The organism is Bacillus sp. JJ1127 (genome assembly GCF_036965845.1).
Classification (GTDB): Bacteria; Bacillota; Bacilli; order Bacillales; family Bacillaceae_G; genus Bacillus_A.
This window is the reverse complement of the sequence record NZ_JBALQK010000048.1, coordinates 65,632-123,302: the sequence shown is the minus strand read 5'-3', so window position 1 is coordinate 123,302 and position 57,671 is coordinate 65,632. Positions and strand designations below refer to the sequence as shown.

Here is a 57,671-nt window from a genome sequence, read left to right as displayed (position 1 = left end):
AGAAGTTAGCTGGGTCACCATGGTAATGTTTAATGATATCCATTGTAGCCATTGCTAAACCTGCACCATTAACCATACAACCGATATTTCCATCTAAAGGAATGTAGTTTAAGTCATATTTAGAAGCTTCAATTTCTTTTGAATCTTCTTCATCAAGATCACGAAGTTCTAAAATGTCTTTATGACGATATAACGCATTAGAATCAAAGTTTAATTTTGCATCTAACGCCATAACTTTCCCATCACCTGTTGTAACAAGTGGATTAATCTCCGCGATAGAGCAATCTTTTTCGATAAACGCACGATATAAGCCCATCATAAACTTCACAGCTTGTCCCACAAGCTCTTTTGGAATATTGATGTTAAACGCGATTCGACGCGCTTGGAAGCCTTGTAATCCTACTGCTGGATCAATATATTCTTTAAAGATTTTTTCAGGTGTTTTTTCAGCTACTTCTTCAATTTCTGTTCCACCTTCTTCAGATGCCATTAAAACAACTTGAGAAGTTGCACGATCTAATACAAGACCTACATAATATTCTTTTTTAATATCGCAACCTTCTTCGATAAGTAAGCGTTTTACTTCCTTACCTTCAGGACCTGTTTGATGCGTCACAAGTGTAGTTCCTAAAATGCTTTCCGCATATGTACGAACTTCATCTAAATTTTTCGCAACTTTTACTCCGCCAGCTTTGCCGCGTCCACCAGCGTGAATTTGTGCTTTAACTACACATACATCCGTTCCTAATTCTTTCGCTGCTTCTACAGCTTCTTCTACTGTAAAGGCAACCTTCCCGTTTGGAACACTAACCCCATAGCTTCTAAGGACTGCCTTACCTTGATACTCATGGATATTCATAGTCCCATCCTCCCCCGTTTTCCTGTTTTACTCAAAAAGTTTTTTAATGTTTAAAAACACTACATTGCCATTGTATAAAATGATTGCCATGCTGTCTACAATAAAGTGTCAGAAAACTGAAATCGCTTTATTCTTTTTTGAAAATAGTAATATTTGTATGCCAAAATAAAAAAATAAGCTGTAGGTTACAGCTTATTTTTGGATCATATCTTTAATTGGCGCAAATGTTTTCCGGTGTTCTTCTAGTACACCATATGTTTCGATTGCTTGCAAATGTTGTTTTGTTCCATAGCCCATATGCTGTTCAAAACCATATTCAGGGTGTTCCTTCCCTAGTTCCTTCATCATGCGATCACGCGTGACTTTCGCGATAATGGAGGCAGCTGAGATAGAAATACTTTTTGCATCTCCTTTGATAATGGATGTTTGTGGAATGGAAGTAGGAAGTTTCATCGCATCAATTAATAGATGCTCTGGTGTACACGATAAATTTGCAATTGCATCCAACATCGCTCGCTTGGTTGCTTGATAAATATTTATCTCATCAATAACCTGCGGTGATACAATTCCAACTCCAATTGCTACTGCCCTTTCTTTAATTTCATCATAGAAACGCTCCCGCTTCGCTTCACTTAGCTTTTTAGAGTCATTTAACCCTGGTATATAAAAATCTTCTGGAAGGACAACAGCGGCCGTAACAACAGGTCCAGCTAACGGCCCTCTTCCTACTTCATCAATCCCAGCAATATATAAGAGCCCCTGTTCACGTAATGCCTGTTCATATTGAGACATCTCTAAAAATTGTTCTCTTTCTTTTTGCACCTGTTCTTTTTGTTTGTGCCATTTCGTAATTAAGTTTTGAACGCCTTTCCGCTCATCTTTTATTAACATTTGAAATCGTTCATCTTCTTCTGCCGTAATTTCTTGTAATAAACATCCCACTTCTTTAATTGTTAATTTTTGCATTTTATGTACACTCCTTTTTAAAAACACCCAAAAAGAAAAGACGTACAAACGCACGTCTTCTTATACCTCTTCTACAAATTCATCTGGTGTTTCAAATGTCATTCTTCCCAGTTTACCACCGCGAAGTTCACGAAGAACAAGTTCTGATGTTTTATCATAATCAACAAGTCCGCCGCCCATTAGACAACCTCTGTTCTTTCCAATCGCATCAAATAATTCCACAATATCTTCTGGAATGTCATTTATTTTATAACGCTCTTGCAAACGCTCCGGATAATGTTTTTCCATAAAGCGAAGTGCATAAACAGCTACATCTTGTAAGTTTAAAATAGCGTCTTTAATTGCGCCAGTAGTCGCAAGACGAAGTCCAACTAATTCATCTTCGAATTTCGGCCATAAAATACCTGGCGTATCTAATAACTCCATTTCCTTTCCTACTTTAATCCATTGCTGTGCTGTTGTAACACCAGGGCGATCGCCTGTTTTCGCAATGTTTTTCTTCGCTAATTTATTAATCAAAGTAGATTTACCGACATTTGGAATACCGACGATTAATGCACGAATCGCTCTTGGTTTAATCCCTTTTGCAATCATTTTATCAAACTTTTCTTTTACAAGTACTTTACAAGCAGCTGTAATTTCTTTCATACCTTGTCCGGCCTGTGCATTAATTGAAATTGCTTTATGACCCTGCTCTTCAAAATAAGCGATCCATTGTTTCGTCAAACGATCATCTGCCATATCCGCTTTATTTAAAACAACTAGTCTCGGCTTATGTGTAATAATTTCATCGATCATTGGATTTCGAGAAGATAAAGGTAAACGTGCATCTACAAGTTCAATTACAACATCAATTAACTTTAACTTTTCTGTTACTTGGCGCCTAGCTTTTGCCATATGCCCTGGAAACCACTGAATTGCCATGTTGCCACCTTCTTTTTTTGTTTATTTCACAATACGTGCATCCTTTAATGGCCAATATAACATATTTGCTTTTCCTATTACTTGGTCCATCTTAACCGTGCCAATCGTACGACTATCTTTACTAAAACGACGATTATCACCTAATACAAATAATTGACCTTCTGGAACGGTTTTTTTACCTGTAATTTCTTCAAGTTTGAAATCATATGTAAGCGGTCCGTCAGAAAGTTGTTTTTTCTGCTTGTCTAAATACGGTTCCTCATAGGGTTTTCCGTTAATATAGAGTGTATCGTTACGATATTCAACCTCATCGCCTGGTAAGCCAATAACACGTTTAATATAATCTTTCTCTTCCGTTGCTCGAAATACAATTATATCAAAACGTTTCGGTTCACCAATGTGATAACCGATTTTATTAACAATCATCCGATCACGGTCATGAAGCGTCGGTGACATCGAGACACCATCTACAAGAATGGGCGCAAAGAAAAACTGTCTAATCACAGCTGCTAACACAACAGCAATCAAAATTGCTTTTATCCATTCCCAAAGCGAACTCTTTTCTTTTTTCATGCTTTACCCCTCCACAGTTATGTACGCTGCTCGTATTATATCAAAATTTCATATAGATTGGAAAAAGGGAGCTTGTGCATTTACAAGCTCCCATACATGTCTTATCGAATTTCTTTAATACGTGCTTTTTTACCGCGAAGGTTACGTAAGTAGTATAACTTAGCACGACGTACTTTACCACGGCGAAGTACTTCGATTTTCGCGATTCTTGGTGTGTGAACTGGGAATGTACGCTCTACACCTACGCCGTAAGAAATCTTACGAACTGTGAACGTTTCGCTAATTCCGCCACCACGACGTTTAATTACAACACCTTCAAAAAGCTGAATTCTCTCACGAGTACCCTCAACTACTTTTACGTGTACACGTAAAGTGTCACCAGGACGGAATGAAGGTAGGTCAGTTTTTAATTGGCCTTTTGTAATATCTGCGATTAATTGTTGCATATTCAATTCTCTCCTTTAAACAGATGCTCTTATAAAGTCATTCATAAATTACAGCGGAACATCGTTAATACGGCTACTGCTTTCAGTAGCACAAATGTTATAATAGCATATTGCTAGGCCTGTTGCAATAGAAAATATATGAAGTTCTTACTGCTCTTCTTTAATTTGCTTAAGCCAAGTTGCTTCTTGCTTTGATAGCCTGCGTTCTTCAAGTAAATCTGGTCTACGCGTATAGGTACGTCGCAACGATTCCTTATGACGCCATTCTTCAATATTCTTATGGTTCCCTGACATAAGCACATCCGGTACCTTCATGCCACGAAAATCGGCTGGACGTGTATAATGCGGATGTTCTAATAAGCCTGTACTAAAAGAATCTTCCACCTGTGAGTTTTGATTTCCAAGTACCCCTGGCAAAAGACGTACAACACTATCTGTAACAACCATAGATGCTAATTCCCCACCTGTTAATACATAATCACCAATAGAAATCTCATCTGTTACAAGATGTTCACGAATTCGTTCATCATAACCTTCATAATGACCACACACAAAAATAACATGCTCTTCCCCTGCAAGTTCTTCTGCCTTTTTCTGCGTTAATCGTTCTCCTTGTGGACACATTAATACAACTCTTGGTTTACATTCTGTATCTTTCGTTAATTCTTCTACAGCATCAAAGATAGGCTGTGGAGTTAACACCATACCAGCGCCCCCGCCGTACGGATAATCATCTACACTGTTATGCTTACTTGTCGTATAATCACGAAAATTTACAACTCTAAGCGATACAGCTTCTTTTTCTTGCGCTTTTTTTAAAATCGAAGATCCAAACACACCAGTAAACATCTCTGGAAATAATGTTAAAATGTCAATTTTCATTATAGCAATCCTTCCATTACATGAATGGTTACCAATTTATTTTCAACGTTAACTTGCAGCACAACATCATCAATGTACGGAATTAAAAGTTCTTGTCCTTTTGGACGTTTAATTACCCATACATCATTTGCACCAGGAGATAGAATTTCTTTTATTGTTCCCAGCTCTTCACCATCTTCTGTTACTACTTTACACCCAATAATTTCATGGTAATAGTACTCACCTTCAGCAAGTTCACCAAGTTGCTCTTCTGGAACCTTTAGTAAAGAACCTTTAAACTTTTCTACTTCATCTACATTGTTAAACCCTTCAAATGTCAATAAATCAAATGTCTTATGCTGACGATGAGTAGTTACTTTTACAGGAAGCGGAGTTTTCTCCTTATCATTCCATATGTATAATGTATTTCCTACTTTATATCGTTCTTCCGGAAAGTCAGTACGAGAAATGACACGGATTTCTCCCTTAACACCATGAGTATTTACAATTTTTCCTACGTTAAACCATTTTGTCATAAACAGCACGTCACCCCTGTTTTCTATATAAGTTAAGCATCTCCATTCTATATATGGACAATGCAATTTCTCTTAAAATGTTAAAAAAGGGAGAGGAATAAATCCTCGCCCTTTTCACACCTATTGAATTTCCAGTGTAACTTTTTCATGATTATGATGTCCCACTGAATACAAGAGCATTCGAATTGCTTTTGCAACACGCCCTTGCTTCCCAATGACTTTTCCAACATCCTCAGGATGTACGGTTAATCGATACTTTATCTCTCCGTTGCAAAGTTCCTGTGTAACCTTTACATCTTCAGGATAATCTACAAGAGGCTTGACGATCGTTTCGATTAACTCTTTCATAGCCATTGCCTCAATTACTTACCTTGTTTAGATAAGTGGAATTTCTCCATGATACCTTGAGTAGAGAAAAGATTGCGAACTGTATCAGATGGTTTCGCACCATTTCCTAACCATTTTAATGCTGCTTCTTCATTGATTTTCACTTCAGCTGGTTGAGCAACTGGATTGTAAGTACCAATTTCCTCGATGAAACGTCCGTCACGAGGAGAACGAGAATCTGCAACAACTACACGATAGAAAGGAGTTTTTTTAGCTCCCATACGTTTTAAACGAATTTTAACTGCCATTTATAAAGCACCTCCGAATTTATTTCACACAGATAATTATATTAGCAAAAAGACTATTGCTTTGTAAAGTATTTTTTCTTAACAGAGCCATCTTTTTTTCCTTACATAAATGGAAACTTCAATCCACCTAGTCCCTTTTTCTTACCTTTTTGCATGCCAGTCATCGTCTTCATCATTTTTTTCATATCTTCAAACTGTTTGAGTAGACGATTAATTTCTTGTACGGTTGTACCGCTACCTTTGGCAATACGCTTTTTACGACTAGCATTGATTATTTCCGGTTGTTCTCGCTCTACTATTGTCATAGAACGAATAATTGCCTCAATATGCCCAATTTGTTTTTCATCAACTTGTGCATTTTTCAGCCCTTTAATTTTATTTGCACCAGGAAGCATTCCTAGCAATTCATCAAGTGGCCCAAGTTGACGCACTTGTCCAAGTTGCTCAAGGAAATCGTCAAGCGTAAACGAAAGCGTACGCATTTTCTGCTCAAGTTCTTTTGCTTTTTCTTCATCAACTGTAGCTTGCGCCTTTTCAATTAATGTTAGAACGTCACCCATCCCTAAAATACGAGATGCCATGCGTTCAGGATGGAATGCTTCAATTGCATCTAATTTCTCACCCATACCAGCAAATTTAATCGGTGTATTTGTTACTGCTTTAATAGATAATGCTGCACCACCGCGCGTATCACCATCTAATTTCGTTAAAACAACACCTGTTAAACCTAGCTGATCATGGAAGCTTTGTGCAACATTGACCGCATCTTGTCCTGTCATCGCATCGACAACTAGGAAGATTTCATCCGGGTTCGCAACTTCTTTCACTTTCGCTAGTTCATCCATTAGTTCTTCATCAATATGCAGACGACCTGCAGTATCAATTAAAACATAATCATGATGATCTTCTTTCGCTTTTGCAATCGCTTGTTTTGCAATTTCAACAGGACTTACTTGATCTCCTAATGAGAAAACAGGCATATCCAATTGCTTCCCTAATGTTTCAAGCTGTTTAATTGCTGCAGGACGATAAATATCAGCTGCAACAAGCAACGGTTTACGATTGTGCTTTTTACGAAGCAAATTCGCAAGTTTACCTGTTGTCGTTGTTTTACCTGCACCTTGCAGTCCAACCATCATAATGACAGTTGGTGGCTTATTAGCGACAGCAATTTTACTTTGCTCTCCGCCCATAAGTTCTGTAAGTTCTTCCTGTACAACTTTAATTACTTGTTGTCCAGGTGTCAAACTCTTCATTACATCTTGTCCGACAGCACGCTCAGACACACGCTTTACAAAATCTTTTACTACTTTAAAGTTAACATCCGCTTCTAAAAGAGCTAGACGAACTTCTCTCATCATTTCTTTTACATCGGCTTCGGAAACTTTTCCTTTGCCGCGGATTTTTTGCATCGTCTGTTGAAGTCGGTCGGCTAATCCTTCAAATGCCATATTGCCGCCCTCCTAATCTAATTTTTCGATAGCTTCAACAACTTGTTTCATTTCTTCATTCACATGCTCTTCTTCGCTGATTAGCTGTTTTAGCCTTGCAACAAGTCGCTGTCGCTCTTGAAACTTTTGAAGTAATACTAATTTCTCTTCATATTCTTCAAGCATCGCTTCAGTCCGTTTAATGTTATCATACACGGCTTGGCGACTTACATCAAATTCTTCCGCAATTTCACCAAGAGATAAATCATCTAAATAATAAAGCGACATATAACTTCTTTGTTTTTGCGTTAACAACGATTGATAAAAATCAAATAAATAATTCATTCTCGTTGTTTTTTCGAGCATGTTGGATCATCCTTTGTTAAGTGATTTCCCTTTACATGAATTAGTTTACATGGAGTATAAAAGAGTGTCAAGTTTTTTTCTTAACATCCTATATTTTTCATAAAAAAGAAGCGGAAGCCCCGCTTCTTTCACTTTATGCTTCTTCTTTTTCCACTAAGTTTGCAAACAAACCGTAAACATATTGTTCTGGATCAAATTGCTGTAAGTCGTCCATTTGCTCTCCAAGACCAACAAATTTTACTGGTACATCCATCTCATTACGGATTGCTAATACAATACCACCTTTAGCAGTTCCGTCTAATTTTGTTAAAACAATACCAGTAACGTTCGTTGCTTCGCGGAATGTTTTCGCTTGACTTAAACCATTTTGCCCTGTTGTTGCATCAATAACAAGTAATACTTCATGAGGAGCACCTGGAATTTCACGTTCAATAACACGTTTCACCTTTTCCAACTCTTTCATTAAGTTTACTTTATTTTGCAAACGTCCTGCTGTATCACATAGCAAAACATCTACTTTACGCGCTTTTGCTGCTTGAACAGCATCGTACATAACCGCTGCTGGATCAGAGCCAGACCCTTGTTTAATTACCTCTACACCAACGCGGTCGCCCCATACTTCTAGCTGTTCAATTGCTCCCGCACGGAACGTATCCCCAGCTGCTAATAAGACGGATTTCCCCTCTGTTTTAAACTTATGAGCCATTTTGCCAATTGTTGTTGTTTTTCCAACACCGTTAACACCAACGAATAAAATAACCGTTAATTGATCTTGTTGCATATTCATTTCATTACTAAACTCTTCGTCACCTTTGTAAATCCCTACTAATTTCTCTGAGATAACAGCTTGTACTTCTTTTGGATCTTGAATGTTACGACGCTGCACTTCTTCCTTCAGCTGATCAATAAGTTCCATCACTGTCGCAACCCCAACATCTGCACCAATTAAAATCTCTTCTAATTCTTCAAAGAAATCCTCATCGATTTTACGATAGCGATACACTAAATCATTTACTTTATCCGCAAATGAATTTCTCGTTTTTTCTAACCCTTGCTTAAATTTCTCTGTTACAGTATCAGTTTGTTTTGAAATCTTTTCTTTTAACTTTTTAAAGAAGCTCATTCTTCCCATCCTTCCTATTTGCTTGTAACCAGCTCTTCTCCATCATCCAGACGAACGGAAACAAGTTTAGATACACCTGATTCTTGCATCGTTACCCCATATAGTACATCCGATTCTTCCATTGTACCTTTTCGGTGTGTAATAACAATAAACTGCGTTTCATCACTAAACTTCTTCAAATACTGCGCGAAACGGACTACATTCGCCTCATCAAGAGCAGCTTCCACCTCATCTAGTACGCAGAACGGAACAGGGCGTACTTTTAAAATACCAAACAGCAATGCAATTGCAGTTAAAGCACGCTCACCACCTGACAGTAAACCTAAATTTTGCAATTTCTTACCTGGCGGCTGCGCTACAATATCAATACCCGTATTTAATAAATCTTGCGGATTTGTCATTACTAAATCGGCTCTTCCGCCTCCAAATAATTCACAGAATACTGATTGGAACTCTGTTCGGATTGCTTGGAATGTAGTGGAAAAACGTTTTTTCATTTCTTCATCCATTTCCGTAATAACTTGGTGCAGTGTTGCCTTCGCTTCTTCCAAGTCGTCTCGCTGCTCTAATAGGAATGTATGACGTTCTGCTACACGCTCATATTCATCAATCGCACCTAAATTTACTGTTCCAAGCTCTTCAATGGATAATTTAATTAGTTTCACCTTTTTACGTGCATCTTCTGCAGACATCGTCATTGTATATTTTAGTTTTGCTGCTTCAAATGAAATGGTATACGTTTCACGTAAATGTTGCAATCTATTCTCTAATTCCACATCGAGACGATTGATTTTTACTTCTTGATTTTTTAACATTTCTAAAATGTATTTATGCTTACCCTTCGTCTCTTTCACTTCACGTTCTAAATGGTCTATCCGCTCTTGCAAAGCTAAACGTTGTTCACGACGAGAACGAATTAATTCCGATGTCTGATTTCGATCATGTGCTTTCTTCTCAATCATATTCGTAATTTGCTCTTCGCCACTTGAATTCGATGTCATCTCTTGTTTTAAGAACGATAAATCTTCTTTTGTTTTTACAAGCATTCGCTGCGCTTCCTCTTTTTCTTTCGTTAAGCGCTCTACTTTTTCTTTCTGATTAGATAAACGTTGCTGCTTTTCTGCTGCTTGTACTTTCAGCTCTGTCATCTCTGTTTGAACTTTTTCTTTCGAAGAATGTTGCTCGCTTTTCTGCTTTGTTAAAGCAGAAATCTTTCCATCTAACTCTGCAATTTCTTTTTGAAGATTTGCTAAAATCTCTTCTAACTCTTCTTTACGTCCTTGCATTTTTACTTGCTCTTGTAAAAAGCCTTCTATTTCTAAGTCATAGATAGATAAGCGATCATTAATACGATGTTCTTCTAACTCTAACTGATTAATTTCTTCTTTTAACTTCTGTTCATCCACACGCTCTTCTTCCGCGCTGTGACGCAATTCGTTTACTTTCACTTCTTTTTCTTGAATTTCTTGCTTCAATACTTTCACAAAATTTTCTAATTTAGATGTTTTTCCTTCCATTTCAGCAAGCTTCTTATTCCACTCTTCAAGTTCGCGCTGACGCCCTAATAAAGAAGATTTCGCTTGTTTTACAGCGCCACCAGTCATAGAACCACCAGGATTCACAACATCCCCTTCAACTGTCACAATGCGGTAGCGATATTGCAATTGCTTCGCTAACTCATTCGCCCCTCTTAAATCTTTTGCAACAACAACTGTACCTAATAAATTCGAAACAATGTTTTCATATTTATTATTGTATTGTACGAGTTCTGCTGCTACACCAATAAATGATGGATGTTGATTTACAATACGTAATTGATCGAATGATAACGATCTCCCTTTCATAACTGCCTGAGGTAAAAACGTTGCACGTCCATGCCTATTTTGTTTTAAAAAAGCAATTGCCTTGCGCGCGTGCTCTTCTGTTTGTACAACAACATGTTGCATCGCTGCCCCAAGGGCTATCTCCATTGCTACTTCATATTCTTTCGGTACGGTAAGAAGTTCCGCCACAGCTCCTTCAATCCCCTGAAGCTTGCCTTCACGGGCTTTTAATACTTCACGTACTCCTTGATAAAAACCAGAATAATCTTCTTGCATTTCTTCTAGCATTTCTTTTCGAGAACGAGCTTGCTGAACAAATTGATACGCTTGATATAGCTTTGTTTCATTTTCACTATATTGCTTCTTGCATTTCTCAAGCTCTACTTCTGTCTTTTGTATATTCGTAATAATGCTTGTGACTTTCTCTTTTGCTTGCTCGTAGCTCTCCGCAAATTTCGCCTTTTTAGCTGTAATTTGCATACGCTTTTGAACATACTTTTCATTTTCCTCATCAAGGCGCTGGTTTTTAGAATTTTGTTGTTTGAACTGTTCTTCTAGCATAGATAGTTCATTACGATTACTTGCTTGTTGATTTAAAAGTTCAATATAATCACCTTTTAAATGTTCAATTTGCTCTTCTAGATTTTCTGCATATGTTGAAAGAAGTTTCTCATTTTCATGTAACTTCTGTTCTAATTTTTTTACCTGATTTGCAAATTTCATTAATTCTTCTGTACTCGTTTCAATTTCACCATCATAATCATTAGCTTTCTCTGTTAATTCAATAATTAACTGTTCAAGCTGTGCGCAATGCGTTGTTGCATTTTGTTTTCTTTCCTTCAGCAATTCACGCTGTCCTTCTAATTTTTCTAACTCTTTACTAGAAAGAAGAAGGACTTCTTGTAAGGAATCCACAGATTCATCAATTGCTTGCAATTGTCCACGCAACTCTTCAAGCTCTGCTTCACTTTTTTGTAAGTAGGTTGACATTTTTGCTTCTTCATCTTTATTGTGTCCAAATTGACTACGAAGCGTTTCCCATTTTTCATGTAATTCTTCAATTTCATATACAATGAGAGCTGCCTCTACCTTCTCTAGTTCTTCTTTTTTCTCCAAATAATCTTTCGCAATAGAAGCTTGTCTCTCGAGAGGCTCTACTTGACTACTTAATTCATGAATGATATCTTGTACACGATTTAAATTTTCTTGTGTTTCTGCTAATTTTCCTTCAGCTTTCTTTTTGCGGAGTTTATATTTTAATACACCCGCAGCTTCTTCGAATACACCGCGGCGTTCTTCCGACTTACTACTCAAAATTTCTTCTACTTTCCCTTGGCTAATGATTGAGAAAGCTTCTCGACCCATGCCAGAGTCCATAAACAAATCAATAATATCTTTTAATCTACAAGATTGTTTGTTAATAAAAAAGTCACTATCTCCCGAACGGGAAACACGGCGCGTTACACACACTTCATTATATTCAATCGGTAAACGCTGATCTTCATTATTTAAAGTTAACGTCACCTCTGCAACATTAACCGCTTTTCGCGTATCACTTCCTGCAAAAATAATATCCTCCATCTTTGCACCACGTAATGATTTTGCAGATTGTTCACCAAGTACCCAGCGGATCGCATCAGTAATATTACTCTTTCCGCTTCCGTTAGGACCAACGACAGATGTTACACCTGGAACAAAATCAACAGATACACGCTCTGCGAAGGATTTAAATCCCGCTATTTCTAATCTCTTTAAAAACACGAAAGGCTTTCCCCCTATTCTCCGTTGTTATAGGCGCTGTCTATAACAAACAAGCTATTGTACGGATTCATATTTAACTTTGTATTTCCAAATAAAAATAAAGCTTCATTCTATGCATAAGGAATCCCCCTCATTTAAAGGGGGATTCCTTATGATTGTTCTTTTAATTTTTTCAACGCTTCTGCAGCAGCTTGCTGTTCAGCTTCTTTTTTCGACTTCCCACTTCCGACCCCTAAAGCCACACTATTTAATGTAACGCGTGACACAAACTCTCGATTATGAGCAGGTCCTTTTTCTTGCAAAATTTGATATTCAATATTACCGCTACCATCACGCTGAATCAATTCTTGTAGTTGACTCTTATAATCCATCACATGAGAAAAAGCACCTTCATTAATTTTTGGGTATACAATTTCTTTTAAAAATCCCCAAACTGTATCTAATCCTTGATCAAGATAAAGGGCTCCAATAAACGCTTCAAAGACATCCGCTAATAAAGCTGGTCGTTCACGCCCACCTGTCATTTCTTCACCTTTCCCGAGTAAAACAAGGTTACCAAATGACAATTCATTAGCAAAACGAACAAGAGATGGCTCACACACAATAGCTGCGCGTAACTTTGTTAATTCTCCTTCGCTCATTGTCGGATATTTTTGAAACAGATACTGTGATACAGTTAGTTCTAATACAGCGTCTCCAAGAAATTCAAGACGTTCATTATCTTCATGTGGTTTTTTTCGATGCTCATTCACATACGATGAATGCGTAAATGCTTGAATCAATAATTTTTCATCTATAAACGTAATACCTATTTTTTGTTGAAACGTTTTAAAAGCTTCACGATATTTTGTTTCGTATTTTTTTTCTCTATATTTTCGGTACGGCATAGGTCCCTCCAGATATAAGCCGAGAAAGCCCCGCTAAAAAACGGGACTTCACTCAAACATTATAGATGACTCTCTATGTAAGTCACAGCATCGCCAACAGTAGCAATCTTTTCAGCATCTTCATCAGAAATTTCCATTTCAAATTCATCTTCTAATTGCATTACAAGTTCTACTACATCTAGGGAGTCTGCGCCTAAATCTTCTTTAAAGCTTGCAGCTGATACTACCTCAGTTTCTTCTACTCCTAAACGATCAACGATGATTTTTGTTACGCGCTCTAAAACATCTGCCATTGCATTCACCTCCCCTCAATTATTATATTAAATATTGTCCAAAAAAACTAGAAGAAATCGATTCTTTTATTACATTACCATACCGCCGTCAACATTTAACGTTTGACCTGTAATATATTTGCTTTGATCAGAAGCAAAAAATGTTACTGCATTTGCAATATCTTGCGCTTCTCCAAATTTAGCGGCAGGGATTACTTTTAACATTTCTTCTTTTATATTTTCGTCTAATACATCCGTCATATCAGTAGCAATGAATCCTGGAGCAATTGCATTTACTGTAATATTTCGGCTAGCTAATTCTTTAGCTGATGTTTTCGTTAATCCAATTACCCCCGCTTTAGCCGCCACGTAATTCGCTTGACCTGGATTTCCTATCACACCAACGACAGAAGCGATGTTTATAATGCGACCATGACGTTGACGCATCATATAACGAGATACTGCCTTCGTACATAAGAAAACACCTTTTAAGTTTGTATTAATAACTGTATCCCATTCTTCTTCTTTCATACGCATTAATAAATTATCTTTTGTTACACCTGCGTTATTTACAAGAATATCAACTTGTCCAAATGTATCTGCAGTTTGTTTCACCATATTTGCAACATCATCAGCATTTGCAACATCTGCTCTTACTGCAATTGCATCTGAACCAAGTTTTTTAATTTCATCAACTACTTCATTTGCCTTTTGCTCATTACCAGCATAATTCACTACAACATTTGCACCTTGTTTAGCTAATTCAATCGCAACTGCACGACCAATTCCACGTGACGCACCTGTTACTAGCGCTACTTTCCCTTTTAACATCCGCTTTCTCCTCTCAAACTTAAAATGGTATCATTCAATGTCTCTTCATCATAGATTGCATATACCTTTACAGATGGAGCAATTGATTTCATAAGACCAGCAAGTACTTTTCCAGGTCCAATTTCAATAAACGTATCTACCCCTTGTTGTACCATACGTTCAATAGATGGGTACCATAAAACAGGAGAATAGAGCTGTTCAATTAGCTTTTCTTGAATGTCTTCACCGCGCGTAATAACGTCTGCCGTAACGTTTGCAATAACAGGAATATTTGCATTTTGAATTGTAATTTCATTTAAAACACTTTGGAATTTTTCAGCAGCCGGTTTCATAAGTGATGAATGAAACGGCCCACTTACTCGAAGCGGAATTGCTCTCTTAGCGCCATTTTCTTTTGCTCTTTGAGAAGCAATTTCTACTCCTTGTTTCGTTCCAGAAATAACAATTTGCTTCGTACTATTCATATTAGCAATTTGGACAGCGTAGCCTTCACTCGTTACTTCTTCTGTAACTTGTTTCAGCACATCTGGGTCTGCTCCTAAAATAGCTGCCATCGCACCTTCTCCGTTTGGAACAGCCTCTTCCATATATTCGCCGCGTTTTCTTACAGCATACACAGCATCTTCAAATGTTAACGCTTCAGCTGCAACAAGTGCACTATATTCACCCAAACTATGTCCCGCTACATAATCAGGTTTAATATCGTATTCTTTCAAAGCTGTTAAAATCGCAAAACTTGTTGCCAATAATGCAGGTTGCGCATTTGTCGTTAATGTTAGTGTTTCCTGCGGCCCTTCAAAAATTAATTTTGAAAGGGATTCTTTTAAAACTTCATCCGCTTTTTGAAATACTTTCGCAACCTCTTTATTATTCCCTGCTAATTGTTTACCCATTCCAACCGCCTGTGAACCTTGGCCTGGAAAAAGAAATGCTAGTTTTCCCATTTCAAATCCTCCTTTTATTGAAGCGGCTCTTTCTCTATTACACTCGAAATTGTAGGAATTACTTCTTTCGCTACCATCTCTCTTGTTTGACGAATCGCACTGAAGATCGATTGATCATTAGAAGAACCATGAGCCTTAATGACAGGAGCTTGTAATCCAAATAATGCCGCCCCGCCATACTCTGAATAATCCATTTTATCTTTTAATACCATAAGTTTCGGTTTTAATACCGCTGCTGCTAATTTACTTGTAAACGAACTCATCAATTGTTCTTTCAGCATAGAGAATAACGCAAGTGCTGTTCCTTCTAATGATTTTAACGCCACATTCCCCGTAAAACCATCACATACAACAACATCCGCTACACCTTGCAATAAGTCTCTTGATTCAACGTTTCCAACAAAATGAATCGGCGCATCCTTTAACATGGCAAATACTTGTTTTGAAAGTTCATTCCCTTTGCCATCTTCTGTCCCAACATTTAAAAGTCCAACACGCGGATTTTTAATTCCTCTTACTTTTTCAGCATAAACAGAACCCATAACTGCGTATTGATATAAATGAATCGGTTTTGCATCGACATTCGCTCCAACATCTAGCATAACGAAACCTTCTCCATCGACCGTTGGCATTGTAGGGGATAAAGCTGGTCTTTCAATCCCTTCCATTCGACCTACAACAAACAATCCAGCGGCCATTAAAGCTCCTGTACTGCCTGCTGATATACACGCATCTGCTACACCATCTTTTACTTGCTGTGCTGCAAGTACCATTGAAGCTTGCTTTTTCCGACGAACAGCTCTTACTGGCTCATCCGTCGCTTCAATCATTTCGTCTGTATGAAGTATAGTAATACGCTCTTCATTCGTTAAATACTGACGAATGTCCTCTTCTTTTCCTACTAATGTAATATGTAAATCTGAATATTCCTTAATAGCTTTCATTGCCCCTAATACAACTGCTTTTGGAGCATGATCGCCGCCCATTGCATCTATTGCGATTTTCATAAGTTGTTACCTTCCTCACTATAATTACTAGATCGATACATTTCAAAAGTGCCTGTAAAAACGAGTTCTTCTCCAACAAAGCTACGCACTTTGACAACCGTCCGTCCTTTATCATTCTCTACATCTTCAACGCGCGCCTTTGCAACAACACGTTCTCCTAATTTTACAGGACGAATGTATCGAATGGTAGACTTTGCAGTTAAAGCGAGTTCTTCATCAATAACCGCAACAGCTAGTGAGTTTGCTTGAGCAAACAAATGATGCCCACGAGCAATTTGATTTCTTTTAAAAACATGTTCTATCTTTACTTCAAAGATAGAAATTGCATGTCTATCTAATTCTATGTCAATAATTTCCCCAACGACTTCTTCTAGCGGCAAAGATTTCACATCTTCTTCATGTTGTTTCGTCGCTACATGTTTAATTCGCTCTCTTAACTCTGGAATTGATAGTTCCATACGATCAAGACGAACCGTTTGTATGCTAACTTGAAACTGCTCCGCTAACTCTTCATCTGTTATGAACGGGTTCGTTTCTATTGTTTGTTGTAATAATACTTGTCTTTCTTTTTTACTTCTTCTTTTTTTCATACCGCACCATCCATTTTTTATGACTAGGTACTAACAGTAGTATATAATCATTAAAAGTAGAATGCAACAAAAATTTTTACATTCCATTTTTAATCGAGCTTTTCTCCTTGGAATACACCTGTTCCCTCAAGATACACACGAAGCGGCGCATACTGATCATTACGCCAAAATGCTTTTGAATCAACCAATATCGCTGCGTCTTGTCTAGCTGTTTCTAACGCTCTATAATCATGTACCATATCAGCAACCTTAAACTCTGGCAGACCACTTTGCTTACTTCCAAAGAAGTCTCCAGGTCCTCGTAACTCCAAATCTTTTTCTGACAATACAAACCCATCATTTGTTTCAGTCATAATGCGCATGCGCTCTTTTCCTGTTTCCGATTTTGGATCTGCAATTAATAAGCAATAAGATTGCTCACTACCACGTCCAACACGACCTCTCAACTGATGAAGCTGAGATAAACCGAAGCGCTCCGCATCATAAATAACCATAACAGTTGCGTTCGGCACATTCACACCTACTTCAACTACAGTTGTTGAAACAAGAATTTGCACTACATTCTCACTAAACTGTTCCATTACCTCTTCTTTTTCCTGAGATGATAACCTTCCATGCATTAATCCAACTTGGAACTTTCCTTTATAATGATGCATCAGCATACTATGTAAATCGATAGCATTTTGCACATCCAGTTTCTCAGATTCTTCAATAAGAGGGCAAATAACGTAAGCTTGTCGCCCTTTTTTCACTTCTTTCTCAACAAAACCGAGAACGCGATCTAACATATCATGTTTTGCCCAATATGTTTCAATCACCTTTCGGCCCGCTGGCATCTCATCAATAATTGAAACATCCATTTCACCGAATGCAGTAATTGCCAATGTACGCGGAATTGGTGTTGCTGTCATAAATAACACATCTGGACTTTCACCTTTTTCTCGTAAAACACGACGCTGCGCTACGCCGAATCGATGCTGCTCATCAGTAATAACGAGACCTAATCTATGGAAAATAACTTCATCTTGAATTAAAGCATGTGTTCCAACAAGAATATCTACTTCCCCTTGTTCTAATCTCGCTAAAATTTCACGGCGTCTAGCTCCTTTAACTGAACTCGTTAACAACTCGACATTCATATTAAAATGCGAGAATATTTCAGCGAGCGATTGATAATGTTGTTCAGCTAAAATTTCAGTAGGAACCATTAAAGCTCCTTGATAATGCGCTAATTTCGCTGCATAAAGAGCAATTGCCGCCACAACTGTCTTTCCGGACCCTACATCCCCTTGTAATAATCGGTTCATCCGATAAGGAGATTTCATATCTTTCATAATTTCATCAACAACTCGGCGCTGTGCACCAGTTAACGGAAACGGAAGTGCATCAGTAAACTCTTGTAATGCTTCCATCGAAATTTCTTTTTTCGTCCCTTTAGAATTTTCCCTTTCTATTTTCCGAAGCGTTTGCATCTTCAGTTGAAATAAGAAAAACTCCTCGTAAACAAACCTACGACGCGCTTGTTTTAAATCTTCTTGCCCAACCGGAAAATGCAGTGCCCGAAGAGCTTCATAACGAGGTAACAACTTATAACGACTAAGTAATCCATCTGGCAATACTTCCGTTATCAAATTGCCGTATTCTTTTAAAGCTTGCGCAATAAAGCGACGCATTTGCTTTACTGTCATTTTCCCTTTTACCGAATACACAGGCTCTACTTCTTGTTGACGTACAACTGGCCCAAAGTAGAGCTCAGATACAGAAATTGTTTGACGATGTTGATCCCACTTACCAGTAATCGTTACCGTCTCATCTAACTTTAACTTTTGCTTATAATATGGTCTATTAAAACATACAGCTGTAATTAAATAACGGCCAACAAGTACACGGACAGTCAGACGTGATTTTTTCTTCCCATAATATTGTAATAAAGGAGCACTATGCACTTTCCCTTCAACCGTCACACGTTCTTCGTGCTTCACTTCAGCCAAATCTTTCATTGCGTAATCTTCATAACGGTACGGAAAATGTTCTAGCAGATGAGAAACTGTATAAATCCCCATCTCGTGTAATAACTCAGATGTTTCTTCTCCAATTCCCTTTACATCCGTAACAGGAACTTGTACAACTTCATTCAAGGTTTTCACGCTCCGTCACATCATTTTATTCTATAGATTACAGTTAACGTATACCTGTAATCGCTCTCTTCTACCTTATATATTCTATCATAGGCATTCTAAGAGAAACTACTCTAATCCCTGCATATACAAAGCAGGCGAATGAACTACGTAAGAAAAGAGCCTCACTATAACAGCAAGGCTCTTTTCCATCATCAATATGCTAGCCTTTTGAGCAAGAGCTAGGGACACATTTTATGTTACTAGCTCTTGCTCATTAGCAAGTAAATAATCAATTCCTTATAATAAAGAATTTTTATTATTCTACAGAAAAAATGAAAGAATACACAGGTTGGTTACCTTGGTGTACCTCTACTTCAGCATCTTCAAATTGCTCTTCTACAAACGCAACTAATTCAGCAACTTCTTCATCCGTTGCATCTTCACCTTGTAAAATTGTTACAATTTCAGATTCTTCATCGATCATAGCTTCAAGTAATTGCTTCGCCGCACCTACTTTTTCAGCGTTTGTAGATACAATTTTCCCATCTGCAATACACATGAAGTCATCTTTTTGAATTGCTACACCGTCAATTTCTGTATCACGAACTGCATACGTAATTTGACCTGTTTTCACATGAGATAAAGCTTCTTTCATGTTTTCTTCATTCTCTTCTAACGTTCCAGCTGGATTAAATGCTAACATTGCAGCCATACCTTGAGGAACAGTTTTTGAACGAACGACAATAACATCTTGATCTACAACTGATGCCGCTTGCTCTGCTGCCATTACGATATTTCCGTTATTCGGTAAAATGATAATTTTCTCAGCATTCGCTTCTTCAATCGCCTTCACGATATCCTCCGTACTTGGATTCATCGTTTGACCGCCCTCGATAACTTGCGTTGCACCAATGCTCTCGAATAAGTTTTTAATACCCGATCCCATCGCTACAGTTACAATACCATATGGCTGTTTTTCTTTTGCCGGACTTACTTTTTCCGTCATCGGTGCTGGCTCATCTAATAAAGCAGTATGCTGTTCACGCATATTTTCTACTTTAATTTTAATTAAGCTACCGTAACGTTGTCCATAGTTCATCGCATCACCAGGATGTTCTGCATGAATATGAACCTTTACAATTTCATCATCCGACACAACTAATAATGAATCTCCGTATACACTAATGTCTTCACGGAATTTTTGTTCAGAGAAATTATGTTCCTTTACTTTCTCAGGCTCTAATTTCACCATGAACTCCGTACAATATCCATATTTAATGTCTTCTGTACTCAATTGGCTTTGTACACTACGGTGATGTTCTGCACGCACCATTTCATTCATAGATGGCTGTGCTGGTGCATCAGAAGAAATTGTTTCTCCCTTTAAATCAGCTAAAAAGCCTTCGTATACAACAACAAGACCTTTACCACCGCTATCTACAACGCCAACTTGTTTTAATACAGGTAATAAATCTGGCGTACGATTTAACGATGCATTTGCCTCTTTAACAACGTCTTCCATAAACAAAACAAAGTCGCGCTGTTTTTTCGCAACCGTGACTGCATATTTACCCGTTTCTCTTGCAACTGTTAAAATCGTTCCTTCAATCGGTTTCATAACTGCTTTATATGCCGTTTCGACACCAGCTTCTAAAGCTGCCGCAAAATCAACTGTTGTTAACTCTTCTTTTTGCTCAATAGACTTAGAGAAACCTCGGAATAACTGTGATAAAATAACACCTGAGTTACCACGAGCTCCCATTAATAATCCTTTTGCTAAACTTACACCGACTTTACCAGCATGCTGTGAAGGATTTGCTTTTACTTCACGTGCGCCTGAAGTCATTGATAAATTCATATTTGTACCGGTATCGCCATCTGGAACTGGAAAAACGTTTAATGCGTCAACAAGCTGAACATTATTTGTTAAATTATTCGCTCCTTGAATGATCATTTGTGATAAACGTTTTCCATCAATTTTTTGAATTGACACAGATTTTCCTCCTTAATGCACATTACAAGTTTATTACTTTAACTCCTTGTACGTAGATGTTTACAGAATCTACTGCTAGTCCTACCGTTTGATCTAATGTATATTTCACTTTTGTTTGGACGTTGTGTGCTACCTCTGAAATTTTCGTACCATAGCTCACAATAATATACATATCAATATGTACTTCATCTTCGTCTTTACGAACAATAACGCCCCTAGTGAAGTTTTCTTTTCGTAAAATTTCTGTTAATCCATCTTTCAACTGATTTTTTGAAGCCATACCAACGATACCATAACAATCTACCGCGGCCCCTCCAGCAATCGTTGCAATTACATCTGTACTAATATCAATTTGACCGTACTTCGTTTTAATTTCAATTGACATCTCGTTTCCCCCTTCATAAATGGTGAAAGTGAGCTAGACTACTTTAGTTACTATCATATAATCTTTTTAAAGAAAATTCCATCGTTCTTTCTTTTCGCTCTCATATTTTTCACTTATCATTACACTTTTTTTATGACGAGCAAAATAGTCCATTGTTATTATACAACATGTACTACTATAATATGTCAAGTGATTTTTCTTGATTTCTACTTTTCTTTACTAACATTTAGTGTCAAGTAATTTTTCTTGATTTCTTTTCTATACACTGTTGCATTCTCTTTTTAGTTGTGTTAAATTATAGTAGTGTTTTTAGCATCGCATAAAAGACTAACATTGAAAAATTACGTATGGTAAGGTAGTTAAGGGAGGGAAATATAGATGGCTCGTGTTTGTGCTATTACTGGAAGAAAAGCTCGTTCTGGTAACTCTCGTTCTCACGCAATGAACGCTACAAAACGTAAATGGGGCGCTAACCTTCAAAAAGTTCGCGTACGCATCGACGGTAAAGTTCAACGTGTTTACGTTTCTGCTAGAGCATTAAAATCTGGCAAAATCGAACGTGTTTAATAAAAAAAAAGAGCCACTAGGCTCTTTTTTTATTATCCCCATGGAAAAAGCACCGGTAACAGGTGCTTTTTAGTCCTTTTTAAAGGTATTTAACACCGCGCGAACAATTCCACCAAGAAATTTAGGTAACTTAATTGTATAAAATCTCATGGTTTCCCTCCTAATCCCCATTACTCCACTTGTTTACTATATGACGCAAGGAGCAAAATTGTTTCTTCAATCAGTGCTTCTTATCACCATTAATATGCCAGAAGTAAATGAAAAAGTACCTTTTTCCGCAAGGAGTTCATTACTAATACAAAGTGTCGATCCCCATTTAATTGTTTTATCTATAAGAGGATATTTAAAACCACGAAGTGTAATACCATTTACACATTCAGTAACAGGTACAAAGGATACGTATGGAAATTGTTTATTTTCTTCAATTATATATGTACCCACGTCTCTCACAAATATTTCGTTTTTATTATCAACAATACACATTTCCGTACTTTCTTCCAAACCTTTCAAAAGCATTTGTATATTCGCTAGACCATGATCAAGTCTTCCACCTGTAGCACCAAAAATACGAATCAATTTCGGCTTTTGCTCCAGCGCCCAGCTAATCGCAATTTCTAAGTCGGTTTGATCTTTTTCACGCGGAACAATATGTAGCTCATCTGTCTGTTTTTGCATCCACGCTAATTCTTCCTCTGTAACTGAGTCATAGTCACCAAATGCAACAGCTGGTACGATTCCTCTTTGCAACAAACGATATACACCACGATCAACCGCAGCCCATACTACTTCCTCATTTTCATATCGAGAGAAATCAGCACAGTACTCCGCAGGTCCTCCAGCTAAAATATGAATAATCATCTTTTCTTTCCCTTCTATAGAAAAAAGCAATCTGCCAGTCGGTAGATTGCTTTTTTTCACATTATCCCGTTCTAACAGGTTCGAAAACTCCCCTATTGATTTTTAGTCCTCATCAATCGGGAGAAAAGTTTCCTTACATCTATTCGTTATCCACGAATTACTCGAATTGCTTCACCGCGGTCCTTTTGATTGTATACTGCCGATCCTGCTACAAGAACATTCGCTCCAGCTTCTACACAAAGTCTCGCAGTCTCAGCGTTTACACCACCATCAACTTCAATTTCAATTTCTAAATTACGTGCCTTGGCCATTTCTGCAACTTGTTTAATTTTCGGTAATACAGAATGAATAAACTTCTGTCCACCGAATCCTGGATTTACCGTCATAAGTAATACCATATCAACATCTTCCAATACATGTTCAATCATAGAAACTGGTGTATGTGGGTTTAATACAACCCCAGCTTTGATGCCATGCGATTTAATTAATTGAATCGTACGATGTAAATGTGGACATGCCTCTACATGAACAGTAATAATATCTGCTCCAGCTTTTGCAAAAGTAGGGATATAGTTATCAGGGTTTTCAATCATTAAATGTACATCCAATGGTAAAGATGTAATTGGGCGAATTGCTTCTACAATTAAAGAACCAATTGTAATGTTTGGAACAAAATGTCCATCCATGACATCAACATGGATATAATCCGCTCCACCTTTTTCTACATCTTTAATTTCTTCCCCTAATTTTGAAAAATCTGCTGATAAAATCGATGGTGCAATTTTAATCATGACTAATACCTCGGCTTTCTCTCTCTAATTTCTTCTACGAATTGTTTATAATGTTCGTAACGATAATGAGTAATCTTTCCTTCCTCAACTGCAGCTTTCACTGCGCACTTCGGTTCAGAAAGATGTGTGCACCCTCTAAATTTACAGTATTGACTCTCTTCTTTCAACTCTGGAAAACAATGTGTAAGATCTTCTACTTCTATATCAATAAAATCAAGTGAGCTAAAACCAGGTGTATCTGCAACAAGACCACTTCCAACTTCAATTAATTCCACATGTCTTGTCGTATGCTTACCGCGGCCTAAATGCGAAGAAATATCGTTTGTTTTCAGTGCTAAATCTGGTCGTAATACATTCAACATAGAAGATTTCCCTACACCAGATTGTCCTGCAACCACTGAAACATAGCCTTCTAAAAACGGTTTTAAAATATCAATACTTTCCGATGTATTAATAGAAGTAAACAATACATCATATCCCATTTCACGATAATCATTTGCATAAGACTCAACAGTTTCTCGCATTTTTTCATCTACTAAATCCATTTTACTAATACAAATAATTGGTTTAATGTTATGATATTCAATTAATACGAGAAATCGATCTAGTAATCCTGGGTTAAAATCTGGTTCAACTGCTGAGAAAACAAGGATTGCTTGATCGACATTGGCAATCGGCGGCCTAACAAGTTCATTTTTTCGCTCAAAAACTTCTAGAACATATCCCTCGTTCGGATTCTCCGCTTGAAAAACGACTTGATCTCCTACAAGCGGCGTAACTTTATTCTTTCTGAATACACCACGACCACGGCATTGTGTAATACCATCTTCATGCTGCACATAATAAAAACCACTCAAAGCTTTTACAATTTTTCCTTCTGCCATATAATTCTCCTTTATTCTATATAAAACTTTAATCAATGGTTGTTTCTTTACCTCATTGATTACAATTTAAACGAATCAAGCTTTTGTAAACAACTATTTCCAAAAATCATCACATGAATACTCCGCATCTATAAAGTAAAACTTTAATCAGTGAGTTTTTTCTTCTTCCCTCACTGATTATTAACCCCCACCTAACTTCTCTTTAGAAAAGCGGAAGCGGCTTGCTCAGAATCGCAGGACGCCCGCGTCCCTGACAGAGAGGCGCTTTTCGCCTCGTCCGAGGGGGCGAAACGACCGGAGATTCTAGCCGCTAGAGCTGGCCAATGCTTTCACTGAATTTTGAGGTGGGGGTCTTATTGTCCGCAAATAGCAGGATACATAACTGACTCATTCTGTTTACACTTTGCTTAATCTTCGTTCAAAACCTTATTTATATTCACGTCACTTTTATGGCTATTTTCTATTTTGAAACGTAAATTCTTGCCTGTTATACCGTCCACCATGTAAACATGCATAACAGGCAAGAGTAACGAATCCCATCCCCTATATAAAGAAGATGGAATCCACCAAATAGAGACTCATCTTTACCCGACTGGATATGGTACTTCTTTATCAATGATTGTCGTTCCATCTCGAACAATCTTATAATGTCCTTTTGTTCCTTCTTGAATCACAAATTCCAAAGAAATAGTAGCAGTTTCTGTTATTGTTCGGGTTTCAATTGGTCTATCCATTTTTTGCTGCATATCTTCTTTATAAATTTCAATTGTTTGTGGCTTTTTCTCACCTGTTGCAGGAGCTTCATATGGAAGTGGAATATTATCAACTTTTACAGTCTTCGTTACTTTCGGCTTTGGTCCATCCGAAATAGTAACCGTTACTTTATCCCCTTCTTTTAACGGCACCCCTGGTTTTGGTGATTGTGAGATTACCAGCCCTTTATCAATCGTATCCGAATATTCTCTTTTTATATCCGGTATCAGCTTCTTCTCATTTAAATAGCTGTTCACACTATTCTCAGTCCATCCTGAAAAGTCAACAGGGCGAATTTGATAAGGACCTTTACTTACCCAAACTTTCACATCTTGCTCCGCTTCCACAACCATTTGGTCTGCTGCTGGACTTTGTTCTACGATTTCACCTTTTGGTTTTTCGTCGTCAACATCGTATCGAACAACAATTTTATATTTCCCTTCTAATTCTTTCTTCAAACTATCAAAATCTTTTCCGATTAAATTACTCATTTTACTCTTTTTTTTCCCGCCGGATTGATAGATTGTAATTTTAGAATTTTCCTTTACAATCCTTCCTGTTGCCGGACTTGTTTTAATTACTTTTCCAGCTTCAACATCATCTGTATAGACAATGTTTGGCTCAGCAACTTCAAATCCTTTCTCGACAAGAGCATTAACAGCAGTCTCATACTTCATACCAGACACATCTGGAATTTTCACATCTTTTGGGATAAAAAATCTTGGAATTACAGTAAGTGCTAACGTTGTACCGATTGCTAAAAGTAAAAATGTTGCAATTAACACTTTCAACCATTTGTTACTTCGCTTTTTTTTCACATTTGGTTTGACTTCTTCATTTTTTATCTGTTCATCCGCTTTGCTTCCATTCAATACGATTGTTTCATCACTTATATTTCCTAATAATTGTTCTTGTTGAATAATTGGAATCGCCTTCGTCGCTTCCATATCTTCAGGTATATAAAATGGTTGTTCGTTAATACGCTCTGGATATAGAGCTGTTTCAATATCCCTCTTCATCGCATTAGCAGACTGATATCGATGGAACGGATCTTTTGCAGTTGCTTTTAAAATTATATTTTCTACACTTTGCGGAATATCTGGATTCCAACGTTTTGGAGATGGCGTTTCATTTTGTAAATGTTTTAAAGCTATCGCAATAGCCGACTCCCCTGAAAACGGCTGCCTTCCTGTTAATAATTCAAACATAACAATACCGAGTGAATAAATATCCGATTGTTTATTCGCTATCCCTCCGCGTGCTTGCTCTGGTGACAAATAATGAACCGAACCAAGCACTGAGTTCGTATGCGTTATCGTTGTCGCACTTGTAGCTGTCGCAATTCCAAAGTCTGTCACTTTCACAACTCCATCACTTCGAATCAGGATGTTATGTGGTTTTATATCACGGTGGACAATTTCAAAATGATGGGCATGCGCCATTGCAGCTGTTAACTGCTCCATAATATCAAGAGCTTCTCCTATAGGTAACATTCCACGCTGATTTATGTATTGCTTTAATGTTTGTCCAGGTACGTATTCCATAACAAGATAATAAATTCCATCTTCTTCCCCAACATCATACATATTCACAATATTTGGATGCGACAACGTTGTAACAGATTGCGCTTCTCGATGGAAACGTTTAATAAACTCTTCATTATTTGCATAATCGAGTCGTAGTATTTTTACCGCTACATCTCGGCCTAGTATATCATCATGAGCCAAATATACATTGGCCATTCCTCCGCCACCAATCATTTTCAGCAGCTTATAACGGTCGTTTAGGCGTTTTCCAATCAGCACGTTGTAATTCACCTACTTTCGTTTGCCGAATCCACATAATCAACAATGACAAGGGTAATGTTATCTTCTCCACCACGATCATTCGCCAATTGAATAAGATGTTCTCCCTTTGTCTCAAGTTGTTCGTTTAATTGCAAAATCCTTTGCATATCATCTATGGCAACTTTATTTGATAATCCATCAGAGCAAAGAAGCAATTGATCATTCTCTTCAAGCACTAATGTTTTAACGTCTAATCCGACTGTTTCTTCTGTTCCAAGCGCACGCAAAAGTACATTCTTTTTAGGATGATACTCTGCATCCTCTTTTGAGATTTCACCATGCCTAACAAGTTCATTTACAAGCGAATGATCTTCTGTAATAAGTGATATCTCTCCATCTGACACTATATAACAACGACTATCTCCTATATGTCCAATTGTTACAAAATCTGCCTTACAAATCGCCACAATAACTGTTGTTCCCATACCACTACACTCTACATGTTGCTTAGCGTATTCATATATGCGTTCGTTAATCATCTCAACTTTTGTATGTAACCATTCTTCTGCTTTTCTAGGTTCATTCATGTTATACGTTTGTTTCCAATAATCATGGAATAGTTGAATGGCCATCGAGCTAGCAACATCACCCGCTCGATGACCTCCCATTCCATCAGCTACTACAGCTAATATATCTCCATCCAAATTATGAAAAACTCCTGCACTATCTTCATTATGTTGACGAACTTTTCCTTTATCCGATAGAAACACGGCTTTCATCTTGTCACCTCGTCTCTTCTTTGCGCTCCTTTGCACGCAACTGACCGCAGGCAGCATCAATATCATGACCTTGTTCACGACGAATCGTTACATTCACTCCACGGTCTTTTAGCGTTTTTTCAAATAAGAAAATTTGCTCACGTGGCGTTCTTACATAATCGCGTTCTGGTACGTAGTTTACCGGAATTAAGTTTACATGACATTTTACACCTTTTAAGAGTTGAGCCAGTTCTTCAGCGTGCTCAACTTGGTCGTTTTCTCCTCCAAATAAACCATATTCAAACGTAATACGACGTCCAGTTCTATTTACATAGTATTTAATAGCTTCCATTAAATCCGGCAATTTATAAGCACGGTTAATCGGCATTAATTTTGAACGTAATTCTGTATTTGGAGCGTGCAGTGAAATCGCAAAGTTAATTTGCATATCTTCTTCGGCAAACTTATAAATTTTCGGGATAATTCCACTTGTGGAAACTGTCATATGACGTGCCCCAATATTGATTCCCTTCTCATCGTTAATAATGCGTAAGAATGCCATTAAATTATCATAGTTATCAAACGGCTCCCCAATTCCCATTACTACAAGAGAACTTACACGTTCTTCTGTTTCATCAAGCGCACGTTGCACTTCTACTACTTGTGCTACAATTTCTCCTGCTTCTAGGTTTCGCTTTAAACCACCTAGTGTCGATGCACAAAACGTACAGCCAATACGGCAACCAACCTGTGTTGTTACACAAATGGAATTTCCATATTCATGTCGCATTAATACTGTTTCAATGGAATATCCATCATATAATTGGAATAAAAATTTAATTGTTCCATCAGAAGATGTTTGTTTTACTAATGTATTTAAAGTAGTAATATCAAAGGAATTCGACAATTTATCACGCAATCCTTTAGATAGGTTTGTCATATCCTCATAATTTTTCACACGTTTTTTATAAAGCCAATCAAAAATTTGTCCTGCACGGAATTTTGGTTCCCCTTGTTCCTTTAACCAATCTTGCATTTCATGAAGTTGTAAAGAATAAATAGATGGTTTTTTCATTTCTAAATTTTTCTTTTGTTTTCTTACAGTCGTTTCCATGATGCTACACCTTCCTTCTTAAACAAGCAATATAAAATCCATCTGTTGCAAAATAATGCGGTAAAATTTGTACTTGCCCCTCATTTATATAAGGACGTAGTTTTTCCGGCATACGCTCTTTTATCGTCGTATCCCATTCAAATTCAGGATGCTCTTGTAAAAATTGCTCTATCACTTGTTCATTCTCTATTTTTTCAATTGTACACGTACTATAAACAAGGCGCCCACCTGCTTTTAATAGGGGTGCAATTTTGTCTAGTATCGTTAGCTGGATTGTCGATAGTCTTTCACTATCGCCCTTTCCTTTACCTAATTTAATATCAGGTTTACGTCTGATAACACCAAATCCAGAACATGGTGCATCTACTAATATTTTATCAAAGCTTTCGTTTGCAAAATGCTCTTGGACTTTTCTTGCATCTAGTGCCTTTGTTTCAACATTTTCTAAATCAAGACGCTTTGCTTGTTGCTGAATTAAACGAACTTTATGCGGATGCAAATCAAGAGACATTACTTTGCCCGTTCCTCTTAAACGCTCTGCAATATGTGTTGTTTTCCCACCAGGTGCTGCACAGCTATCAAGAACTTTATCTCCTTCTTCCGGTTCTAAAGCTCGGGCAACAAGCATAGAGCTTTCATCTTGAATCGAAAGAAATCCTTTTTGGAACGCCTCTGTATGCGCAACATTTCCTTTTTCAATTTGAATAGCATCCTCTGATAAATCACCAAGTTTTGCCTCTACGCCTTCATTTTCTAGCAAAGCAATCGCTTCTTTGACCGTTACTTTATCAACGTTCACACGCGCTGCCGAAACAGGTGGAATCATGCTTACTTCACACATTTTTTGAGCGGTTTCCAGATCATACGCTGTTACCCATTCTTGTACAAGCCATTCTGGGTGACTTGTTGCAACAGCTAATCGTTTTACAGGATCTTGTATCTCGTCTAAAGACGGAACACCTTCACGCTGAATCGAACGCAGTACTCCGTTTACCATTCCTGCAATGCCTTTATGACCACGACGTTTTGCAATCTCAACAGCTTCATGAATTGCAGCTCTTTCTGGAACACGATCTAAATATAGCATTTGATATAAAGATAAGCGAAGCAATACTTTTACCCATGCCTCTATCTTTTTTCTTAAAAATGGTTGTAAATAATAATCAAGTGTGTCACGACGTTGAATCGTTCCATACACAATTTCAGTTAACAAGCCAATATCTTTTCTATCAATCGCACTTTTTTCAATCAAATTATTTAAAAGTAGGTTGCTATAAGCACCACTTTTCTCCACTTGCATTAAGCCATCAAGAGCTAACTCACGAACATTTTGTCTCATGCGTCTTCTCCTAACTTTGTACCAATTTCAGGTTTTGTTCCACGTAAAAATTGTGAACAGCTCATACGCTTTTTACCAGATGGTTGCAACTCAGTAATTTTAACACCCGTTTCATTTCCTGTTGCTACAATGAAACCCTCTTCTTCAATTGCCACAATTGCGCCTGGCTCGGCCTTAGCTGTTACAGGAACCTTTTCTCCCCACCATACTTTTACAACTTGTCCTGCTAAAGTCGTGTAAGCAACCGGCCATGGGTTTAAACCGCGAATGTGATTGTATACTTCTTCGCCCGTTTTCGTCCAATCAATTTTTTCTTGCTCACGCTTAATGTTATAGGCAAATGTAGCCTCAGCTTCATTTTGTTTAATTGGTTCTAATTTCCCTTGGATTAATAGCGGAACCGTTTTGGATAATAAATGTGCCCCCGCTTCGCTTAGTTTATCGAATAATGAACCTGTTGTTTCACGTTCTTCAATTTCCACTTCTACTTGCGTTAAAATATCACCAGCATCTAATTTTTCAACCATATACATAATTGTGATGCCTGTTTTTTCTTTACCTTGCATAATCGCGTAATGAATTGGCGCACCACCACGAAGTTCTGGAAGTAATGAAGCATGGACATTAATACATCCGTACTTCGGTGCTTCTAAAATTTCATTTGGTACAATTTGTCCGAACGCAGCTGTCACAATTAAATCCGGTTCTAGTGCCAACACTTTTTCATACTCATCTTTTTCGCGAATTTTTAACGGCTGTAACACCGGAATACCATGTTTTTCTGCTTCCACCTTAACAGGTGTTGGTGTCATAACCTTTTTTCTACCCACTGGACGATCTGGCTGCGTTACAACACCAATCACATCATATCCATCCTCAATAAGACGACGAAGCACCGGTACAGAAAAGTCCGGTGTTCCCATAAATACTACTTTCACCATTCAAAAATCGCTCCTTTTACATCTCTTCTAATTCATTTTCCTCATAATATCTCGTCACTTTGGATGTAAATAGTACACCGTGTAAATGATCGATTTCATGTTGAATTGCACGTGCTAAAAAATCATCCGCTTCTAATAAAAATATTTTACCACGGCGGTTTTGCGCGCGTACTTTGATATACTCCGCACGCTCCACTTCACCATAAAGTCCCGGAAAGCTTAAGCAGCCTTCGGGACCTACTTGTTCACCACGTTTTTCTAAAATAACTGGGTTAATGAGTTCAATCTTACCAGTATCATCACCGATATCAACAACTGCTACTTGCAAACTCACACCGACTTGCGGCGCAGCTAAACCAACACCATCTGCAACTAACATTGTTTCGTACATATCTTTTAACAACTTTACTAACTTTTTATCAAAGTGAATTACCCGTTCACATGGAGCTTCTAACACTTCATTTGGATGCTTTACAATTTCTAAAACTGTCATAATTCCCTCCGCTACATTAACATTGTTGGATTAAAATCAATTGAGATTTGTAGCTCTTTTTGCATTTCTGCTTGATAATGTTCATTTACCATTTTGAGCACGTACTTTAAGTTTGGTTCCCGTTTGTATTTTATCACGCATTGGTAACGATATCTATCTTTTATCCTTGGAATTGCTGAAGCAACTGGCCCTAACACCATTGATTGCTTTGAACAATGTGTTCGTAAATACCCAACAATTTTCTCCGTTACTTGCACTGCTTTTAATAATTCCGGATGTGATACAGTTACAAGCGCAACGTAGTAGTACGGTGGATATTGCCTCATTTTCCTCATCTGCATTTCGTGTTCAAAAAATACATCATACTGCTGATTTTTTGCTAACTCTACACTATAGTGTTCTGGTGTATACGTTTGAATAACCACTTCTCCTGGTAATTCATGTCGTCCTGCTCTTCCACTCACTTGCGTCAATAACTGATATGTTTTTTCACTTGCTCGAAAATCTGGTAAATGAAGCATCGTATCAGCTGTTAAGACACCAACAAGCGTAACTTTTGGAAAATCGAGTCCTTTGGCAATCATTTGTGTACCCAGTAAGATATCTGCCTTCTCCTCACCGAACGCTTTTAATAACTTTTCGTGCATTCCTTTACGACTTGTCGTGTCAACATCCATTCGGATAACTCGAGCCTCAGGAAATAACTTCGTAATTTCTTCTTCCACCTTTTGCGTCCCTGTACCAAAGAAACGAATATACAAACTATTACAAGCAGGACAAGCAGTTGGCATATTCTCCTCATAACCACAATAATGGCATTTCAAACGATGATTCATTTTGTGATAGGTCAGTGATATATCACAATGCGGGCATTGCACCACATAACCACAATCGCGGCACATAACAAATGTAGAATGACCTCTTCGGTTTAAAAAGAGAACCATTTGCTCTTTCTTCTCTAACCGATCCGCTATTTTCTCATGAAGTAATGTAGAAAACATCGAACGATTTCCCTCGCGAAGCTCCTCACGCATATCAACAATTTCTACTGTCGGCAACGCTTGTTCATTCATACGCTTCTGCATCGTCAATAACTCATAGACACCTTTCTTCGCTCTAGCAAATGATTCAAGCGTTGGTGTGGCACTACCAAGTACAATTGGACAATTATGATATTGTCCTCTCCAAACTGCAACATCCCTGGCATGGTATCTTGGATTATCTTCTTGTTTATAACTGGATTCATGTTCTTCATCAATAATAATAATTCCTAAATTTTCAAAAGGGGCAAAAATGGCAGAACGTGCGCCAACTACAACTTTTACTTCTTTTCGCAAAATCTTCCGCCATTCATCGTATTTTTCCCCAACAGAAAGCGCACTATGAAGAACGGCAACTTGCGAACCAAATCGCCCTTTAAAACGATCTACCATTTGCGGTGTTAATGCAATTTCAGGAACAAGCACAATCGCTTCTTTCCCTTTTTTTAATACCGCGGCAATAGATTGTAAATACACTTCTGTTTTACCACTTCCTGTAACACCATATAGCAAAAATGGATTGTAAGTTTCGTTTGCAATCGATGACAAAATTGGTGTAATCACTTGGTTTTGTTCATCCGTAAGCGGGAATGGTTTTGTCTGTTCAAAATCTTCATCGTCATACGGATTACGATATACTTCCACATATTTCTCCGAAAGCAAGCCTTTTTTGACAAGAGACTTTATCGGCGCATCTGTCATTTGCAATTCTTCTGTTAATGTTTTTGATGGCACGCTATGATAATTTTCCACAAAGTAATATAGTACATCTTGCTGTTTTTTGCTTTTCAGCTCAAATGCTGCTGCCTCTAATTTTCCCTCTGGTAACTCGGGCTGAATCACTCTTTGCTTCTTCTTTTGTACTTTATCCTTTACTTTATAGATAACTTCAATCGTACCATTTGTGATTTCTTTTTGGACCATACGATATAGATGTGGATGCGTGGCAATCTCTTCCCAATCTACTGCTTCTTTCCCTTGAAATAAATTACAGATTTCCGGCGCTGCCTCTTCTGGTTTAAGAAGTTGTAGCCGCTTTTTATAAGTCGCTTTTATCGCGGTTGGAAGCATAACTTGAAAAGCGGAAATCGTATAACATAGCGTTTCATTTGTCAGCCAAAAACCAAGTTTCAATAGTTCCTCATTTAAAACTGGCGTGACATCCAATATTTCATGCAATGCTTTTAATTTCTTACTTTCCACATCTACCGAATCTTTTATTTCAATAATAAATCCCTGTAATTTTCGTGGACCAAATGGAACGACGACACGCATACCCGTTTGTACGATATCTTCCCATTTTTTAGGAATGATATAATCAAATGGTCTATCAGTTTGACGTGCTGGTACATCAACAATCACACTTGCAAATTTCATACACGATCCTCTTCTAACATCGCTTCGATTTGCATTAATATTTCACGAGCTACTTCTTTCTTTGCTAAAAGTGGTAACTCAATCACTTCTCCATCTTTTCTATACATTGTTACAATATTTGTATCCGTACCAAATCCTGCCCCTTGCGCTTTCACATCATTCGCAACAATCATATCGGCATTTTTTTCACGTAATTTTTTCGTTGCATATTCTTCTACGTTTGTTGTTTCAGCAGCAAAACCTACAAGCAACTGATGTTCTTTTTTCTCACCTAATGTTTTCAAAATATCAGTCGTTCTCTCTAGTTCAATCACTGCATCTCCAATTTTCTTTTTCATTTTATGATCATATACAATTTTTGGGCGATAATCTGCGACAGCAGCTGTTTTAATAACAACATCTATAGAAGCATATTGCTGAAGAACAGCTTCTAACATATCTTGTGCAGATTGTACTTGTACAGTTGTTACATTTATAGGCGGCGTTAATGCTGTTGGTCCTGAAACAAGTATTACATCCGCCCCTAAATTCGCTGCAACTTCTGCTAGAGCATACCCCATTTTCCCAGAAGAGAAATTTGTCATAAAACGAACTGGATCAATCTTTTCACGAGTTGGTCCCGCTGTTACTAATATCTTTTTTCCTAGTAATGGTTTTTTTTCTGAAAAAGCCTCTTCTAGTCTAGCAATGATCGTTTCCGGTTCTTCCAGTCGCCCTTTTGCAACATACCCACATGCTAAAAAGCCTTCTCCAGGCTCAATAAATGTATATCCTAATGTTTTTAATGTCATCATATTCTTTTGAACAATTTTATTTTCATACATATGCACATTCATAGCAGGTGCAATCCATACTGGTGCTGTAGTAGCTAACAATGTCGTTGAAATTATATCATCAGCAATACCATTTGCTAACTTTCCAATACAATTCGCTGTAGCCGGAGCAACAAGTACAACATCTGCCCAATCTGCTAAATCAATATGAGCGATAACTGCCGAATCTTTTTCATCAAACGTATCTGTGTATACATCATGGCGAGAAAGCGCTTGAAATGTAAGAGGTGTAACAAACTTCATCGCCGATTCACTCATCATTACCTTTACAAGTGCCCCCGCTTGTGTCAACTTACTTGTTAACGCAGCCGCTTTAAAAACAGCAATGCCTCCTGTTACACATAGAAGTATCTTTTTCCCTTTTAGCATATGACTCGTCCTCTTTCTTTTTCAAACTTGTTTTGCTGAAATGGAATGATTCCAGCTCGTCAGTGCCAGCATTTCATTAAATCTTTATCTTATTTCTTTTTAGCTCTATCGTAAAAAAATAACAACCTACTTGTAAATAGGTTGTTACCGTTACATAGAAAATTATAAAGTCTATGTTTTCTTTTGTCGAAAAGAACGTCTTACTCAGATATTTTCTCTTCGCTTGGTACATAGCTTAATGCTTCTGTATCAATTTCTTCCAATGCTTTACCCACACATTTATGAGAAACAGGATTTTCAATAACACAATTGTTAGCAAGTTGCATTTCACGAGCACGTTTTGCCGCTACCGTTACCAATGTATATTTAGAATCGATTTTTTTTAGTAATGAGTCAATTGATGGATTTAACATATTATATACCCTCCGTCATTTCCTTATAATATTTTGCTACTCTTTCGCGGCGGCAATGTTCACCAACCACAATTGCTTTAATGCGTTCACAAGCCATTTCTACTTTATCGTTTTCTACAACATAGTCATAAGCGTCCATCATCTCGATTTCTTCTTTCGCCACAGTTAAACGATTTTCAATAACCTCTTCAGTCTCTGTACCACGACCTACGATTCGGTTCTTTAATTCTGATAGGCTTGGAGGAGCTAGGAAGATAAATACACCCTCTGGGAAAGCTTTCTTCACTTGAATTGCTCCTTGCACTTCAATTTCTAAGAACACATCTTTTCCTTCTTGCAATGTCTTTTCAACATAGTCAATTGGTGTTCCATAGTAGTTTCCAACGAACTCCGCCCACTCAAGTAGCTTTTCGTTACGAATCATTTCTTCAAACTCTTCTCTCTCTTTAAAGAAATAATCCACACCGTCCACTTCGCCTTCACGCGGCTTACGTGTTGTCACTGAAATAGAGTATTGAAATTTTGTATCTTCATGGCTGAACAACTCTTTTCGAACTGTCCCTTTTCCAACGCCAGAAGGTCCTGAAAGAACGATGAGCAACCCTCTTCTACTTCTCATAAATATGTAAAACCTACCCTTCCTCACTTAAATCTTCTTTATTATTCAAACGATGTGCAATCGTCTCTGGCTGAATTGGACTTAATACAACATGCCCATCATCCATAACAATAACCGCCCTTGTTTTTCTCCCATACGTAGCATCAAGTAACGCATTATGTTCACGCGCTTCCTGTACCGTTCGTTTGATAGGAGCTGACTCCGGACTTACAATAGCAATAATTCGATGAGCAGATACAATATTCCCGTATCCAATGTTTAAAAACCGCATGGCCATAGTTTGCGCCTCCTAGTAAGTCTATCCGATTTCTCCATCACGTATAACTCTATATATTTTTTGACAGCTACTCAATATTTTGTACCTGTTCACGAATTTTTTCAAGGTTATTTTTCATTTCTACAACATATTTTGAAATTGTTAAGTCGTTTGCCTTAGAACCAATCGTATTAATTTCACGATGCATCTCCTGTACGATGAAGTCCATTTTTCTCCCAACAGGCTCTGTAATCTCAAGTGCTTCATGAAATTGATCTAAATGACTTTGCAAACGAACTAATTCTTCATGAATATCACAACGCTCTGCAAACATTGCTACTTCTGTCAACAATCGTTGTTCATCTAAATCCTGATTATGTAATTCCTTCAAGCGATTTTCCAATCGTTCACGATATTTTTGAATTACAATTGGAGCATGCGGGATAATCGCATTTACACAATTGTGAATTTCTTGTAAACGATATGCTATATCTTTATGTAATCGTTCTCCTTCGCCATCTCTCATCGTTTTTAACATACAAGCAGCCTGGCGAACAGCCTCATATAAACTTTGTTCAAATTGTTCATTTACATTTTCCATTTCCTCAATTGCCGTTACTTCTGGCATTCCCATTAGTTGTTGAAGTGTAATGGAATCTTGTAATTGAAACTTTGTTTTTACGTCTTCCATAATGGATTTATACTGCTTGAGAAGCGACCAATTTACACTTAATTTTCTTTCGACAAGTCCTTCCCCTGTAATGCTAACGGACACTTCAATACGTCCGCGGCGAACTTGTTCTGCGATGATCTTACGAATTTTGTCTTCAAAAACCATCATTTGTTTCGGAAGTCGAATGTTCATCTCTAAAAAACGATGGTTCACTGACTTCATTTCTACTGTAATTTGAAAAGCATCGTTTTCTACCTTCGATCTTCCAAATCCTGTCATACTAGAAATCATCTTTATCACATCCACGCCATGAAATAACTCAATGAAAAAGGTAATAGAGATGCAACTCTACTACCTTTTGTAAATTATATCACATTTTCATATCATTGACTATTTCAAGTTTATCCCTTTCTTATACAACAAAGGCTTTTTCTTTTTCTCCTTTTTCCCTGTCAGTAAGGAACCAACTAACAAGAATGTTGGAATGGAGGATAAACCTACAATTAATAACCAATCTCTCGCCTGAATCGGTAGTGTACTAAATATCGGTTGTAATGGTGGATAATAAATCACCACAAGCATCAACAATATGGAAATGATCACCGCTCCAACTAAATACATGTTACCAAATGGATTGCGATGGAATACAGAATGTTCACTACGACAGTCGAATACATGGATAAGCTGTGCTAACACCAGTGTTGCAAACGCTACTGTTTGTGCATATTTCAATTCATTCGGATGTTGATTATACGCAATAATAAATGCAAGTAAGGTTACTGTACCAATCAAAAAGCCTCGACTTACAATCTTCCAAGCAAGTCCTCTAGCAAATACCCCTTCTTTCGGATGTCGTGGCTTTCTTTTCATTACATCTCCCTCAGCTGCATCTAATCCTAATGCCATTGCTGGTAATCCATCCGTTACTAAATTTACCCATAAAATTTGAATTGGAACCATCGGAAGTGGTAGTGCCAGCATCATTGCAAATAACATAACTAAAATCTCTCCGACGTTGGATGCTAATAAATACCGAATGAATTTCCGAATATTTTCATATATATTTCGGCCCTCTTTAATTGCAGATTTAATCGTAGCAAAGTTATCATCTAACAATACAAGAGAGGAAGCTTCTTTGGCTACATCCGTCCCTGTAATCCCCATCGCTATCCCAATATCGGCTGTTTTAATAGCAGGAGCATCATTCACTCCATCACCTGTCATCGCTACAATATGATCTTTATTTTGAAGAGATTTTACAATTTTTAATTTATGTTCAGGGGATACACGTGCAAATACATAGGTGTCTTCTACAATATCCTCTAGTTCATCTACAGACATATTTGCTAATTCCACACCTTCTACAACGCGCCCATTCGGCGGCAAAATTCCTAACTGCTCTGCGATAGCCATTGCCGTTACTTTATGATCTCCCGTAATCATTACCGTTTTAATACCTGCTTCTTTACACTCTTGTACAGCCTGTTTCACTTCTGGTCTTGGTGGATCTATCATTCCTTGGATTCCAACAAGCATAAAATCTCTTTCTACTTCTCGTTCATGTTCAATTGAATCTGTTACTTTTAACGGCTTAAACGCAACTGCAATTGTTCTGAGTGCCTGACTGCCAAGGCTATGGATAGCTGCCTGCACTTCTTTTCGGTACAGTTCACTTAAAGGCTGCTGTTTATTTCCCCATAAAATGGTTTGGCTCATTTGTAACAAAACATCTGGTGCACCTTTTGTAACAACAAATTTTTTACCATCGCGATCACGAACAATAACACTCATCATTTTACGCGTGGAATCAAAAGGAAATTCATGAATAATTTCAAATTTCCCCTTTAGTGCTTCACGTGATATTCCCGCTTTCATTGCTGCTGCAACGAGTGCACCTTCTGTAGGATCTCCATCTAACACATACGTTTTTTTCTTTTTAATAATATTAGCATGATTACATAGACATCCAAATGTTAATAATTGATAAAGCGATTTAGTAGCTGCTGGATCAATATTCTTTTCCTCCTTCATAAAAGATCCAGTTGGCTCATACCCTTGACCTGTTACCTTCCATAATTCACCGCCTGACCACATATGTGTCACCATCATTTTATTTTGCGTCATCGTTCCTGTTTTATCTGAACAGATAACCGAAGCGCACCCTAGCGTTTCTACAGCTGGCAATTTCCGTACAATCGCTCTCTTCTTAATCATACGCTGTACACCAAGTGATAAAGCAACTGTAACAATAGCTGGCAACCCTTCTGGAATTGCCGCAACCGCAAGCGAAACACCAGCTAAAAACATATGGTACACTTCATTACCTTGATATACACCAGCTAATACAACAAGTGCTGTTAAAATAAGAGCGACAACGATTAAGATTTTTCCAAGTTGTTCCAGCCTTCTTTGCAGCGGTGTTTCCATCTGCTCTGCATTTTGCAACAGATTTGCAATCTGTCCCATAGCCGTATTCATCCCTGTAGCTACTACTACTCCGGCCCCGGAACCCCGTGTTATCATCGTCCCCATAAATGCCATATTTTTTTGATCACCAATCGCAACATTTTGACCGCCTAATGCTTCCACTTTCTTTTGAACAGGTACAGATTCTCCCGTTAAAGCCGATTCCTCGATATATAAACTCGATGCTTCAACAAGACGAATATCAGCACCAATACGGTCGCCGCTAGAAAATTTAATGATATCCCCAAGGACAAGTGCTTTAGATGGTATTTTCATCCATTTTCCATTTCGTAAAACCGTTACTTGCGGGGCAGCTAATTCTTTCAAAGCTTCCAATGATTTTTCTGCTTTTCTTTCTTGAAAAAAGCCAAGAACACCATTGATAATAACAATTGCGACAATTGCAATCGAATCAATATACTCTCCTAAAAAAGCTGAAATGATTGTCGCACCAAACAAAACAAGTACCATAAAATCTTTAAACTGCGCCAAAAATACAAGGAGTGCAGAAGGCCTTTTTGCTTCCTGTAACTCATTTGGACCAAGCTTCTTTAATCGTCCTTCTGCCTCTTGCTCTGAAAGTCCTATTTTCACATTCGTATTCGTTCTTTCCTCCACTTCATGCGCACGCATCTCATACCAATTCATCTCGCTATCGACCTCCTGATTGCAGACATACTCTAATGAAAGCTTATTCAGCCTCGTCCAAAAAAATGCTATAATTAACTTTTAGTTAGAAAGGAGTGTTCATAATGGCATTCGATGGATTATTTACAAGAGCGATTACACATGAAATTGCAAATTCTCTTCAAACAGGAAGAATTTCAAAAATATATCAACCCTCAAAATATGAAATTTTATTACATATTCGAGCAAACGGAAAAAATCAAAAACTGATTCTTTCAGCACATCCTACATATGCACGTGTGCATCTTACCAACCAAAGTTATGATTCACCCGCCCTCCCCCCAATGTTTTGTATGCTACTTCGCAAACATTTAGAAGGTGGATTTATTGAAAATATTGAACAAATCGATTTAGAGCGTATTATTCAAATTACGATCCGGAGTCGTAATGAAATTGGAGATGAATCATTAAAAACATTAGTAATTGAAATAATGGGGCGCCACAGCAACATCATTTTAGTAGATGCAAAAACAAATGTTATTTTAGATAGCTTGAAACATGTTTCTTTGGCAGTAAATCGCCATCGTACTGTATATGCTGGTGCAGAATATGTTGCACCACCAGCGCAGCATAAAATCAACCCACTGCAGATTGAAACAGAAGCTGGGTTTATTAGACCGCTAGACTTTTTATCAGGAAATATGGATAAGCAACTTGTAGGAGCGTTTATGGGGATTTCTCCACTATTTGCAAAAGAAGTTGTAAAAAAAGCGGGTTTAGTAAATGAAAATGCATTATCAGCAGCATTTTTCTCATTACAAAAACCACTGCAGGTGCATCAATATACACCAACGATGATAACAGCGAATGGGAAAGAATTCTTTTATCTCTTCCCTCTCACTCACTTAAAAGGTGATGAGAAAGCATTTCCATCCGTTAGCGAATTATTGGATCGTTTCTTCTTTGGAAAAGCAGAACGTGATCGTGTCAAACAACAAGCTCACGATTTAGAACGATTTATGCACAATGAAAAAACAAAGAACGAAAAAAAATTAATTAAACTAGAAAAAACATTACAGGACGCTGGAAAAGCGGGTAAATATCAATTATTCGGTGAGCTCCTTACAGCTAACATGTATGCATTAAAAAAAGGTGACAACGAAATTGAAGTTGTTAACTACTATGATGAAAATGGTGGAACTGTAAAAATCACGTTAGATCCACTAAAAACACCGTCAGAAAATGCACAACGTTATTTTCAAAAGTACCAAAAAGCCAAAAATTCTGTCGCAATTGTGGAAGAACAAATTGAAAAAACGAATGAAGAAATCCTTTACTTTGATAGCCTCCTTCAACAAATGGAAGCTGCTTCTGCAAAAGATATTGAAGAAATTCGCGAAGAATTAGCTGAAGAAGGTTATATACGCAACCGTAAAGCGAAAAATGCAAAGAAAAAACCGACAAAGCCAGTATTAGATAAATATATCGCTAGCGATGGAACAGAAATTTTAGTTGGCAAAAATAATAAGCAAAACGACTATTTAACAACCAAATTTGCACGCCGTGATGAAATTTGGTTACATACGAAAGACATACCTGGATCTCACGTTGTTATCCGCTCTGTGGAACCTGCTGAGGAAACTTTATTAGAGGCTGCCAAACTTGCTGCTTATTACAGTAAAGCAAAGGAGTCTAGTTCTGTTCCGGTCGATTTTACAAAGATCCGTCATGTCAAAAAACCGAGCGGTGCCAAACTTGGATTTGTTACATATGATAATCAACAAACATTGTATGTAACGCCAGATGCTGATACAGTGATGAAATTAAAAGCTTAAAACGTAATAAAGAGGTAATCACAATTCATTGGATATCGTGATTACCTCTTTTTACGTATACACTTCTCTCAGCAATAAAAAAAAATAGACACCATAGATTCCTATGTTAAAAAATATAGACATATAAACTTCTTATTTGTCTATATTTTTTGACAACTTACAAATTAAAACATCACTTTCCCTATCCAACAGATTATGTCCCACATATTCTTTTAAAACACAGCCTTTCACCTAAAAATTTTGGCACAATTCTTGCTTTATATAAGCACGTGAAAAGGAGGAGTCAAAATGATTTTACGAATTAAAAAAATTCAAGAACAGCTACATCAATACGGAATAGACGGATTACTTATTACCAAAAAGGAAAACCGCCAGTATGCAACTGGATTTACAGGTAGCGCTGGAGTCGTGTTACTATCCGCAACTGAAGCTGTATTTATTACAGATTTTCGCTATGTAGATCAAGCAAAAGCACAGGTACAACAAGCGGAAATCATTATGCATAAAGGAAACATAGAACAGGAGATTGCAAATCAAGTAACTAAATTAAACATCCAAAAATTAGGAATCGAAGAAAACGACATAACTTTAAAGCAATACATGGCATTAAAAAAATATGTGAGCAGCGACATTGTACAAGTATGCGAATTAATCGAAACCATTCGTACCATTAAAGAGAAATCTGAAATTGAAACAATTAAAATCGCAGCTAACATTGCGGATCAGGCATTTCAGCATATTACGAGTTTTCTAAAACCCGGTGTATCTGAATTTGACGTTCGAGATGAATTAGAATTTTTCATGCGAAAACAAGGTGCTTCTTCCTCCTCATTTAACATTATTGTAGCTTCCGGAGTCCGGTCTTCTCTCCCGCATGGAGTTGCTACAAATAAAATTATTGAAAATGGAGATATGGTTACGTTAGACTTCGGTGCACTCTACAATGGATATTGCTCTGATTTAACACGTACTGTCGCGATTGGAAGTTACTCCAAAGAATTTGAAAAGATATATAGTATTGTATTAGAAGCATTAAAACGAGGAACCGAAGCAATTAGACCAGGTATCTCCGCAAAAACGATTGATGATGTTACAAGAAATCATATTACAGATCACGGCTACGGTGAATACTTCGGTCATTCTACCGGCCATGGTCTTGGATTAGAACTTCATGAACCTCTTCGATTATCACAAGAAAGTAAAGCTATTTTGCAAGAAGGCATGGTTGTTACTGTCGAGCCAGGTATTTATATCCCTAGCTGGGGCGGTTGTAGAATTGAAGATGATATTGTCATTACAAAAGATGGTCATGAAATAGTTACACAGGCTAATAGAGACCTTATTGTTATTAGTTAATCCGTCCCCTATATAACGATTTTTTCTTTTAACACAAGGAGTTTTTTCTTCTTTATTTAACAGGAATTTCTTTCTATGTAGCGAAATCTTTCTCTGAAGAGATTATTTACTAGGAGGCATTTCTATTGAATTTTGTAATTGATAAGATGGACGGATTAAACATGGAATTCTCAAAACTTGTTTCTATGATGAATTATGCTCGCTATACAACAATGCAAGCGGTACAAGACTTAACAATTGAAGAGCTCGATTATTTGTACGATGATGAGGCAAATTCCATTGGTATGCTTTTATATCATATGGCTGCAATTGAATTTTACTATCAGATTCATACTTTTGAAGATCGTGAACCAACAGAAGCTGAATTAGAACGCTGGTTACCAGGGGTTGAATTAGGTGATCTTGGACGTCAAACGATTAAAAATCATCCTATAGACTACTACATAAATACGTTACAAGAAGTTCGTACTAAAACGATTGCAACGTTTCAATCACTACCTGACGAATGGCTATATAAAACGACACCGTTTTGGTATGACAAACCAGCAAACAACTTTTTCAAATGGTTTCACGTCTTTGAAGACGAAATCAATCATCGCGGACAAATTCGATTAATTAAAAAGATGCAAAAGGCTCATGCAGCAAAATAATAAAAAGTGCTACCTTGTAAGGTGGCACTTTTTATTATTTGTAACTTTGAAATAAAGTGGGATTAAATTTCTCTTACTCTAATTCTCTTAACTATGATTATTTATCCACTCACACTTATTCATTTTGTAATAATTATATTAGGAGAACAAGTATTTCAAAATGTTCACGAGAAACACATGATTTCTTAAGAAAAGGGGACATAACTATGAGTGAATTGATTTTCCTCTTATTTATTTGCCCATTACTTATCTTTATTGTTTCAGTAATTGGGACGCTTAGAACAAGAACATCTTACGTAATGCCCATTGTAACGTTTGCTATTTTTCTTATATTAGGAGTTACATTGTTTACACCATCATTTTTCTTTTGGGTTGGCATGTACAGCATTTTCTCATTTATTGTTTCTTATATGACTTTATTATTTGTAAAAGGGTATGAAGCTATCGAAAGAAACGAGTAACCATTCTCTTTTCATTGAAGAACCTGAAAATTTTCTAAATGCAATACACTCTTTTACAAATCGATTAAAATCAAATTTTTCTACTTTATAAACAAAAAACACGACCGCGTTTCCCCCGCGGTCGTGTTTTTCAATGTTACGCTGTAATCCAAGCCTCATCAGCTGGATTTTTACGCCATTCTTGTAATTTCTTCGTTTCAGCTTGTCCGATCATACCTTTTTCTGCTGCTACTTCAGTTAATGCACTGTAGTCACTTAAAGAATATGATGCTACGTTTGCTGCTGCTAGTTTTTCTTTTCCTGCTTCAAGCTCATATGTGAAGATTGATACAATTCCTAATACTTCACAGCCTGCTTCGCGAAGCGCTTCTACACATGTAATTGCACTACCGCCAGTTGAAATTAGGTCTTCTACTACCACTACTTTTTGACCTTTTTCTGCTTTTCCTTCAATTTGATTCCCTTTACCATGACCTTTTGCTTTACTACGTACGTAACACATTGGTAAGTCCATACGATCGCTTACCCACGCAGCATGCGCAATACCAGCAGTCGCTGTTCCTGCAATAACTTCTACAGTTGGGAAGTGTTCCTCGATTAACTTCTCTAATCCTGCCGCAATCGCTTGACGTACTTTTGGATATGATAACGTTAAACGATTATCACAATAAATTGGTGATTTCATACCAGAAGACCATGTAAATGGATCATTTGGTTGTAAAAATACTGCTCCAATTTCTAATAGATGAGATGCGATTTCTTTTTTCATATTGTTACACCTTCCCACTGTTGTTTTACTGTTTTATACGCTTCAAGCGGATTTTCCGCCTTTGTAATACTACGCCCCACTACAATATAACTTGAACCAAGTTCACGTGCACGTTTTGGTGTTGCTACGCGCACTTGATCATTCACATCATCACTTGCAAGACGAATCCCCGGTGTTACAGTTACAAATTCCGATCCGCATACTTCACGTAATTTTGGTACTTCTAGCGTTGAACATACAACACCATCAAGTCCACTTTCTTTCGTTAATTTTGCATAGTGAGCAACCGCTTCTTCTAACGTTTTCTCAATGCCGATTTCTTTTTTCATCATAGCTTCCGATGTGCTTGTTAGTTGTGTAACTGCAATACAAATCGGTCTCTCTTTTCCTTCTTGCTTACCTTCCTCTAATCCCTCAAGCGCAGCTTTCATCATACTGCTTCCCCCAGCAGCATGAACATTTACCATATCAACATCTAGACTAGCTAGGCTACGCATTGCGCTCTTTACCGTATTCGGAATATCATGAAGCTTCAAATCTAGAAAAATTTGATGCCCTTTTTCTTTTAGGTACGTAATAATAGCAGGTCCCTCTTTGTAAAATAGTTCCATACCAACTTTGACAAATAACTGCTCCCCTTCAAAGTGATGCAAAAACTGTTCTACCTCTGCTTTACCTGGAAAATCCAGTGCAACGATTAAAGGCTGTGACATGATTATTTCCAGCTCCTTCCTTGACATTCCGAAATGTGGTCAAATCCTAATTCATCTAATAATGCTGGTAATTCTTCAATAATTGTTGGACATACAAACGGATCCACAAAGTTTGCTGTACCAACTGCAACTGCACTTGCACCAGCGTAGAAGAATTCAATAACATCTTCCGCTGATTCAATACCGCCCATTCCGATAATTGGAATATTAACTGCTTGACTTACTTCATGTACCATACGAATCGCTACTGGCTTAATGGCTGGGCCTGATAGTCCACCTGTACGGTTTGCTAAAATTGGTTTTGCTGTTTTTAAATCTAGACGCATACCAAGCAATGTATTAATCATCGTTAATCCGTCCGCACCTGCATTTTCGATTGCCTTTGCAATCTCCACAATGTTTGCCACATTCGGTGACAATTTCACATATACCGGTACTTCAGAAACCTCTTTTACTCGCTTCGTTAAATCAGCAGCAATTTCTGGGACAGTACCAAAAGCAATACCACCCGTTTTTACATTGGGACAAGAGATATTTAACTCTAGCGCATGAACATTTGGTGCTTTCGAAATTTCCTTTGCTACCGCTACATAATCCTCAGCCTGTGAGCCCGCAACGTTCGCAATAATTGGAAGATCAAATTGCTCTAACCATGGTAATTCAGAAGTCATTACCTTTTCTAACCCTGGGTTTTGAAGCCCGATTGCATTTAGCATTCCGGCTGGCGTTTCAGCAACACGAGGCGTTGGATTTCCATAACGAGGTTGTTCCGTTGTTGCTTTAATCATGATTGATCCAAGTACACTTAAATCATAAAACTGCGCATACTCACGACCAAACCCGAAGCAACCAGATGCTGGGATAATCGGATTCTTTAATGATAATCCTGGTAATTCAACTTGCAATCTGTTCATAGTACAACCTCCCCGATTGGAAATACTGGCCCGTCGCTGCACACCTTCTTGTAAGAATGTCCACTTGGATCTTCTTGCAAGTGGCATACACATGCGAAACATGCTCCAATACCACAGCCCATACGTTCTTCTAGTGAAATGTAGGCTTTTTTCTCTTTATAGCGGCCTTCCAATGCGCGAAGCATTGCTAAAGGTCCACATGAGTATAAAATGTCAAAGTCAATTCCATAGCTATCAATCACATCTGTTACAAATCCTTTTGTACCATGTGTACCATCGACTGTTGCAACATACGTATCACCAAGCTCTGCAAATTTCTCTTCGTAGAAGACAACATCTTTTGTTTGGAAACCTAGGATGTGAATGACACGTACTCCTTTTGCAACAAGGCGTTGTGATAACTCATAAAGTGGTGGCACACCAATTCCCCCACCTACTAATAGAGCAGTTTGTCCAGCTTCCGCTTCTTCTACCGGAAATCCGTGACCTAATGGTCCTAATACGTCTACAAGTTCACCTTGCTTTTTCTTTGCTAATGTTTTTGTTCCTTGTCCTTCCGCTCGATACAGCATTGTAAACTCGTTCTTGTCTTGATCTACATTACAAATACTAATTGGGCGGCGCAGAAGGGGCGTGATGCCCTCTGCTACCTTAATGTGTACAAACTGCCCTGGTTCGTTCATTTGCTGTACAAGATCCCCTTGAAGCACTAATTCGTAAATGTTTTTTGCGATTTCTGTTTGGTTAACGACGATCATATTTTGCTTTTGCATCATGCATGTACCACCTCGTGACCTTGCTTTGGCGCGATTTCTTTCATTGCGTGAGCTGAGAATGTCATAGATTCTAGTACGCGCAAGATTGCTCTTGTTGTATCAAGTGATGTTAAGCAAGCTACACCATTCTCTACAGACTCACGGCGAATGCGGAAACCATCACGCGCTGGTTGTTTTCCTTTTGTTAATGTATTGATTACAAACTGTGCTTTTCCTTGACGAATAATATCAAGTAAGTTGTAGTCTTCAGAATCAATTTTGTTTACAACTTGCACCGGAATGTTTTGCTCTGTTAACGATTGTGCTGTTCCTGCTGTTGCTAATAAGTTATAGCCGATTTCATGGAAGCGTTTTGCAATTTCCATCGCTTCTTCTTTATCTTTATCCGCCACAGTAATGATTACTGATCCGTGCGTTGGAATGTTAATTCCTGAAGCAACAAGTCCTTTATACAGTGCTTTTTCAAGCGTTAAGTCTTTACCCATTACTTCCCCTGTTGATTTCATTTCAGGCCCTAATGTTGTATCAACTGAACGTAGTTTCGCAAATGAGAATACTGGAGCTTTTACATACACTTCATTCTCTTCTGGGCGATATCCAGTTTCATATCCTTGTTCTACAAGATTTTGACCTAAAATAACTTTTGTTGCGATATTCGCCATCGGTACACCTGTAATTTTACTTAAGAATGGTACTGTACGGCTCGCACGTGGGTTTACTTCAATTACATACACTTCGTCTTTGAATACTACAAACTGGATATTCAGTAATCCAACAATGTTTAATCCTCTTCCAAGTGCAATTGTATTTTCGATAATTTGTTCTTTCAGTTTTGCAGATAAGCTTTGCGGTGGGTATACTCCAATTGAGTCACCAGAGTGAACTCCAGCGCGTTCAATATGTTCCATAATACCTGGAATGAATACATTTTCACCGTCTGAAATCGCATCTACTTCAATTTCTTTACCAACCATGTAACGGTCAATTAATACTGGATGATCTGCATGAACTTTTACTGCGTTTTTCATATAGTGCAGTAGTTCTTCTTGACGATATACAATTTCCATTGCACGTCCACCAAGTACGTAAGATGGTCTTACTAGTACTGGATACCCAATTTCTTCAGCAATTGCTACCGCTTGTTCTACTGTTGTTGCTGTTTTACCAACTGGCTGCGGGATACCAAGCTTCGTTAATGCTGCTTCAAATTTATCACGATCTTCTGCACGGTCTAAATCTTCAAGGGATGTTCCTAAAATTTTCACACCGTGTTCTTCTAATTTAGCAGCTAAATTAATTGCCGTTTGTCCACCGAATTGAACGATAACACCTTCTGGCTTTTCTAAATCAATGATGTGCATTACATCTTCGATTGTTAATGGTTCAAAGTATAATTTGTCAGAAATACTGAAGTCTGTTGAAACTGTTTCTGGGTTGTTATTTACAATAATTGCTTCGTATCCAGCTTCTTTAATTGCCCACACAGAGTGAACTGTTGCATAGTCAAACTCAACACCTTGACCAATACGGATTGGACCAGATCCTAGTACGACTACACTCTTGCGATCTGTCACAATTGATTCGTTCTCGTCACCGTATGTGCTGTAGTAGTATGGTGTGGCAGATTCGAACTCTGCCGCACAAGTATCTACCATTTTAAATACTGGTGTCATATTATTTTCTTTACGCATATCGTAAATTTCACGCTCTGTTTTATTCCAAGCAGCTGCAATGTAGTGATCACTGAAGCCCATTTTTTTCGCAGATTGTAATACTTCCATATTTCCTACATTCGCTTTTACTTCGCGTTCCATGTTTACGATGTTTTCAACTTTTTGTAAGAAGAAGAAGTCCATTTCACACCATGCGTTGATTTCTTCTTTTGTTACACCTTGACGGATCGCTTCTGCTACAACAAACAGTCGCTCATCATCAGCTTTAATAATGCGTTTTTTCATTGTTTCTTTATCAAGCTCTTTTAAGTGGTCTAACTCTAAGTGATAAATGCCAAGCTCCAGAGAACGAACCGCTTTTAATAATGATTCCTCTAAGTTACGTCCGATTGACATAACTTCACCTGTTGCTTTCATCTGCGTACCAAGCGTTCTGTTTGCTGATTCAAACTTATCAAATGGCCAGCGCGGAATTTTTGAAACAACATAATCTAATGCCGGCTCGAAGCATGCATATGTTTTTTGTGTTACTGGGTTTACAATTTCATCTAATGTTAAGCCGACTGCAATTTTCGCTGCTAACTTCGCAATTGGATATCCAGTTGCTTTAGATGCTAGTGCAGATGAACGACTTACACGTGGGTTTACTTCGATTACATAGTACTGGAAGCTATATGGATCAAGCGCAAGCTGAACGTTACATCCACCTTCAATTCCTAGTGCACGAATAATTCTTAATGAAGTGTTACGTAACATTTGATATTCACGATCACTTAACGTTTGGCTTGGTGCAACAACGATAGAATCCCCTGTATGAACACCAACTGGATCGATATTTTCCATATTACATACTACGATGGCATTATCATTTGAATCACGCATTACTTCATATTCGATTTCCTTACAACCAGCAATACTCTTTTCTAATAAACATTGTGTTACTGGGCTATGTTTTAAACCGCTTGTTACGGTTTCAATTAATTCTTCTTCGTTATGACAAATACCGCCGCCAGTTCCTCCTAATGTGAACGCTGGACGAACGATTACTGGATAACCGATTTCTTTTACGAATTCATATGCTTCATCAAGCGTATGAATAATTTCACTTGGTGGTGTTGGTTCATTTAAATCTTGCATTAATGTACGGAATAAATCACGATCTTCCGCTTGCTCGATTGCTGATAATTTTGTTCCTAAAATTTCAACTCCGCATTCGTCAAGTACGCCTGATTTTGCAAGTTCAACCGCCATATTTAAGCCTGTTTGGCCACCTAATGTTGGTAAGATTGCATCTGGACGTTCTTTACGAATAATGCGGCTTACAAATTCTAAAGTTAATGGCTCAATGTATACTTTATCTGCTGTTGCAGTATCTGTCATAATTGTTGCTGGGTTAGAGTTAACAAGGATTACTTTGTAACCTTCTTCTTTAAGAGATTGACAAGCTTGTGTACCAGAGTAGTCAAACTCCGCTGCTTGCCCAATTACAATTGGTCCTGATCCGATTACTAAAATTGTGTTAATGTCTAGGCGTTTTGGCATAACTCTTCCCCTTCTTTCTTGAAGTTTGCAATCATTGTTAAGAAATCTTCGAATAAATCATTTGCATCTTCTGGTCCTGCTGAAGCTTCTGGATGGTATTGTACTGTAAATGCTGGGAACTTCGTATGACGAAGACCTTCTACTGTTCCATCATTTAAAGCTACATGTGTAATTTCAAGATCTGTACTTTTAACTGATTCTTCTTCTACTGCGTAACCATGGTTTTGAGAAGTAATGGCTACTTTTCCAGTTGCAAGATGCTTTACTGGATGGTTTAATCCACGGTGACCGAATTTTAACTTGCTTGTATTTGCACCAGATGCTAGAGCGAACAATTGATGTCCAAGGCAAATTCCGAATAACGGTACTTTCCCAATGATACCTTGTAACATTTCAATTGCTTCTGGTACATCTTTTGGATCCCCAGGTCCATTACTTAACATAATTCCATCTGGGCTAAGGCGTAAAATCTCTTCAGCCGTTGTATTGTAAGGTACAACAATTACATCACAGTCACGTTTATTTAGTTCTCGTAAAATACCATGCTTCATACCGAAGTCTACAAGTACAACACGATGGCCACGACCTGGACTTGGATATGGGTCTTTTGTTGATACACGTTTCACATGATCTGTAAAGACTGTCGCTTTTAATTGATTAACGATGTACTCTACATCCGCATCCATGTTGCAAAGACGTCCGCGTAATGTTCCATATTGACGAATTTTTCGTGTTAATTTTCTTGTATCAATTCCTGCTAATCCTGGAATGTTTCTTTCTTTTAAATAATCATCTAACGAAATTTCATTACGGAAGTTAGATGGGTAATCACAAATTTCGTTTACTATTAAACCATTTACAGATGGATGAATTGATTCGAAATCATCACGGTTAATGCCGTAGTTTCCGATTAATGGGTACGTAAATGTTACAATTTGACCGCAGTATGATGGATCAGATAGTGTTTCTTGATATCCAGTCATTCCAGTTGTAAATACAACTTCACCTGACTTTTCGATTTCTCCTCCGAAACCTTTTCCAATTAATACTGTTCCATCTTCTAAGATAAGTTGTCTTTTCATACTAATGCACTCTCCTTTTGCCATGCGATCTTACCACCAACGATTGTCATAACCGGCCAGCCTTGACATTTCCAGCCTGCAAATGGCGTATTTTTTCCTTTTGATAAGAATGTTGTTGGATCAATCTCTTCTTCATTGTCTAAATCGATAATTGTAATATCAGCTGCTCTACCTTCTGTCAGGCGCCCTGCTTCTAAACCGAATGTATCAGCTGGTTTTTCTGTTAAGAATTGAATTAATTGTTCTAATGTAATGATTCCTTTTTTCACAAGGTTCGTATATAAAAGTGGGAATGCCGTTTCAAAACCAGTAATTCCGAACGGTGCTCTTTCAATCCCTTGCGCTTTCTCTTCCGCAGTATGCGGTGCGTGGTCAGTTGCGATCATATCGATCGTTCCATCTAATAATCCTTCGATTAACGCTTCATGATCTTCTTTTCCTCGAAGCGGTGGATTCATTTTAAAATTAGGATCAGCTGATGGGATATCATCTTCACATAATAGTAAGTGATGCGGCGTTACTTCTGCTGTCACTTTAATTCCAGCACGTTTTGCATCACGAATCACACGTACAGATCCTTTTGTACTTACGTGACATACGTGATAGTGACAATCTGCTGCTTCCGCAAGTAATATGTCCCGGGCAATATGTACGGATTCACATACTGATGGGATACCGTTTAATCCGTGTTTCTCAGAAAACTTCCCTTCATGTACACATCCTTTATTAATTAGCGTATTTTCTTCACAGTGTGCAACGACTGCCATATTTAATTTCGCTGCACGCTTCATAGCAGCTAGCATCATGCTCGCATCTTGTACGCCTACTCCATCATCAGTAAACGCGAACGCTCCAAGTTCTTTTAATGTTTCAAAGTCTGTCATTTCAGAACCTGCTTGGCGTACTGTAATCGCTCCATATGGTAAGACATTTACATGTGCTTTTTCTTTAATTCGTTTTTGCAAGTCTTCCATATGTTCTTTACTATCTGGCACTGGTCGCGTATTTGGCATTGCGCAAATTGTTGTAAATCCGCCTTTTGCTGCTGCAAGTGTACCTGTTTCAATTGTTTCTTTATGTTCACCACCTGGCTCACGAAGATGAACGTGTACATCTACTAATCCAGGCGCGATTAATTTTCCGTTTACATCGATTACTTCAGCATGATCTGCCGTAATATTTTCTGCTACTTTCGCAATTTTACCGTCTTGTACAAGAAGATCTGTTACTACGATTTTTCCTTCGTTATTCAGATAGCGTCCATTTTTAAACAAATAATTCATGTTTCATTCCTCCTAATACATTTGGTAATGCGCGTTTTAGTACAGCCATTCTTACGTAAACTCCATTTTCCATCTGTTTGAATATGCGTGAACGCTCACACTCAACGAGCTCACTTGCAATTTCGACATCGCGGTTTACCGGAGCTGGATGCATAATAATACTTCCTTGTTTCATACTCTTTTCTCGCTCAATTGTTAATCCATGCTGCTCATGATACTCTTTCATAACCTCTGTTTCATAATGGTCATGACGCTCATGTTGCACACGAAGTAACATCATCACATCAACTTCTGGAACAAGTTCATCTAAACTTTTGTATGTTCCAAATGTGTTTGTTTCATCTTTCCACTCTTCTGGACTAGCAAAATAAATCGTTGCTCCTAATTTCGTTAGTGCCTCAGCGTTAGAACGTGCTACTCGGCTGTGACGAATATCTCCAACAATTGCAATCTTTAATCCTTCAAATCTTCCAAACTCTTGTTTAATTGTTAGAAGATCTAATAGACATTGCGTTGGGTGATTTCCACATCCATCTCCAGCATTTAAAATTTGGATGTTTATCTTACCTTTCAGCTCATCAAAGTAGCGATCTTGCCCGTGGCGGATGACTACTGCTTTTGTTCCGATTGATTCTAGTGTTCTTATCGTATCGTATAACGTTTCTCCTTTTTGTACGCTAGATGAATCTGCTGAGAAGTTTAACACATCAAGTCCTAATCTCTTCTCAGCAACTTCGAAGCTAAACCTTGTTCTTGTACTGTTTTCAAAAAACAGGTTCGCTACAAATGTTTGCTCTGTTGTTTTTCTCTCTCTTCCATTCGCAAAATCTTCTGCGTCTTTTAGGATTTCTGAAATCTCTTCTTTCGATAATTCACTCATCGTTAACAAATGGCTCATTGTCATCCCTCATCTTTCTGATTTTTATGATAACACCTTTGTATTTTTATAACAATAACCGCATAAAAATACCCTAGTCGTGTGAGACTAGGGTGCAAGAAAGAAGCCACCCTTTTCTGTCTCACAGGACTGAATTAAAAGGTTGTTTTTATGAAGCAATCTGCTTAGATTGTTGTTTCTCTTTCATTTCAGGTAACAGTAGATTTAACAGTACACCAACGATTGCTGCAAGCGCCATTCCCTCTACTTGGAATGATTCTCCGACACGAAGTACCGCACCACCAATACCAATCACAAGGATAACAGATGCAATCATTAAGTTTCGTTTATCACTTAAGTCTGTTTTATCATCTACCATCATGCGTAAACCACTTGATGCGATTACACCGAAGAGCAAGATTGATACACCGCCCATAACCGGCGTTGGAATGGAATGAATCAGTGCTGAAATCTTACCAATAAATCCGAACATGATTGCGAAGACTGCTGATCCGATGAATAAGTATACACTGTATGCTCTTGTAATTGCCAGTACACCGATGTTTTCACCGTATGTTGTATTCGGCGGTCCACCAATTAATGATGCGATTAATGTCGCTACACCATCTCCAAAAATCGAGCGATGTAAACCTGGTTTTTCAATTAAGTCTCGATTAATAACATTTCCAAGTACGATTTGATGTCCGATATGTTCTGAAATTGTTACAAGTGCTACTGGCACCATTAAGAGTACAATCTTCCATGAAAACTCTGGCGTGTAAGTTACAAATGGTACGACAAAGTCTGGTACATCAAACCATTTCGCCTCAGCTACTGGCTTTAAGTCCACCAATCCTTGGAAGTAAGCGAAGATATATCCTCCGATAATCCCTAGTAAAATTGGTATGATGCTGAAAAATCCTCTTCCGAATATGGAGCAAATAATTGTAATTGCTAGCGTTACTAATGCTACTGAGAAGTGTGTAAAACTATATTTCCCATCTGCACCATTCATTGCCATGTTAACTGCTGTATGTGCTAAAGCTAAACCAATAACCATAACAACTGGACCAACTACAATAGGAGGAAGTAATTTCATAATCCAAGATGATCCTGATTTCTTAATTCCTAGCGAAACTAAGATATAAACAAGTCCTGCTAACATACCTCCAAGCATCGCCGCTCCCGGCCCACCTGCTGTTTTAGCTGTAATAATTGGTGCGATAAACGCGAACGATGATCCTAGATACGCTGGTACTTGACCTTTTGTTATAAGAAGAAACGCTAGTGTTCCTAATCCGCTTGAAATTAAAGCTACTGATGGATTCAGCCCTGTTAAAAACGGAACAAGCACTGTTGATCCAAACATCGCAAATAAATGTTGTATACTTAAAAATAACCATTTTCCCGGTTTCGGTACTTCATGAATGTCTAACACTGGCTTTTGCTCCATTGTTACATCCTCCTTCAGTTTAAAACTTTTCAATAAAAAAACTCTTTGTGACTATGCACAAAGAGTCCTATACTTTCGTATGCCAAATTTGACATATGAAAGCCAAGACCCTTTGGCAGCCTCACAGGACTACATTTAAAAGGGCTTTACTTATCGTATATGCTTACTCGATCTTGCTGATCTGTCTCTTGCAAATCAACTTCAATACGTTCTTCACTTGATGTTGGAATGTTTTTTCCTACATAATCAGCACGAATTGGTAATTCGCGATGACCTCTGTCCACAAGAACCGCCAGTTGGATTTGTGATGGTCTTCCTAAATCCATCAAAGCATCCATTGCCGCTCGAACTGTTCTACCTGTATATAAAACATCATCCACAAGAATCACTTTTTTCTTTGTAATGTCTACAGGAATATCTGAACCTTTTACAAGCGGTTCTTTATTTTTTGACTGCAACGTTAAATCATCACGATATAATGTAATGTCTAACTCTCCAACCTCAATGTTTTTTCCTTCAATTTGACCAATGCGTTCTGCTAAACGCTGTGCAATAAAAATCCCACGTGTTTTAATTCCAACAAGAACACAATTATCGACACCTTTATTACGTTCCACGATTTCATGACTGATTCGTGTTAAAGCGCGGCGAATCATTTGGTCATCTAAAACGACAGCTTTTTCTTGCATACTCTACACCTCCAAGCTTTTTTCTTGCGTGAGAGGAATGGTATAAAAAAAGTCCTCTCAGCGTGTGCGAGAGGACTTTTGAAAAAAGGGTACAATCATACCCTAAGTATTTCAAACCGTTACCTTCTCAACCTCACGGGGCTGTGTTAAAGGATCATTATTTAGCTGTTGTTAGTATCGCAGGTTTTACTCGTTTTGTCAATACTATTTCCGTAAAGCATTTAAAACTTCTTCAAATACTGCCGGAACTGGTGCCTCAAATTCGACATATTCGCCTGTACGAGGATGATCAAATCCTAAAATCCCTGCATGAAGCGCTTGTCCATTTATATCTAATGTTTTTTTCGGACCATATTTCGGATCTCCTGCAAGTGGATATCCAATATATTTCATATGAACACGAATTTGATGTGTACGTCCTGTTTCTAAACGACATTCCACAAGTGTAAAATCTTTAAATCGCTCTAACACTTGAAAATGTGTAACAGCATGCTTACCATTTTCATCAACCGTCATACTTTGACGCTCCTTCTTATCTCGAACAATTGGAGCATCAATTGTTCCTTTATCATGCGGAATTACACCATGAACAATCGCTTTATAGCGTCTTGTTACCGTTTTTTCCACTAGCTGATTTACAAGCGATTCATGTGCCATATCGTTTTTTGCAACCATTAATAATCCAGATGTATCTTTATCAATACGGTGCACAATACCAGGACGCATTACACCGTTAATACCCGATAAATCTGTACAATGATGCATTAATCCATTTACAAGTGTACCACTCGTATGTCCTGGGGCTGGATGTACAACCATGCCACGTGGCTTATTCACAACTAACACATCAGCATCCTCATAATAAATTTCCAAATTCATATCTTCTGGGCTGATATCAAGTTCTTCTGGTTCTGGTATTGTTACTGTAATTTCATCATTTGCTCTTACTTTATAATTACCTTTAACAGCTTTTCCATTTACTGTTACAACACCATCTTTAATCCATTGCTGCACTTGTGTACGTGACCATTCACTGTTGACACCTGCAACAAATTTATCAATCCGTTCATTTTTTTGTTCTTCTGCAACTGTTACTTGCACTACTTCGCTCATTCAATTACTCCTTCATTTTCTTTCCTTCTAATAATGTTTGAATAATAATTAATACAACTCCAATACATAAAGCTGAGTCAGCTATGTTAAATACCGGATAGTTGTATGAAAAAATATACACGTGAATGAAATCCACCACTTCTTGTCTAAATACACGATCAATAAAATTGCCAATTGCTCCGCCTAAAATAAGAC

The 57,671-nt window shown here is 37.8% G+C and carries 55 protein-coding genes and 1 pseudogene (1 of these 56 running past the window's edge); 5 read left to right on the top strand and 51 right to left on the bottom strand.

Annotated elements, in window-relative coordinates:
• The 22 genes from sucC to V7183_RS06410 all read right to left on the bottom strand — a co-directional run.
• Positions 1-859, bottom strand: the 5' portion of a protein-coding gene (sucC, locus tag V7183_RS06515) for an ADP-forming succinate--CoA ligase subunit beta (RefSeq protein ID WP_097895201.1). It extends 302 nt beyond the left edge of the window; only the first 859 of its 1,161 coding nucleotides appear in the window; it begins with the start codon at positions 857-859; its stop codon lies beyond the left edge, outside the window.
• Between the two features lie 192 nt (positions 860-1,051).
• Positions 1,052-1,825 carry a ribonuclease HII gene (locus tag V7183_RS06510; protein WP_335359009.1) on the bottom strand — a complete coding sequence of 258 codons (774 nt, stop codon included), beginning with the start codon at positions 1,823-1,825 and terminating at the stop codon, positions 1,052-1,054.
• Between the two features lie 60 nt (positions 1,826-1,885).
• Positions 1,886-2,749, bottom strand: a complete 864-nt coding sequence (ylqF, locus tag V7183_RS06505) for a ribosome biogenesis GTPase YlqF (protein WP_097895197.1) — start codon at positions 2,747-2,749, stop codon at positions 1,886-1,888.
• Positions 2,750-2,770: 21 nt separating this feature from the next.
• Positions 2,771-3,322, bottom strand: a complete 552-nt coding sequence (lepB, locus tag V7183_RS06500) for a signal peptidase I (protein WP_097895194.1) — start codon at positions 3,320-3,322, stop codon at positions 2,771-2,773.
• Between the two features lie 101 nt (positions 3,323-3,423).
• Positions 3,424-3,768, bottom strand: coding sequence for a 50S ribosomal protein L19 (gene rplS / locus V7183_RS06495; protein ID WP_033672113.1), 345 nt, complete (start codon positions 3,766-3,768; stop codon positions 3,424-3,426).
• 147 nt (positions 3,769-3,915) lie between these two features.
• Positions 3,916-4,650 carry a tRNA (guanosine(37)-N1)-methyltransferase TrmD gene (gene trmD, locus V7183_RS06490; RefSeq protein WP_335359008.1) on the bottom strand — a complete coding sequence of 245 codons (735 nt, stop codon included), beginning with the start codon at positions 4,648-4,650 and terminating at the stop codon, positions 3,916-3,918.
• Positions 4,650-5,165 carry a ribosome maturation factor RimM gene (rimM, locus tag V7183_RS06485; RefSeq protein ID WP_097895191.1) on the bottom strand — a complete coding sequence of 172 codons (516 nt, stop codon included), beginning with the start codon at positions 5,163-5,165 and terminating at the stop codon, positions 4,650-4,652. The genes trmD and rimM overlap by 1 nt, the downstream gene beginning before the upstream one ends.
• A gap of 120 nt (positions 5,166-5,285) precedes the next feature.
• Positions 5,286-5,513: a KH domain-containing protein gene (locus V7183_RS06480; RefSeq protein ID WP_097895189.1), complete on the bottom strand. Its 228-nt coding sequence runs from the start codon at positions 5,511-5,513 to the stop codon at positions 5,286-5,288.
• A gap of 14 nt (positions 5,514-5,527) precedes the next feature.
• On the bottom strand, positions 5,528-5,800 hold the full coding sequence (rpsP, locus tag V7183_RS06475; protein WP_000268751.1) for a 30S ribosomal protein S16: 273 nt from the start codon (positions 5,798-5,800) through the stop codon (positions 5,528-5,530).
• A gap of 101 nt (positions 5,801-5,901) precedes the next feature.
• Positions 5,902-7,251 carry a signal recognition particle protein gene (ffh, locus tag V7183_RS06470; RefSeq protein ID WP_335359007.1) on the bottom strand — a complete coding sequence of 450 codons (1,350 nt, stop codon included), beginning with the start codon at positions 7,249-7,251 and terminating at the stop codon, positions 5,902-5,904.
• Between the two features lie 12 nt (positions 7,252-7,263).
• Positions 7,264-7,596, bottom strand: coding sequence for a putative DNA-binding protein (locus tag V7183_RS06465; RefSeq protein WP_042979425.1), 333 nt, complete (start codon positions 7,594-7,596; stop codon positions 7,264-7,266).
• A gap of 133 nt (positions 7,597-7,729) precedes the next feature.
• Positions 7,730-8,719 (bottom strand): signal recognition particle-docking protein FtsY, encoded by a 990-nt coding sequence (ftsY, locus tag V7183_RS06460; RefSeq protein WP_097895183.1) that lies wholly within the window; start codon positions 8,717-8,719, stop codon positions 7,730-7,732.
• Between the two features lie 14 nt (positions 8,720-8,733).
• Positions 8,734-12,303, bottom strand: coding sequence for a chromosome segregation protein SMC (gene smc, locus V7183_RS06455; RefSeq protein WP_335359006.1), 3,570 nt, complete (start codon positions 12,301-12,303; stop codon positions 8,734-8,736).
• Positions 12,304-12,452: 149 nt separating this feature from the next.
• On the bottom strand, positions 12,453-13,190 hold the full coding sequence (rncS, locus tag V7183_RS06450; protein WP_097895181.1) for a ribonuclease III: 738 nt from the start codon (positions 13,188-13,190) through the stop codon (positions 12,453-12,455).
• Positions 13,191-13,249: 59 nt separating this feature from the next.
• Positions 13,250-13,483 carry an acyl carrier protein gene (gene acpP, locus V7183_RS06445; RefSeq protein ID WP_097895180.1) on the bottom strand — a complete coding sequence of 78 codons (234 nt, stop codon included), beginning with the start codon at positions 13,481-13,483 and terminating at the stop codon, positions 13,250-13,252.
• 69 nt (positions 13,484-13,552) lie between these two features.
• On the bottom strand, positions 13,553-14,293 hold the full coding sequence (gene fabG, locus V7183_RS06440) for a 3-oxoacyl-[acyl-carrier-protein] reductase (RefSeq protein ID WP_097895179.1): 741 nt from the start codon (positions 14,291-14,293) through the stop codon (positions 13,553-13,555).
• Complete coding sequence (fabD, locus tag V7183_RS06435) at positions 14,287-15,237, bottom strand: ACP S-malonyltransferase (protein ID WP_335359005.1); 951 nt, start codon at positions 15,235-15,237, stop codon at positions 14,287-14,289. Before fabD ends, fabG begins: the two co-directional genes overlap by 7 nt.
• A gap of 14 nt (positions 15,238-15,251) precedes the next feature.
• The gene (gene plsX / locus V7183_RS06430) at positions 15,252-16,244 is read right to left on the bottom strand and encodes a phosphate acyltransferase PlsX (protein ID WP_097895176.1); all 993 of its coding nucleotides are present in this window, start codon (positions 16,242-16,244) and stop codon (positions 15,252-15,254) included.
• Positions 16,241-16,834, bottom strand: a complete 594-nt coding sequence (gene fapR, locus V7183_RS06425) for a transcription factor FapR (protein ID WP_097895174.1) — start codon at positions 16,832-16,834, stop codon at positions 16,241-16,243. The genes plsX and fapR overlap by 4 nt, the downstream gene beginning before the upstream one ends.
• 89 nt (positions 16,835-16,923) lie before the next feature.
• Entirely contained in the window at positions 16,924-18,972 is a 2,049-nt protein-coding gene (recG, locus tag V7183_RS06420; protein ID WP_335359004.1) for an ATP-dependent DNA helicase RecG, read from the bottom strand.
• Between the two features lie 298 nt (positions 18,973-19,270).
• Complete coding sequence (locus V7183_RS06415) at positions 19,271-20,947, bottom strand: DAK2 domain-containing protein (RefSeq protein WP_335359003.1); 1,677 nt, start codon at positions 20,945-20,947, stop codon at positions 19,271-19,273.
• 22 nt (positions 20,948-20,969) lie between these two features.
• Positions 20,970-21,332 carry an Asp23/Gls24 family envelope stress response protein gene (locus V7183_RS06410; protein ID WP_000021111.1) on the bottom strand — a complete coding sequence of 121 codons (363 nt, stop codon included), beginning with the start codon at positions 21,330-21,332 and terminating at the stop codon, positions 20,970-20,972.
• A 378-nt stretch (positions 21,333-21,710) separates the two neighbouring features.
• Between V7183_RS06410 and rpmB the strand changes: the two genes are divergently transcribed.
• Positions 21,711-21,899, top strand: a complete 189-nt coding sequence (gene rpmB / locus V7183_RS06405; protein ID WP_000124776.1) for a 50S ribosomal protein L28 — start codon at positions 21,711-21,713, stop codon at positions 21,897-21,899.
• A 69-nt stretch (positions 21,900-21,968) separates the two neighbouring features.
• Here rpmB and spoVM read toward each other — a convergent pair whose 3' ends face one another.
• From spoVM to V7183_RS06320, 17 genes are all read right to left on the bottom strand, one after another.
• The gene (gene spoVM / locus V7183_RS06400) at positions 21,969-22,049 is read right to left on the bottom strand and encodes a stage V sporulation protein SpoVM (RefSeq protein ID WP_001213600.1); all 81 of its coding nucleotides are present in this window, start codon (positions 22,047-22,049) and stop codon (positions 21,969-21,971) included.
• 66 nt (positions 22,050-22,115) lie between these two features.
• Positions 22,116-22,757, bottom strand: coding sequence for a thiamine diphosphokinase (locus V7183_RS06395; protein ID WP_097895168.1), 642 nt, complete (start codon positions 22,755-22,757; stop codon positions 22,116-22,118).
• Between the two features lie 146 nt (positions 22,758-22,903).
• The gene (gene rpe, locus V7183_RS06390; protein ID WP_335359002.1) at positions 22,904-23,548 is read right to left on the bottom strand and encodes a ribulose-phosphate 3-epimerase; all 645 of its coding nucleotides are present in this window, start codon (positions 23,546-23,548) and stop codon (positions 22,904-22,906) included.
• Positions 23,549-23,550: 2 nt separating this feature from the next.
• A complete protein-coding gene (gene rsgA / locus V7183_RS06385) occupies positions 23,551-24,432 on the bottom strand; it encodes a ribosome small subunit-dependent GTPase A (protein ID WP_097895164.1) in 882 nt (293 codons plus the stop codon).
• A 584-nt stretch (positions 24,433-25,016) separates the two neighbouring features.
• Positions 25,017-26,990, bottom strand: coding sequence for a Stk1 family PASTA domain-containing Ser/Thr kinase (gene pknB / locus V7183_RS06380; RefSeq protein WP_335359001.1), 1,974 nt, complete (start codon positions 26,988-26,990; stop codon positions 25,017-25,019).
• A gap of 8 nt (positions 26,991-26,998) precedes the next feature.
• Positions 26,999-27,751, bottom strand: a complete 753-nt coding sequence (locus V7183_RS06375) for a Stp1/IreP family PP2C-type Ser/Thr phosphatase (protein ID WP_097895161.1) — start codon at positions 27,749-27,751, stop codon at positions 26,999-27,001.
• A 4-nt stretch (positions 27,752-27,755) separates the two neighbouring features.
• On the bottom strand, positions 27,756-28,844 hold the full coding sequence (rlmN, locus tag V7183_RS06370) for a 23S rRNA (adenine(2503)-C(2))-methyltransferase RlmN (protein WP_097895159.1): 1,089 nt from the start codon (positions 28,842-28,844) through the stop codon (positions 27,756-27,758).
• A gap of 4 nt (positions 28,845-28,848) precedes the next feature.
• Positions 28,849-30,183 (bottom strand): 16S rRNA (cytosine(967)-C(5))-methyltransferase RsmB, encoded by a 1,335-nt coding sequence (rsmB, locus tag V7183_RS06365; RefSeq protein WP_097895157.1) that lies wholly within the window; start codon positions 30,181-30,183, stop codon positions 28,849-28,851.
• Complete coding sequence (gene fmt / locus V7183_RS06360) at positions 30,180-31,124, bottom strand: methionyl-tRNA formyltransferase (RefSeq protein WP_097895155.1); 945 nt, start codon at positions 31,122-31,124, stop codon at positions 30,180-30,182. The genes rsmB and fmt overlap by 4 nt, the downstream gene beginning before the upstream one ends.
• 16 nt (positions 31,125-31,140) lie before the next feature.
• Positions 31,141-31,617: a peptide deformylase gene (gene def, locus V7183_RS06355; protein WP_097895153.1), complete on the bottom strand. Its 477-nt coding sequence runs from the start codon at positions 31,615-31,617 to the stop codon at positions 31,141-31,143.
• 11 nt (positions 31,618-31,628) lie between these two features.
• On the bottom strand, positions 31,629-34,034 hold the full coding sequence (priA, locus tag V7183_RS06350) for a primosomal protein N' (protein WP_335359000.1): 2,406 nt from the start codon (positions 34,032-34,034) through the stop codon (positions 31,629-31,631).
• Complete coding sequence (gene coaBC / locus V7183_RS06345; RefSeq protein ID WP_335358999.1) at positions 34,031-35,236, bottom strand: bifunctional phosphopantothenoylcysteine decarboxylase/phosphopantothenate--cysteine ligase CoaBC; 1,206 nt, start codon at positions 35,234-35,236, stop codon at positions 34,031-34,033. The genes priA and coaBC overlap by 4 nt, the downstream gene beginning before the upstream one ends.
• A gap of 200 nt (positions 35,237-35,436) precedes the next feature.
• The gene (rpoZ, locus tag V7183_RS06340; RefSeq protein WP_097895147.1) at positions 35,437-35,649 is read right to left on the bottom strand and encodes a DNA-directed RNA polymerase subunit omega; all 213 of its coding nucleotides are present in this window, start codon (positions 35,647-35,649) and stop codon (positions 35,437-35,439) included.
• A gap of 1 nt (position 35,650) precedes the next feature.
• Entirely contained in the window at positions 35,651-36,268 is a 618-nt protein-coding gene (gmk, locus tag V7183_RS06335; protein ID WP_097895145.1) for a guanylate kinase, read from the bottom strand.
• 13 nt (positions 36,269-36,281) lie between these two features.
• Positions 36,282-36,545: an extracellular matrix/biofilm regulator RemA gene (gene remA, locus V7183_RS06330; protein WP_001251456.1), complete on the bottom strand. Its 264-nt coding sequence runs from the start codon at positions 36,543-36,545 to the stop codon at positions 36,282-36,284.
• 67 nt (positions 36,546-36,612) lie between these two features.
• Positions 36,613-37,488 (bottom strand): YicC/YloC family endoribonuclease, encoded by an 876-nt coding sequence (locus tag V7183_RS06325; RefSeq protein ID WP_097895143.1) that lies wholly within the window; start codon positions 37,486-37,488, stop codon positions 36,613-36,615.
• A gap of 99 nt (positions 37,489-37,587) precedes the next feature.
• Positions 37,588-40,311, bottom strand: coding sequence for a calcium-translocating P-type ATPase, SERCA-type (locus V7183_RS06320; protein ID WP_097895141.1), 2,724 nt, complete (start codon positions 40,309-40,311; stop codon positions 37,588-37,590).
• A gap of 104 nt (positions 40,312-40,415) precedes the next feature.
• Here V7183_RS06320 and V7183_RS06315 point away from each other — a divergent pair, with 104 nt between their 5' ends.
• The 4 genes from V7183_RS06315 to V7183_RS06300 all read left to right on the top strand — a co-directional run bounded on the left by V7183_RS06315 (position 40,416) and on the right by V7183_RS06300 (position 44,592).
• Positions 40,416-42,125 (top strand): Rqc2 family fibronectin-binding protein, encoded by a 1,710-nt coding sequence (locus V7183_RS06315; RefSeq protein WP_335358998.1) that lies wholly within the window; start codon positions 40,416-40,418, stop codon positions 42,123-42,125.
• Positions 42,126-42,413: 288 nt separating this feature from the next.
• Positions 42,414-43,481 (top strand): M24 family metallopeptidase, encoded by a 1,068-nt coding sequence (locus tag V7183_RS06310; protein ID WP_335358997.1) that lies wholly within the window; start codon positions 42,414-42,416, stop codon positions 43,479-43,481.
• A 125-nt stretch (positions 43,482-43,606) separates the two neighbouring features.
• On the top strand, positions 43,607-44,131 hold the full coding sequence (locus tag V7183_RS06305) for a DinB family protein (RefSeq protein ID WP_335358996.1): 525 nt from the start codon (positions 43,607-43,609) through the stop codon (positions 44,129-44,131).
• Positions 44,132-44,337: 206 nt separating this feature from the next.
• Positions 44,338-44,592: a YbeF family protein gene (locus V7183_RS06300; RefSeq protein ID WP_335358995.1), complete on the top strand. Its 255-nt coding sequence runs from the start codon at positions 44,338-44,340 to the stop codon at positions 44,590-44,592.
• A 136-nt stretch (positions 44,593-44,728) separates the two neighbouring features.
• On the opposite strand, the gene pyrE is transcribed toward V7183_RS06300, so the two are convergent.
• The 12 genes and pseudogenes from pyrE to lspA all read right to left on the bottom strand — a co-directional run.
• On the bottom strand, positions 44,729-45,361 hold the full coding sequence (gene pyrE, locus V7183_RS06295) for an orotate phosphoribosyltransferase (RefSeq protein WP_016116008.1): 633 nt from the start codon (positions 45,359-45,361) through the stop codon (positions 44,729-44,731).
• Positions 45,358-46,074, bottom strand: a complete 717-nt coding sequence (gene pyrF, locus V7183_RS06290; RefSeq protein WP_335358994.1) for an orotidine-5'-phosphate decarboxylase — start codon at positions 46,072-46,074, stop codon at positions 45,358-45,360. Before pyrF ends, pyrE begins: the two co-directional genes overlap by 4 nt.
• 2 nt (positions 46,075-46,076) lie before the next feature.
• Positions 46,077-46,988, bottom strand: a complete 912-nt coding sequence (gene pyrD / locus V7183_RS06285) for a dihydroorotate oxidase B catalytic subunit (protein WP_097895128.1) — start codon at positions 46,986-46,988, stop codon at positions 46,077-46,079.
• On the bottom strand, positions 46,985-47,764 hold the full coding sequence (gene pyrK, locus V7183_RS06280; protein WP_097895126.1) for a dihydroorotate oxidase B electron transfer subunit: 780 nt from the start codon (positions 47,762-47,764) through the stop codon (positions 46,985-46,987). The genes pyrD and pyrK overlap by 4 nt, the downstream gene beginning before the upstream one ends.
• Positions 47,761-50,979, bottom strand: coding sequence for a carbamoyl-phosphate synthase large subunit (carB, locus tag V7183_RS06275; protein ID WP_097895124.1), 3,219 nt, complete (start codon positions 50,977-50,979; stop codon positions 47,761-47,763). The genes pyrK and carB overlap by 4 nt, the downstream gene beginning before the upstream one ends.
• Complete coding sequence (locus tag V7183_RS06270) at positions 50,964-52,061, bottom strand: carbamoyl phosphate synthase small subunit (protein ID WP_335358993.1); 1,098 nt, start codon at positions 52,059-52,061, stop codon at positions 50,964-50,966. Before V7183_RS06270 ends, carB begins: the two co-directional genes overlap by 16 nt.
• Positions 52,058-53,344 carry a dihydroorotase gene (pyrC, locus tag V7183_RS06265; protein WP_097895121.1) on the bottom strand — a complete coding sequence of 429 codons (1,287 nt, stop codon included), beginning with the start codon at positions 53,342-53,344 and terminating at the stop codon, positions 52,058-52,060. Before pyrC ends, V7183_RS06270 begins: the two co-directional genes overlap by 4 nt.
• Positions 53,328-54,242, bottom strand: coding sequence for an aspartate carbamoyltransferase catalytic subunit (locus V7183_RS06260; protein ID WP_335358992.1), 915 nt, complete (start codon positions 54,240-54,242; stop codon positions 53,328-53,330). The genes pyrC and V7183_RS06260 overlap by 17 nt, the downstream gene beginning before the upstream one ends.
• A 148-nt stretch (positions 54,243-54,390) precedes the next feature.
• Positions 54,391-55,674 carry a uracil permease gene (uraA, locus tag V7183_RS06255; RefSeq protein WP_097895118.1) on the bottom strand — a complete coding sequence of 428 codons (1,284 nt, stop codon included), beginning with the start codon at positions 55,672-55,674 and terminating at the stop codon, positions 54,391-54,393.
• A 146-nt stretch (positions 55,675-55,820) separates the two neighbouring features.
• Entirely contained in the window at positions 55,821-56,363 is a 543-nt protein-coding gene (gene pyrR / locus V7183_RS06250) for a bifunctional pyrimidine operon transcriptional regulator/uracil phosphoribosyltransferase (RefSeq protein ID WP_097895116.1), read from the bottom strand.
• A gap of 204 nt (positions 56,364-56,567) precedes the next feature.
• Positions 56,568-57,476, bottom strand: a complete 909-nt coding sequence (locus V7183_RS06245) for an RluA family pseudouridine synthase (protein ID WP_335358991.1) — start codon at positions 57,474-57,476, stop codon at positions 56,568-56,570.
• A 4-nt stretch (positions 57,477-57,480) separates the two neighbouring features.
• Positions 57,481-57,671, bottom strand: a pseudogene (gene lspA / locus V7183_RS06240) (lipoprotein signal peptidase LspA); the annotation flags it as partial.

Excerpts from the sequence above, each read along its gene's own strand:
- V7183_RS06510 (WP_335359009.1), bottom strand. The coding sequence starts at position 1,825 with ATGCAAAAATTAACAATTAAAGAAGTGGGATGTTTATTACAAGAAATT.
- ylqF (WP_097895197.1), bottom strand. The coding sequence starts at position 2,749 with ATGGCAATTCAGTGGTTTCCAGGGCATATGGCAAAAGCTAGGCGCCAA.
- lepB (WP_097895194.1), bottom strand. The coding sequence starts at position 3,322 with ATGAAAAAAGAAAAGAGTTCGCTTTGGGAATGGATAAAAGCAATTTTG.
- rplS (WP_033672113.1), bottom strand. The coding sequence starts at position 3,768 with ATGCAACAATTAATCGCAGATATTACAAAAGGCCAATTAAAAACTGAC.
- trmD (WP_335359008.1), bottom strand. The coding sequence starts at position 4,650 with ATGAAAATTGACATTTTAACATTATTTCCAGAGATGTTTACTGGTGTG.
- rimM (WP_097895191.1), bottom strand. The coding sequence starts at position 5,165 with ATGACAAAATGGTTTAACGTAGGAAAAATTGTAAATACTCATGGTGTT.
- V7183_RS06480 (WP_097895189.1), bottom strand. The coding sequence starts at position 5,513 with ATGAAAGAGTTAATCGAAACGATCGTCAAGCCTCTTGTAGATTATCCT.
- rpsP (WP_000268751.1), bottom strand. The coding sequence starts at position 5,800 with ATGGCAGTTAAAATTCGTTTAAAACGTATGGGAGCTAAAAAAACTCCT.
- ffh (WP_335359007.1), bottom strand. The coding sequence starts at position 7,251 with ATGGCATTTGAAGGATTAGCCGACCGACTTCAACAGACGATGCAAAAA.
- V7183_RS06465 (WP_042979425.1), bottom strand. The coding sequence starts at position 7,596 with ATGCTCGAAAAAACAACGAGAATGAATTATTTATTTGATTTTTATCAA.
- ftsY (WP_097895183.1), bottom strand. The coding sequence starts at position 8,719 with ATGAGCTTCTTTAAAAAGTTAAAAGAAAAGATTTCAAAACAAACTGAT.
- rncS (WP_097895181.1), bottom strand. The coding sequence starts at position 13,190 with ATGCCGTACCGAAAATATAGAGAAAAAAAATACGAAACAAAATATCGT.
- acpP (WP_097895180.1), bottom strand. The coding sequence starts at position 13,483 with ATGGCAGATGTTTTAGAGCGCGTAACAAAAATCATCGTTGATCGTTTA.
- fabG (WP_097895179.1), bottom strand. The coding sequence starts at position 14,293 with ATGTTAAAAGGGAAAGTAGCGCTAGTAACAGGTGCGTCACGTGGAATT.
- fabD (WP_335359005.1), bottom strand. The coding sequence starts at position 15,237 with ATGGGAAAACTAGCATTTCTTTTTCCAGGCCAAGGTTCACAGGCGGTT.
- plsX (WP_097895176.1), bottom strand. The coding sequence starts at position 16,244 with ATGAAAATCGCAATAGATGCAATGGGCGGCGATCATGCTCCAAAAGCA.
- fapR (WP_097895174.1), bottom strand. The coding sequence starts at position 16,834 with ATGAAAAAAAGAAGAAGTAAAAAAGAAAGACAAGTATTATTACAACAA.
- V7183_RS06410 (WP_000021111.1), bottom strand. The coding sequence starts at position 21,332 with ATGTCAATTGAAATTAAAACGAAGTACGGTCAAATTGATATTAGTACA.
- rpmB (WP_000124776.1), top strand. The coding sequence starts at position 21,711 with ATGGCTCGTGTTTGTGCTATTACTGGAAGAAAAGCTCGTTCTGGTAAC.
- spoVM (WP_001213600.1), bottom strand. The coding sequence starts at position 22,049 with ATGAGATTTTATACAATTAAGTTACCTAAATTTCTTGGTGGAATTGTT.
- V7183_RS06395 (WP_097895168.1), bottom strand. The coding sequence starts at position 22,757 with ATGATTATTCATATTTTAGCTGGAGGACCTGCGGAGTACTGTGCTGAT.
- rpe (WP_335359002.1), bottom strand. The coding sequence starts at position 23,548 with ATGATTAAAATTGCACCATCGATTTTATCAGCAGATTTTTCAAAATTA.
- rsgA (WP_097895164.1), bottom strand. The coding sequence starts at position 24,432 with ATGGCAGAAGGAAAAATTGTAAAAGCTTTGAGTGGTTTTTATTATGTG.
- V7183_RS06375 (WP_097895161.1), bottom strand. The coding sequence starts at position 27,751 with ATGAAAGCCGTGTTTCTATCGGATAAAGGAAAAGTTCGTCAACATAAT.
- rlmN (WP_097895159.1), bottom strand. The coding sequence starts at position 28,844 with ATGGAAACGACTGTAAGAAAACAAAAGAAAAATTTAGAAATGAAAAAA.
- rsmB (WP_097895157.1), bottom strand. The coding sequence starts at position 30,183 with ATGAGACAAAATGTTCGTGAGTTAGCTCTTGATGGCTTAATGCAAGTG.
- fmt (WP_097895155.1), bottom strand. The coding sequence starts at position 31,124 with ATGGTGAAAGTAGTATTTATGGGAACACCGGACTTTTCTGTACCGGTG.
- def (WP_097895153.1), bottom strand. The coding sequence starts at position 31,617 with ATGACAGTTTTAGAAATTGTAAAGCATCCAAATGAAGTGTTAGAAGCT.
- priA (WP_335359000.1), bottom strand. The coding sequence starts at position 34,034 with ATGAAATTTGCAAGTGTGATTGTTGATGTACCAGCACGTCAAACTGAT.
- coaBC (WP_335358999.1), bottom strand. The coding sequence starts at position 35,236 with ATGCTAAAAGGGAAAAAGATACTTCTATGTGTAACAGGAGGCATTGCT.
- rpoZ (WP_097895147.1), bottom strand. The coding sequence starts at position 35,649 with ATGTTAAATCCATCAATTGACTCATTACTAAAAAAAATCGATTCTAAA.
- gmk (WP_097895145.1), bottom strand. The coding sequence starts at position 36,268 with ATGAGAAGTAGAAGAGGGTTGCTCATCGTTCTTTCAGGACCTTCTGGC.
- remA (WP_001251456.1), bottom strand. The coding sequence starts at position 36,545 with ATGGCCATGCGGTTTTTAAACATTGGATACGGGAATATTGTATCTGCT.
- V7183_RS06325 (WP_097895143.1), bottom strand. The coding sequence starts at position 37,488 with ATGATTTCTAGTATGACAGGATTTGGAAGATCGAAGGTAGAAAACGAT.
- V7183_RS06320 (WP_097895141.1), bottom strand. The coding sequence starts at position 40,311 with ATGAATTGGTATGAGATGCGTGCGCATGAAGTGGAGGAAAGAACGAAT.
- V7183_RS06315 (WP_335358998.1), top strand. The coding sequence starts at position 40,416 with ATGGCATTCGATGGATTATTTACAAGAGCGATTACACATGAAATTGCA.
- V7183_RS06310 (WP_335358997.1), top strand. The coding sequence starts at position 42,414 with ATGATTTTACGAATTAAAAAAATTCAAGAACAGCTACATCAATACGGA.
- V7183_RS06300 (WP_335358995.1), top strand. The coding sequence starts at position 44,338 with ATGAGTGAATTGATTTTCCTCTTATTTATTTGCCCATTACTTATCTTT.
- pyrE (WP_016116008.1), bottom strand. The coding sequence starts at position 45,361 with ATGAAAAAAGAAATCGCATCTCATCTATTAGAAATTGGAGCAGTATTT.
- pyrF (WP_335358994.1), bottom strand. The coding sequence starts at position 46,074 with ATGTCACAGCCTTTAATCGTTGCACTGGATTTTCCAGGTAAAGCAGAG.
- pyrD (WP_097895128.1), bottom strand. The coding sequence starts at position 46,988 with ATGAACAGATTGCAAGTTGAATTACCAGGATTATCATTAAAGAATCCG.
- pyrK (WP_097895126.1), bottom strand. The coding sequence starts at position 47,764 with ATGATGCAAAAGCAAAATATGATCGTCGTTAACCAAACAGAAATCGCA.
- carB (WP_097895124.1), bottom strand. The coding sequence starts at position 50,979 with ATGCCAAAACGCCTAGACATTAACACAATTTTAGTAATCGGATCAGGA.
- V7183_RS06270 (WP_335358993.1), bottom strand. The coding sequence starts at position 52,061 with ATGAAAAGACAACTTATCTTAGAAGATGGAACAGTATTAATTGGAAAA.
- pyrC (WP_097895121.1), bottom strand. The coding sequence starts at position 53,344 with ATGAATTATTTGTTTAAAAATGGACGCTATCTGAATAACGAAGGAAAA.
- V7183_RS06260 (WP_335358992.1), bottom strand. The coding sequence starts at position 54,242 with ATGAGCCATTTGTTAACGATGAGTGAATTATCGAAAGAAGAGATTTCA.
- uraA (WP_097895118.1), bottom strand. The coding sequence starts at position 55,674 with ATGGAGCAAAAGCCAGTGTTAGACATTCATGAAGTACCGAAACCGGGA.
- pyrR (WP_097895116.1), bottom strand. The coding sequence starts at position 56,363 with ATGCAAGAAAAAGCTGTCGTTTTAGATGACCAAATGATTCGCCGCGCT.
- V7183_RS06245 (WP_335358991.1), bottom strand. The coding sequence starts at position 57,476 with ATGAGCGAAGTAGTGCAAGTAACAGTTGCAGAAGAACAAAAAAATGAA.